This is a genomic window from Actinokineospora diospyrosa (genome assembly GCF_024171925.1).
GTDB lineage: Bacteria > Actinomycetota > Actinomycetes > Mycobacteriales > Pseudonocardiaceae > Actinokineospora > Actinokineospora diospyrosa.
The window spans coordinates 228,323-285,911 of the sequence record NZ_JAMTCO010000012.1 but is presented as its reverse complement, the minus strand read 5'-3'; the positions used below and the strand labels follow the sequence as shown (position 1 = coordinate 285,911).

General features: G+C 71.0%; 58 protein-coding genes (1 of these 58 only partly in view). 47 read left to right on the top strand and 11 right to left on the bottom strand.

Annotated features, from left to right (window positions below):
• The 15 genes from LV75_RS25010 to LV75_RS24940 all read left to right on the top strand — a co-directional run.
• A partial coding sequence (locus LV75_RS25010; protein ID WP_253889425.1) for an IS30 family transposase occupies positions 1-267 on the top strand: 267 nt, incomplete at its 5' end.
• 190 nt (positions 268-457) lie between these two features.
• A complete protein-coding gene (locus LV75_RS25005; protein WP_253889424.1) occupies positions 458-2,200 on the top strand; it encodes a type VII secretion-associated protein in 1,743 nt (580 codons plus the stop codon).
• Positions 2,197-2,433, top strand: a complete 237-nt coding sequence (locus LV75_RS25000; RefSeq protein ID WP_253889423.1) for a hypothetical protein — start codon at positions 2,197-2,199, stop codon at positions 2,431-2,433. Before LV75_RS25005 ends, LV75_RS25000 begins: the two co-directional genes overlap by 4 nt.
• Before the next feature lie 217 nt (positions 2,434-2,650).
• Positions 2,651-2,962: a WXG100 family type VII secretion target gene (locus LV75_RS24995; protein WP_204449024.1), complete on the top strand. Its 312-nt coding sequence runs from the start codon at positions 2,651-2,653 to the stop codon at positions 2,960-2,962.
• A 68-nt stretch (positions 2,963-3,030) separates the two neighbouring features.
• Positions 3,031-3,324, top strand: a complete 294-nt coding sequence (locus tag LV75_RS24990; RefSeq protein ID WP_092777732.1) for a WXG100 family type VII secretion target — start codon at positions 3,031-3,033, stop codon at positions 3,322-3,324.
• A gap of 300 nt (positions 3,325-3,624) precedes the next feature.
• The gene (rplM, locus tag LV75_RS24985; RefSeq protein WP_204449023.1) at positions 3,625-4,068 is read left to right on the top strand and encodes a 50S ribosomal protein L13; all 444 of its coding nucleotides are present in this window, start codon (positions 3,625-3,627) and stop codon (positions 4,066-4,068) included.
• A complete protein-coding gene (rpsI, locus tag LV75_RS35630; protein WP_253889422.1) occupies positions 4,065-4,703 on the top strand; it encodes a 30S ribosomal protein S9 in 639 nt (212 codons plus the stop codon). Before rplM ends, rpsI begins: the two co-directional genes overlap by 4 nt.
• Positions 4,704-4,902: 199 nt before the next feature.
• Entirely contained in the window at positions 4,903-6,237 is a 1,335-nt protein-coding gene (glmM, locus tag LV75_RS24975) for a phosphoglucosamine mutase (protein WP_253889421.1), read from the top strand.
• 120 nt (positions 6,238-6,357) lie between these two features.
• Positions 6,358-6,531, top strand: a complete 174-nt coding sequence (locus LV75_RS24970) for a hypothetical protein (protein ID WP_253889420.1) — start codon at positions 6,358-6,360, stop codon at positions 6,529-6,531.
• A 167-nt stretch (positions 6,532-6,698) separates the two neighbouring features.
• Complete coding sequence (locus LV75_RS24965) at positions 6,699-7,022, top strand: hypothetical protein (protein WP_253889419.1); 324 nt, start codon at positions 6,699-6,701, stop codon at positions 7,020-7,022.
• A 3-nt stretch (positions 7,023-7,025) separates the two neighbouring features.
• Entirely contained in the window at positions 7,026-9,266 is a 2,241-nt protein-coding gene (locus tag LV75_RS24960; protein WP_253889418.1) for a hypothetical protein, read from the top strand.
• 2 nt (positions 9,267-9,268) lie between these two features.
• Positions 9,269-9,730: a hypothetical protein gene (locus LV75_RS24955; RefSeq protein WP_253889416.1), complete on the top strand. Its 462-nt coding sequence runs from the start codon at positions 9,269-9,271 to the stop codon at positions 9,728-9,730.
• Between the two features lies 1 nt (position 9,731).
• Positions 9,732-10,037 carry a hypothetical protein gene (locus LV75_RS24950; protein WP_253889415.1) on the top strand — a complete coding sequence of 102 codons (306 nt, stop codon included), beginning with the start codon at positions 9,732-9,734 and terminating at the stop codon, positions 10,035-10,037.
• Entirely contained in the window at positions 10,034-11,383 is a 1,350-nt protein-coding gene (locus LV75_RS24945; protein ID WP_253889414.1) for a hypothetical protein, read from the top strand. Before LV75_RS24950 ends, LV75_RS24945 begins: the two co-directional genes overlap by 4 nt.
• A gap of 2 nt (positions 11,384-11,385) precedes the next feature.
• On the top strand, positions 11,386-11,607 hold the full coding sequence (locus tag LV75_RS24940) for a hypothetical protein (RefSeq protein ID WP_253889413.1): 222 nt from the start codon (positions 11,386-11,388) through the stop codon (positions 11,605-11,607).
• Here the strand turns inward: LV75_RS24940 and LV75_RS24935 are convergent.
• Positions 11,597-12,409: a dienelactone hydrolase family protein gene (locus LV75_RS24935; protein WP_253889412.1), complete on the bottom strand. Its 813-nt coding sequence runs from the start codon at positions 12,407-12,409 to the stop codon at positions 11,597-11,599. The two genes, LV75_RS24940 and LV75_RS24935, sit on opposite strands and share 11 nt — an antisense overlap.
• A gap of 49 nt (positions 12,410-12,458) precedes the next feature.
• Here LV75_RS24935 and glmS point away from each other — a divergent pair, with 49 nt between their 5' ends.
• The 7 genes from glmS to LV75_RS24900 all read left to right on the top strand — a co-directional run bounded on the left by glmS (position 12,459) and on the right by LV75_RS24900 (position 19,678).
• Positions 12,459-14,318 (top strand): glutamine--fructose-6-phosphate transaminase (isomerizing), encoded by a 1,860-nt coding sequence (gene glmS / locus LV75_RS24930; protein WP_253889410.1) that lies wholly within the window; start codon positions 12,459-12,461, stop codon positions 14,316-14,318.
• A gap of 10 nt (positions 14,319-14,328) precedes the next feature.
• Positions 14,329-15,753 (top strand): NAD(P)H-hydrate dehydratase, encoded by a 1,425-nt coding sequence (locus LV75_RS24925; RefSeq protein WP_253889409.1) that lies wholly within the window; start codon positions 14,329-14,331, stop codon positions 15,751-15,753.
• Positions 15,750-16,820: an alanine racemase gene (gene alr, locus LV75_RS24920; protein ID WP_253889408.1), complete on the top strand. Its 1,071-nt coding sequence runs from the start codon at positions 15,750-15,752 to the stop codon at positions 16,818-16,820. The genes LV75_RS24925 and alr overlap by 4 nt, the downstream gene beginning before the upstream one ends.
• Positions 16,820-17,866 (top strand): alpha/beta fold hydrolase, encoded by a 1,047-nt coding sequence (locus tag LV75_RS24915; protein WP_253889407.1) that lies wholly within the window; start codon positions 16,820-16,822, stop codon positions 17,864-17,866. Before alr ends, LV75_RS24915 begins: the two co-directional genes overlap by 1 nt.
• Positions 17,867-17,868: 2 nt before the next feature.
• Positions 17,869-18,324 carry a tRNA (adenosine(37)-N6)-threonylcarbamoyltransferase complex ATPase subunit type 1 TsaE gene (tsaE, locus tag LV75_RS24910; RefSeq protein ID WP_253889406.1) on the top strand — a complete coding sequence of 152 codons (456 nt, stop codon included), beginning with the start codon at positions 17,869-17,871 and terminating at the stop codon, positions 18,322-18,324.
• Positions 18,325-18,352: 28 nt separating this feature from the next.
• Positions 18,353-19,054, top strand: a complete 702-nt coding sequence (locus LV75_RS24905) for an HAD family hydrolase (RefSeq protein ID WP_253889405.1) — start codon at positions 18,353-18,355, stop codon at positions 19,052-19,054.
• Between the two features lie 111 nt (positions 19,055-19,165).
• Positions 19,166-19,678 carry an RICIN domain-containing protein gene (locus LV75_RS24900; RefSeq protein ID WP_253889404.1) on the top strand — a complete coding sequence of 171 codons (513 nt, stop codon included), beginning with the start codon at positions 19,166-19,168 and terminating at the stop codon, positions 19,676-19,678.
• Here the strand turns inward: LV75_RS24900 and LV75_RS24895 are convergent.
• Both LV75_RS24895 and LV75_RS24890 read right to left on the bottom strand, forming a co-directional pair.
• Positions 19,665-20,987, bottom strand: coding sequence for a carboxyl transferase domain-containing protein (locus tag LV75_RS24895; RefSeq protein ID WP_253889403.1), 1,323 nt, complete (start codon positions 20,985-20,987; stop codon positions 19,665-19,667). The two genes, LV75_RS24900 and LV75_RS24895, sit on opposite strands and share 14 nt — an antisense overlap.
• Positions 20,974-22,380, bottom strand: coding sequence for an acyl-CoA synthetase (locus tag LV75_RS24890; protein WP_253889402.1), 1,407 nt, complete (start codon positions 22,378-22,380; stop codon positions 20,974-20,976). Before LV75_RS24890 ends, LV75_RS24895 begins: the two co-directional genes overlap by 14 nt.
• A 128-nt stretch (positions 22,381-22,508) precedes the next feature.
• On the opposite strand from LV75_RS24890, the gene LV75_RS24885 reads away from it, so the two are divergent.
• The 5 genes from LV75_RS24885 to LV75_RS24865 are packed head-to-tail and all read left to right on the top strand — an operon-like array spanning position 22,509 to position 25,954.
• Positions 22,509-23,135, top strand: coding sequence for a hypothetical protein (locus LV75_RS24885; protein WP_253889401.1), 627 nt, complete (start codon positions 22,509-22,511; stop codon positions 23,133-23,135).
• Positions 23,136-23,170: 35 nt separating this feature from the next.
• Positions 23,171-23,809, top strand: coding sequence for a tRNA (adenosine(37)-N6)-threonylcarbamoyltransferase complex dimerization subunit type 1 TsaB (gene tsaB, locus LV75_RS24880; RefSeq protein ID WP_253889400.1), 639 nt, complete (start codon positions 23,171-23,173; stop codon positions 23,807-23,809).
• Between the two features lie 8 nt (positions 23,810-23,817).
• On the top strand, positions 23,818-24,282 hold the full coding sequence (gene rimI / locus LV75_RS24875) for a ribosomal protein S18-alanine N-acetyltransferase (RefSeq protein WP_253889451.1): 465 nt from the start codon (positions 23,818-23,820) through the stop codon (positions 24,280-24,282).
• Complete coding sequence (gene tsaD / locus LV75_RS24870) at positions 24,279-25,322, top strand: tRNA (adenosine(37)-N6)-threonylcarbamoyltransferase complex transferase subunit TsaD (RefSeq protein WP_253889399.1); 1,044 nt, start codon at positions 24,279-24,281, stop codon at positions 25,320-25,322. Before rimI ends, tsaD begins: the two co-directional genes overlap by 4 nt.
• Positions 25,323-25,378: 56 nt before the next feature.
• Positions 25,379-25,954: a DUF8453 domain-containing protein gene (locus tag LV75_RS24865; RefSeq protein ID WP_253889398.1), complete on the top strand. Its 576-nt coding sequence runs from the start codon at positions 25,379-25,381 to the stop codon at positions 25,952-25,954.
• 61 nt (positions 25,955-26,015) lie between these two features.
• On the opposite strand, the gene LV75_RS24860 is transcribed toward LV75_RS24865, so the two are convergent.
• Positions 26,016-27,548, bottom strand: a complete 1,533-nt coding sequence (locus LV75_RS24860) for an alkaline phosphatase D family protein (RefSeq protein WP_253889397.1) — start codon at positions 27,546-27,548, stop codon at positions 26,016-26,018.
• A 143-nt stretch (positions 27,549-27,691) separates the two neighbouring features.
• Here LV75_RS24860 and LV75_RS24855 point away from each other — a divergent pair, with 143 nt between their 5' ends.
• Positions 27,692-28,582, top strand: a complete 891-nt coding sequence (locus LV75_RS24855) for a patatin-like phospholipase family protein (RefSeq protein WP_253889396.1) — start codon at positions 27,692-27,694, stop codon at positions 28,580-28,582.
• A 10-nt stretch (positions 28,583-28,592) separates the two neighbouring features.
• On the opposite strand, the gene LV75_RS24850 is transcribed toward LV75_RS24855, so the two are convergent.
• A complete protein-coding gene (locus tag LV75_RS24850) occupies positions 28,593-29,099 on the bottom strand; it encodes a GNAT family N-acetyltransferase (protein ID WP_253889394.1) in 507 nt (168 codons plus the stop codon).
• 223 nt (positions 29,100-29,322) lie between these two features.
• Between LV75_RS24850 and groES the strand changes: the two genes are divergently transcribed.
• A complete protein-coding gene (gene groES / locus LV75_RS24845; protein WP_026316263.1) occupies positions 29,323-29,616 on the top strand; it encodes a co-chaperone GroES in 294 nt (97 codons plus the stop codon).
• A gap of 90 nt (positions 29,617-29,706) precedes the next feature.
• Positions 29,707-31,329: a chaperonin GroEL gene (gene groL / locus LV75_RS24840; RefSeq protein ID WP_253889393.1), complete on the top strand. Its 1,623-nt coding sequence runs from the start codon at positions 29,707-29,709 to the stop codon at positions 31,327-31,329.
• Positions 31,330-31,437: 108 nt separating this feature from the next.
• On the opposite strand, the gene LV75_RS24835 is transcribed toward groL, so the two are convergent.
• Positions 31,438-31,737: a WhiB family transcriptional regulator gene (locus LV75_RS24835; protein ID WP_092777779.1), complete on the bottom strand. Its 300-nt coding sequence runs from the start codon at positions 31,735-31,737 to the stop codon at positions 31,438-31,440.
• A gap of 205 nt (positions 31,738-31,942) precedes the next feature.
• Here LV75_RS24835 and LV75_RS24830 point away from each other — a divergent pair, with 205 nt between their 5' ends.
• From LV75_RS24830 to LV75_RS24810, 5 genes are all read left to right on the top strand, one after another.
• Positions 31,943-32,968, top strand: a complete 1,026-nt coding sequence (locus LV75_RS24830; protein ID WP_253889392.1) for a MerR family transcriptional regulator — start codon at positions 31,943-31,945, stop codon at positions 32,966-32,968.
• Positions 32,969-33,063: 95 nt separating this feature from the next.
• Positions 33,064-33,870, top strand: a complete 807-nt coding sequence (locus LV75_RS24825; protein WP_253889391.1) for a hypothetical protein — start codon at positions 33,064-33,066, stop codon at positions 33,868-33,870.
• 123 nt (positions 33,871-33,993) lie between these two features.
• Complete coding sequence (locus tag LV75_RS24820; RefSeq protein ID WP_018682728.1) at positions 33,994-34,590, top strand: response regulator transcription factor; 597 nt, start codon at positions 33,994-33,996, stop codon at positions 34,588-34,590.
• Between the two features lie 469 nt (positions 34,591-35,059).
• Positions 35,060-35,632: a sigma-70 family RNA polymerase sigma factor gene (locus LV75_RS24815; RefSeq protein ID WP_253889390.1), complete on the top strand. Its 573-nt coding sequence runs from the start codon at positions 35,060-35,062 to the stop codon at positions 35,630-35,632.
• Positions 35,633-36,661, top strand: coding sequence for an anti-sigma-D factor RsdA (locus LV75_RS24810; RefSeq protein ID WP_253889389.1), 1,029 nt, complete (start codon positions 35,633-35,635; stop codon positions 36,659-36,661).
• Between the two features lie 70 nt (positions 36,662-36,731).
• Here the strand turns inward: LV75_RS24810 and LV75_RS24805 are convergent, their stop codons facing one another.
• The gene (locus tag LV75_RS24805; RefSeq protein ID WP_253889450.1) at positions 36,732-37,109 is read right to left on the bottom strand and encodes a DUF5319 domain-containing protein; all 378 of its coding nucleotides are present in this window, start codon (positions 37,107-37,109) and stop codon (positions 36,732-36,734) included.
• 244 nt (positions 37,110-37,353) lie between these two features.
• Between LV75_RS24805 and guaB the strand changes: the two genes are divergently transcribed.
• The 4 genes from guaB (at position 37,354) to LV75_RS24785 (ending at position 42,334) form a co-directional block, all read left to right on the top strand.
• Positions 37,354-38,865 carry an IMP dehydrogenase gene (gene guaB, locus LV75_RS24800; protein ID WP_253889388.1) on the top strand — a complete coding sequence of 504 codons (1,512 nt, stop codon included), beginning with the start codon at positions 37,354-37,356 and terminating at the stop codon, positions 38,863-38,865.
• A 30-nt stretch (positions 38,866-38,895) separates the two neighbouring features.
• Positions 38,896-40,041 (top strand): GuaB3 family IMP dehydrogenase-related protein, encoded by a 1,146-nt coding sequence (locus LV75_RS24795; protein WP_253889387.1) that lies wholly within the window; start codon positions 38,896-38,898, stop codon positions 40,039-40,041.
• The gene (locus LV75_RS24790) at positions 40,038-40,538 is read left to right on the top strand and encodes a GNAT family N-acetyltransferase (protein WP_253889386.1); all 501 of its coding nucleotides are present in this window, start codon (positions 40,038-40,040) and stop codon (positions 40,536-40,538) included. Before LV75_RS24795 ends, LV75_RS24790 begins: the two co-directional genes overlap by 4 nt.
• Positions 40,539-40,618: 80 nt before the next feature.
• Positions 40,619-42,334 (top strand): GMC family oxidoreductase, encoded by a 1,716-nt coding sequence (locus LV75_RS24785; RefSeq protein ID WP_253889385.1) that lies wholly within the window; start codon positions 40,619-40,621, stop codon positions 42,332-42,334.
• A gap of 36 nt (positions 42,335-42,370) precedes the next feature.
• Here the strand turns inward: LV75_RS24785 and LV75_RS24780 are convergent, their stop codons facing one another.
• Together LV75_RS24780 and LV75_RS24775 are read right to left on the bottom strand one after the other, a co-directional pair.
• Positions 42,371-43,927, bottom strand: coding sequence for an FAD-dependent monooxygenase (locus tag LV75_RS24780; RefSeq protein WP_253889384.1), 1,557 nt, complete (start codon positions 43,925-43,927; stop codon positions 42,371-42,373).
• Positions 43,924-44,892 carry an MBL fold metallo-hydrolase gene (locus tag LV75_RS24775; RefSeq protein WP_253889383.1) on the bottom strand — a complete coding sequence of 323 codons (969 nt, stop codon included), beginning with the start codon at positions 44,890-44,892 and terminating at the stop codon, positions 43,924-43,926. The genes LV75_RS24780 and LV75_RS24775 overlap by 4 nt, the downstream gene beginning before the upstream one ends.
• A gap of 380 nt (positions 44,893-45,272) precedes the next feature.
• Between LV75_RS24775 and LV75_RS24770 the strand changes: the two genes are divergently transcribed.
• From LV75_RS24770 to LV75_RS24760, 3 genes are read left to right on the top strand one after another with little or no spacing between them, the layout of a single operon-like run.
• A complete protein-coding gene (locus LV75_RS24770) occupies positions 45,273-46,652 on the top strand; it encodes an FAD-binding oxidoreductase (protein ID WP_253889382.1) in 1,380 nt (459 codons plus the stop codon).
• Positions 46,653-46,694: 42 nt separating this feature from the next.
• On the top strand, positions 46,695-47,102 hold the full coding sequence (locus LV75_RS24765) for a universal stress protein (protein ID WP_253889381.1): 408 nt from the start codon (positions 46,695-46,697) through the stop codon (positions 47,100-47,102).
• Between the two features lie 18 nt (positions 47,103-47,120).
• On the top strand, positions 47,121-47,717 hold the full coding sequence (locus LV75_RS24760) for a pentapeptide repeat-containing protein (RefSeq protein WP_253889449.1): 597 nt from the start codon (positions 47,121-47,123) through the stop codon (positions 47,715-47,717).
• Between the two features lie 57 nt (positions 47,718-47,774).
• Here LV75_RS24760 and LV75_RS35625 read toward each other — a convergent pair whose 3' ends face one another.
• Positions 47,775-52,724 (bottom strand): glycohydrolase toxin TNT-related protein, encoded by a 4,950-nt coding sequence (locus tag LV75_RS35625; RefSeq protein WP_308211036.1) that lies wholly within the window; start codon positions 52,722-52,724, stop codon positions 47,775-47,777.
• 112 nt (positions 52,725-52,836) lie between these two features.
• Between LV75_RS35625 and LV75_RS24745 the strand changes: the two genes are divergently transcribed.
• Genes LV75_RS24745 through LV75_RS24725 form a run of 5 tightly spaced genes read left to right on the top strand, consistent with a single transcriptional unit; the run spans position 52,837 to position 57,205 of the window.
• Positions 52,837-54,045, top strand: a complete 1,209-nt coding sequence (locus LV75_RS24745) for an MFS transporter (protein WP_253889380.1) — start codon at positions 52,837-52,839, stop codon at positions 54,043-54,045.
• A gap of 59 nt (positions 54,046-54,104) precedes the next feature.
• Positions 54,105-55,091: a TrmB family transcriptional regulator gene (locus LV75_RS24740; protein WP_253889379.1), complete on the top strand. Its 987-nt coding sequence runs from the start codon at positions 54,105-54,107 to the stop codon at positions 55,089-55,091.
• Positions 55,082-56,035, top strand: coding sequence for a DMT family transporter (locus LV75_RS24735; protein WP_253889378.1), 954 nt, complete (start codon positions 55,082-55,084; stop codon positions 56,033-56,035). The genes LV75_RS24740 and LV75_RS24735 overlap by 10 nt, the downstream gene beginning before the upstream one ends.
• 16 nt (positions 56,036-56,051) lie before the next feature.
• Complete coding sequence (locus LV75_RS24730; protein WP_253889377.1) at positions 56,052-56,906, top strand: bifunctional methylenetetrahydrofolate dehydrogenase/methenyltetrahydrofolate cyclohydrolase; 855 nt, start codon at positions 56,052-56,054, stop codon at positions 56,904-56,906.
• Positions 56,903-57,205: a DUF3017 domain-containing protein gene (locus tag LV75_RS24725; protein WP_253889376.1), complete on the top strand. Its 303-nt coding sequence runs from the start codon at positions 56,903-56,905 to the stop codon at positions 57,203-57,205. The genes LV75_RS24730 and LV75_RS24725 overlap by 4 nt, the downstream gene beginning before the upstream one ends.
• On the opposite strand, the gene LV75_RS24720 is transcribed toward LV75_RS24725, so the two are convergent.
• A protein-coding gene (locus tag LV75_RS24720; protein ID WP_253889375.1) for a helix-turn-helix domain-containing protein crosses the window boundary here: on the bottom strand, positions 57,195-57,589 show its final stretch. It continues 442 nt past the right edge of the window; 395 of the gene's 837 nt are visible here — the last part of the coding sequence; the start codon falls outside the window, past its right edge; it ends in the stop codon at positions 57,195-57,197. The genes LV75_RS24725 and LV75_RS24720 overlap by 11 nt on opposite strands.

Below are 57,589 nucleotides of genomic sequence, written 5' to 3'. Positions count from 1 at the left end.
CACGCGAAGTTCACCATCGCCACCGGCATGCCCGTCTACTTCTGTGACCCGCACAGCCCTTGGCAGCGAGGAACCAACGAGAACACCAACGGGCTCCTGCGCCAGTACTTTCCCAAGGGAACGGACCTGTCGGTCCACACCCAAGCCCATCTCGACTTCGTCGCCCGCCAACTCAACGGGCGACCCCGCATGACCCTCGGCTGGGCGTCACCCACCGAGAAGATGAACGAACTGCTGATCAACCACGGTGGCGCACCCATCACCTGAAACCAAGCCCCCGATATACAGCCTACCGAGAAGCGCCACCAAAACAGCAGCAGCAATCGACCCCTGTGGATGGTCGAAGGCGTTGTGGACAACCACCCCCACCGCAGCAAGATCAAGAACGCACCCCCACCCGCCCCCCTTGAACCGCCACGTAGGGTGACCTAAGGCATACCGGCGGAAAGGTGGCACCGTGCTGCGCGTAGCTGTCGACTTCGGCACCTCCAGCACCTGCGTCGCCATCTCGCTCAACGGCCGGGAGCCTCAAGTGGTCGTCATCGACGGCCAGCCCCTGCTCTCCTCCGCTGTCTACGCGGGCATCGACGGCACCCTCTTCGTCGGGCAGGAAGCTGAACGGCAAGCCGCGTTGGACCCCTCCCGCTACGAGCCCCACCCCAAACGGCGAATCGACGACGGTGAGCTGCTTCTTGGTGATGTGGTAATTCCCGTCATCCAGGTATTCCGGGCTGTCATCGGGCGCGCGGTGGCGGAAGCGCGCCGCGTTGCGGGTGGTGCGCAGGTCGATCAGCTCGTCCTGACCCACCCGGCCGATTGGGGCGGCGTCCGCACGCAAGTCCTCCGCCAGGCCGCGACCGGGCTTGCCACCAGGATCCTGTTGATCCCGGAACCCGTTGCGGCGGCCGTTTTCCACTCCGCCAGCTACCCGGGTCCCGGGCGGATCCTCGCCGTCCTGGATCTCGGTGGTGGGACCGTGGACGTCAGCGTCGTGCGGACCGAGCAGCACACGACCCTCTTCACTGTCTTGTCCAGCAAGGGGAATCCGACTTTCGGTGGCGCTGATGTCGATCAGTTCCTGCTGGATTACCTGGGACGCACGGCCGCGGCCAAGCACAGCGATGCTTGGAAAGAGCTCATCGAGGGGCGGGACCTCCTGGACCGGCGCCGCAGACGGGTGCTGCGGCAGGATGTGCGCAACGCCAAGGAGACGTTGTCGCGGCATACCTATACCGACATCCCGCTCCCTTCGCCGTTCCCCGACGCGCATGTGACCCGGGACGACCTCGAGCGGTTGATCGCTGATCCGATCGGGTCCGCTGTTGTGCTCACGCTCGCCGCGGTGCGGGACGCGGGGTTGGTGCCGGGGCAGTTGGCGGGGATCTTCCTCGTGGGCGGATCGAGTCGGATCCCGTTGGTGGCGCGGTTGGTCGCGGAGCGAACCGGCGTCGTGCCGGTCACGCTGGACCAGCCGGAGACCGTGGTGGCGCGGGGCGCGTTGCGGGCGGTCGCTCCCGATGTGGATCACACCGGGGTGCTCGCGAGTGGGCCCTACGGATCCGGTGCGCAGCAAGGCCGCCAGGCACCGCAGCAGCAGCCGTACCAACCCGCTGAGCCGCAGCCCTATAAGCCCGCCGAGCAGCTGCAGCCGAAGAAGAGGCGGAAGACCGGGCTCTATGTAGGGATAGGCGTGCTGCTGGCGTTGATCGGTGGTGGTGTTGGGCTCTTGCTCGCACTGAACCAAGACGGCGCCAACAGCACCACGATCTCAAGGTATGACTACCGGTTCGCGTTGCCGGACGACTGGACGCAGACGGGTGGGAGCCCGGGGATCATGCGCACCGAGATCAAGCCCACAGGTGCGGAGCAGGGCAACGACCTGGTCTTGGTGCAAGAGCGCCAACTTTCGTTCGACAGCGGTACCGACCGTGCGCGGGCGTTAGAGCGACTGCGGGCGGACTTCGACGGGCGTGGCTCTGAACTCTCCGGCTATGACGAAGGCGCTAGTTTCGCGGGGCGGGATGTCGTCTACTACCGCGAGCAGTTGACCAAGCAGGGCGCTACCGTCGACTGGTACGTGCTCCTGGAGGGCAGGTACCAGGTCAGCATCGGCTGCCAGTACACCGAGGACGGTCGGGACCGGGTGCGGCAGGCTTGCGAGACGGTGGTGCGCACCACCGTGGTCGGAGGTGGGCAGTGAACGACGGTTTCACCGAATCGGTCGCCAGGTTCCGGGCCGAGGTGTCCGCGGCGGTCACCGCCGCGCGCCGCGCCTCGGCCGAGGCGCGCGAGACCAGCGCCGCGTTCCGGCGCGACACGCAGCGGTTGGCGGCCAAGGGCACCGGCGCGCCGCCGGAGTCGCAGCGCGCGCAGCAGACCCCGCCGGACGACGAGGACTTCTCGCAGGACCAGATCCTGCTGCACGGGGGCTGACCTGCGGTGACGTTCACACCTGTGAACTGGTTCCCGGCTTGTCCAGTCCCCGTCAACCTGGTCTGACCTGCGGGTTCCCGGCAAGACCGTTAACGGGAGCAACGACCTGGGACCAACCTGCACCGAGGGGGAACCAAACCTGGCAGGGTCATCGTCGTAAGCGGCGTACGAACGAAGAAGGCGTACGACCCAACCACAAGCCAGGGGGTTTCTCCCAATGTCCGGTTACGGAATCACGCCAGAAGAGATGGCCAAGGCCGCTGTCGACGTCGACAACGTCAACGAGCAGAGCCAGAACTCTCTCAAGAGCCTGGGCAGCGCCCTGCAGCCGCTGCACGACAACTGGTCGGGTAACGCCGCTCGCGCCTTCGCCACGCTGATGCAGCGCTACAACGACGACGCCAACAAGCTGCACACCGCCCTCGAGGCGATCTCGCAGCAGCTCAAGGAGAGCAACGCGGCCTACGTCCGCCAGGAAGAGGAGTCCTCCTCCTCGCTGTCGAACATCACCAGCGTCCTCGGCGGCTGAGTCCTCCTTCCGCGGTAGTGCTTTCCGGCCCATCTCGTACTTGATTGACGACTTCAGGGAGAAACCCAATGTCCGGCGACATCATCAAGGTCAATTTCGCGGAGGTCGCGAACGCGTCGCAGTCGCTCGCGTCGACCTCCAGCCAGCTGGAGACCCTGCTCGGCGACCTCAAGCAGCGCCTGGCCCCGCTCGCCGCGGGCTACACCGGTGCCGCCTCCGAGGCCTGGAACGCCAAGCAGGCCGAGTGGGACAAGGCCTACGACGAGCTCAAGCAGGTCCTGTCCTCCATCGCGGTCGCGGTGCAGCAGTCCGGTGAGAACTACGAGGCCACCGAGCGCGCGAACGCCAACCGCTGGGGCTGAGTCGACCGCCGGCCACCGGTCGGTCCTACGCTCGTACCGCCAAGGCCCGGGGGCTCCCCCCGGGCCTTGCCGCGTCTCGATCCGACCGTGGCCCAGGCCACACCCAGGCGGGTGAGGAGGGGTGCTTTTGACCCCTCAACGGGCACCCGGTATCTTCTTACGTTGTTGTGCGGCGCGGGGCGTAAAGCTCGGCTGGTTTAGCGCGAGTCGAGCCGCGTTGCGCGCCTTTGGACGACCCGTTCGTCCAGGGGTGATGCCCGCACAGGCACCCATGACGCATGTTGACGATGAGGTAGACCCGTGCCCACGTACAGCCCTAAGCCCGGCGAGGTCGACCGAGCCTGGCACGTGATCGACGCCGAGGACGTGGTGCTCGGTCGTCTTGCCACGCATGTCGCGACCCTTCTCCGCGGCAAGCACAAGCCCACCTACGCCCCCCACGTGGACACCGGTGACTTCGTAGTCATCGTCAACGCGGAGAAGGTTGTCCTCACCGGCAACAAGCGGGACCAGGCGTTCGCCTACCGGCACAGCGGCTACCCCGGCGGTCTGCGCAAGCAGTCCTTCGGCGAGCTGCTCGACACCCGCCCCGACCGGCTGCTGGAGAAGGTCGTCAAGGGCATGCTCCCCAAGAACAAGCTCGGCCGCGCCCAGGGCAAGAAGCTCAAGGTCTACGCAGGCCCTGCGCACCCGCACGCCGCCCAGCAGCCCCAGCCGTTCGAGATTGCGAAGGTCACCAAGTGAGTGAAGACGTCGTGACCCCCGAGCCCGTCGAGGACGACGCCGTCGAGACCGCGGCCGAGGTCGACGAGACCGCCGCCGCCGACGAGGCGGTCGCTGACGAGGCGGTCGCCGACGACAGCGCCGCCGAGGAGTCCGCCGCCGACGAGACCGCGGAGACCGACGAGGCAGCAGCCGTCGCCGAGTTCGACGCGCTCGACGGCGACGACGACACCGCTGAGGCCCCCGCCCCGGCGCTGCCGCACCTGACCTCCGAGACCGCGCAGACCGTCGGCCGCCGCAAGGAGGCCGTCGTCCGCGTCCGGATCACCCCGGGGTCCGGCAAGTTCCTGCTCAACGGCAAGTCGCTCGAGGACTACTTCCCGAACAAGGTCCACCAGCAGCTCATCCGCGAGCCGCTCGTGGTCGTCGAGAAGCCCGAGTCCTTCGACATCCGCGCCAACCTGCACGGCGGCGGCATCACCGGCCAGGCCGGTGCGCTGCGCCTGGCGATCGCCCGCGCGCTGATCGAGCTCGACTCCGAGGACCGGCCGGTCCTGAAGAAGGCAGGCTTCCTCACCCGTGACCCGCGGGCCAAGGAGCGGAAGAAGTACGGCCTGAAGAAGGCCCGCAAGGCGCCTCAGTACAGCAAGCGCTGACCCTTCGGCGTCAGCCACGGCACGACCCAGCGGGAGCAGCTCGTTCGACTTCGAACAGGCTGCTCCCGCTGTGCTTTTCCCCCGGGTCGTCCCACCAGCCCCACCCGCTCGGTGCTGTCTCCCGTCCCACCCGCAAGCCGTCCCACCCGCAAGTCCCCCTGCCTCCCACATCCGTCCCCACACGTGGAGGAACCCGTCCATGGCTCGACTGTTCGGCACCGATGGCGTGCGTGGCCTCGCCAACGCGGACCTCACCCCGGAACTGGCGATGTCGGTCGCCGCGGCGGCGGCCAGGGTGCTCGCCGCGCGCGACACCTCGCACCGCCCGGTCGCCGTGGTCGGCCGCGACCCCCGGGCCAGCGGTGAGATGCTGCAGGCCGCCGTCGCCGCGGGCCTGGCCTCGGCCGGTGCCGACGTCATGCAGGTCGGCGTGCTGCCCACCCCCGCCGTGGCGTTCCTGGTCGGCGCGCTCGGCGCCGACCTGGGCGTGATGATCTCCGCCTCGCACAACCCGATGCCCGACAACGGCATCAAGCTCTTCGCCGCGGGCGGGCACAAGCTGCCCGACGCGATCGAGGACGAGATCGAGGCCAACCTCCAGGCGCCGACCGAGCGGCCCACCGGCGCCGGGGTCGGCCGGGTCTACGACATCGCCGACGCGCACGACCGCTACGTCGCGCACCTGCTCGCCGCCGTCCCCAACCGGCTGGACGGACTCAAGGTCGTCGTCGACTGCGCCAACGGGGCCGCCTGGGCCGCCGCGCCGCAGGCCTACCGGGAGGCGGGCGCCGAGGTCATCGCGATCCACGCCCTGCCCGACGGCGAGAACATCAACGACGGCTGCGGCTCGACCCACCTCGAGGACCTGCGCGCCGCCGTGCTCGCCGAGGGCGCCGACCTGGGCATCGCGCACGACGGCGACGCCGACCGCTGCCTGGCCGTGGACGGGACCGGCGCGGTCATCGACGGCGACCAGATCATGGCCGTGCTCGCCCTGGCCATGCGCGACGCCGGTGAGCTGGTCGACGACAGCTTCGTGGTCACCGTGATGAGCAACCTCGGCCTGCACGTCGCCATGCGCGACGCCGGTCTCAAGCTGCGCACCACGGCCGTCGGCGACCGCTACGTCCTCGAGGAGCTGCGCGCCACCGGCCTCGCCCTCGGCGGCGAGCAGTCCGGCCACGTCCTCATCCCCGGCCACGCCACCACCGGTGACGGCCTGCTCACCGCCATGCGCCTGATGGCCAGGGTCGCCGCCACCGGCCGCCCGCTCGCCGAGCTGGCGGGCGTGATGACCCGGATGCCCCAGGTCCTGATCAACGTCAAGGTCACCGACAAGGCGACCGTGGCGTCGTCCCCGCTGGTCAGCTCGGCCGTCGCGGCCGTGGAGGCCGAGCTCGGCGACACCGGCCGGGTCCTGCTGCGCCCCTCGGGCACCGAGCAGCTGGTCCGGGTGATGGTCGAGGCCCCCAGCGAGGAAGCCGCCCAGACCGCCGCCGACCGGCTCGCCGCCGTCGTCGCGGGTGTGCACTGACAGGCTGGAGCGCACTGACACAGGCTGGAGCGCGCTGGCCGGGCTGACGGCCGAGTGCGCTGAGTCCTAACCCCCCGGCGCGGGTCGCGGTTACCATGCCCGCGCCGGAAGGGGGTCGTGGTGAGCATCGGGTTGTCCGAGTTCCTGATCGTGGTGGTCGTCGCCCTCATCCTGATCACCGTCGTCGTGGTCGCGCGGACCGCGGAGAAGCAGCGCCGGGCCCGTGAGCTCCGCGAGCGCGACATCGCCGAGCTCGCCCGGCTGCGCGAACGGCTGCGCGAGCTGGAGGGCTGAGGCCCCGCCGCCGCGACACCCGTCTCGTCGAGTGAATGCAGTGATTCCTGGGTCCATGCACAGCTGGAGTCGGTAGCTTCTTCTTTGCGTAAGTGACGGCACCGCAGGTCAGCGGCTCGCGTCCAACGCGGTGACGGCATCGAGGGGCAGGAAGGTCAGGGGGAGCGGTGGCGCTGGACGAGACCATGAAGATGGACCACGAGGTGGTGCGGTCCGCTGGTCTGGACATGGCCGACCTGGCCGTCTCGCTGCAGGAGGTGCAGCGCTACGCGACCGGGGACGGGCTCAAGCAGGAGCACTTCGGCGGCACCGCGGACGGCGCGGCCGCCTTCGGGGCGGTCAACGGCATCGTGCAGCAGCTCGCGGGGTCGGTCGGCAAGGCGCAGCAGTACTGCGTCGAGGCCGCCAAGCGGCTGACCGAGTCGGCCAAGGCGACCGACGGCACCGACGTCGACAACGCCTGGGGCATCACCGCCGCTGGGGGGAAGTAGTCGATGGCAGGCCAATTCAGCCACGAGGTCCAGGACGCCCTGCAGACCCCGTCGGACGTGCACACCGAGGACCACTCCGAGGCCATGCTGGCCAAGCTGGACCCGTTCGCCCAGCTGATGGGCAAGGACCGGCTCGGCTTCCTCTACGACAAGTGGCGCAACCACCCGGCGTGCCTGCCCGGCAACCGGGGCAGGTGGTCGGCGCAGCCCGCGTACGGCGACGGGTGGCAGGAGAAGACCGACTCCTCCGGCGGCCTGTGGAAGCTCAAGATCATCAACTGGGGTTACCTCTGGGGCGCCCGGGGCAGGCTGGACAACCTCGCCAAGGCCGCGGGCGCGGTGGACGGCGCGGCGGGCGCGGTGGCCACCAAGCTGCAGGGCGCGTGGAGCAGCAAGGCGGGTGAGGCGGCCACCGCGAAGATCAACGACCTGCGGTCGGCCTCGGTGGACTACCAGTCGCTGCTGGGCCAGCTGCGCGACCACATCGACGGCGCCAGGTCGGCCACGCGCACCGTGGTCGAGAAGCTCGCCGGGTTCGGCGACTCGTCCGACCTGGGCGGCAAGCCGATCACCGACCGGTACGAGGCGCTGTCGGTCGGCAGCGACCTGGGCCTGTTCCCGCGCGACGTCTACAACACCTACATCGACGAGATGGGCAGCATCCTCGGCAACGGTGTGTGGGAGAGCGGGTTCTCCGCGCGCGAGGAGGCCACCTTCGTCTCCGGCCTCGGCCAGGGGCTGTTGAACCTGTCGGTCGTGCCGATGACGGCCGAGGCGCTGCACCAGCCCGGGCAGGCGAAGCTGACCGACGGGGACAACCGCTGGTCGGACCAGATCTGCCGGGACCTCAACGACTTCTGCGAGTGCTACTTCCTCACCATCGGCAACTTCCGCCGCCAGGTCGAGGAGACCATCAAGGCCGTCGAGGCCGCGTGGGACGAGCTCAACTCGGCGACCATCACCATGACCGCCGACCCGTTCGGCAAGCTCAGCCTCACCGGCGCGTCCCAGCCGCCGCCGGAGGAGAAGCAGCCGGACGAGAAGCAGCCCGAGGACAAGCAGCCGGTGGACACCGGCGGCGGGCCGCCCCAGACCGGCGGTGGGCCTCCGCAGACGGGTGGCGGGCCGCCCCAGACTGGCGGTGGACCGCCGCAGACCGGGGGCGGGCCGACCATGCCCGCGGTCGAGCCGGTGCAGGTGCCGGACGCGACCGATCCCGCGTCGGCCATCCCGGAGACCCCCGCTGTCGAGACGCCGCAGGTGCCCACGACCGGTGCGCCGGAGACGGTGACGATCACCGACGGGGACCGGTCGATCAGCGTGCAGAGCCCCGACGGCCAGGGGCGGGTCAGCGTCACCGTCGACGACGGGTCCGGCACGCCGAAGACCTACGAGCTCGACTTCGGGGCGTCCACACCGGACGGTGCGGTCGCCGACCCCACCCGGCTGGACCCCGGGTTCGGCCCGACCGACTCGACCGACCAAGCCGGGCAGGCGGGTCAGCCGCAGCCGGGGCAGGCCGACGCGGTGCGGCACGTCCAGGCGGGCCCGGACGGCAAGGCGGTCATCCAGGACGGCGACCTGACCATCACCGCCGAGCGGCCCGCCGACGCCCCGGACACCGTCAAGATCACCGTGTCCGACGGCACCGGCGAGCCGGTCACCTACACCGTCGACTACCAGGACCCGAGCGCACCGACCGTCGGCCAGCCCGAGGCCGCCGCTCAGCCCGCCGCTGCCCAGCCCGGGGCTGCTCAGCCGGGCTCGCCCGCCCAGACCGAGCCGGTCGGCCGCCCCGTCGCAAGCGCTTTCGCCGGGGATCTCGCTGGTCAGGCCGTGCACGGCGCACCTGAACCGGCTGCCTACGAGGGCTCCGGTGGCACGCAGTCGACCTTCGCGGCCAGCGAGCAGTCCGGTGCCTGGGGTGCCGCGGGCAGCGTGTTCGACGACCTCGACCAAGCCGACCACGGCGACATGTCCAGCGTCAGCGGCGACACCCAGAGCTCCGGCGCGGGCGAGGCGGGTCTCGCGACCGCCCAGCCCGGCGCTGGTGACCCCTCGGGTGGTCAGGCCGGGTCCGGCCTCGGCGGCATGCCCATGGGCGCGATGGGCGGCGGGGGCGGCAGCGGCGGCGGTGACTCCGAGCGGGCCGGTTCGCAGTGGCGCACCAGCGGCACCCTCTTCGACGACGACTTCACCGAGGCCGAGGCCAGGATCAGCACCGTGTTCGACGGGGGGCGCTGAGCATGACGCCGGAGAGCAGGCAGGTGCTGGCCCGCTACGAGGACATCACCGCCCAGTACACCGCCCGGGTCAACCAGATCGGCGAGGAGTTCGCCGCCGAGTTGGCCAACTACGACGCGATCGCCGCCGAACGGGACCGGGTCGCCGTCGACGCCCTGCCCGCGATCGAGGCGGCGCACGAGGCGGCCAAGGCCGAGTTCGCCAAGGCCCAGGCCGAGGCGGCCGCGGAGAAGGCGACCACCTGGAACCGCGAGTCACGCCCCACGGTCATGTCGTTCGGCTCGGAGGAGGACCGCCCGGCTCCGGTGCCCCCGCCGCCCGCGCCCGGCGAGCAGCGCCCCTCGGTGCTGTCCTTCGTCGCGGACGAGGAACCGGCCGCACGCCCCCAACCACCCCGCCGCCCGGCGACCGACCCGACCGACGACCAGGACGACGACTGGTCCGGCCGGAGCTGGGTGCGCTGAGGTGAGCCTGCGCATCGACCACGAGGCGGTCACCGCGCTCGCCACCGAGGTGGCCGACCTCCGGGCCGCGGTCACCGACATCGCGACCTTCACCAAGGGCGAAACCCTGACGCCACGCCAGTTCGGCCCCCTCGGTGCGCGCGCGGGTGAGGCATTCGCCGCGCTGCACGAGGAACTCCTCGCGGAGATCGAGAAGGCGGCCCCGGACCTGGAGAACGCCGTGACCGGGCTGGTGAAGGCCGCTGAGCGGGTGGTTGAGGTTGATCAGGACGCGGCCGCGCGCATCACCAGGGCGGGCGAGCGGTGACGACGGCGGTGGTGCGGGGGTTGTTGGTTGAGCCGGGCACTGAGGTCGAGGTGTCTGATGCGCTCCTCGACGGTGGGCTCGCGGCTGTTCGGCAGGCACTGTCCACACGTGACGGTGGGGCGGTTTTCGGGCGGTGGCGCGATCATCCGGCGGCGGCTGGGGGATGGCGGCAGGAGACTTGGGGGCCGCGCGATGAGCGGCTCATCGATGACTTGCGCGGCACCGACTTCGGGGCGCTGGCGAGTGCCGCCGAGCGGTTGGCCGTGATCGCGGCGGCTGCTGGTGCGGTGCGGGATGGTGCCGCTGGGTTGCGGGGTCGGTTGTCGGACACCTGGGGTGGGCGGGGGGCTGATCTGGCCGCGGGGCGGTTCGACGAGTTCGCCACCAAGGCTCGTGGGTGGCAGGAGTCGTCGGTGCGGCTCGCGGCGGCTGTGGATGGGGCGCGTGAGGTTGTCCGGCTGGCGCTGCGGGGGTGGGCGGAGCAGGCGGAGACCGTGCGCGGGATCGCGGTCGACCACCTGCCGACGAGGCTCACCCAGATCGACCGGCTTGACGGTGCGGTGCGGGCTAACCCGGTTGAGCTGTTGCGCTCGCCCGGGGCGCACGCCCTCAACGCGCCCGGTGAGGAGCCGTGGCCGACCGCCGAGGTGATCGAGTACCTCGACGGCTACTGCTCCCGCTACGAGGCCGCCATCGCCCGGTTCCGCCGGGACCTCACCGCGGTGCACAAGGCGACGGCGGACACCTGGGACCTCTTCCTCTCCCTGCTGCCCAAGGATTCTGCGCTGCCCAGGGATTCTGCGCTGCCCAAGGATTCCACAGTGGACTCCAGCGCGGTTCGGGTGACCGCCCGGCCGGACTCGGTGACGGTCGCGGTGGAGGGCAAGCAGTACGTCATCGACGGCCTCACCCAGCAGGCCCCACCGGTGCAAACACCACCAACCCAGCCAACGCCACCGACCCAAGCGCCGCACACCCCGCCCGCACAGCCGGAGCCGGTCGCCGCGCACTCCGGGGGCGGCGCCGGTCCCGTCTCCACCGGAAACCCGTCGGTTCGCGAACCAGGCCCAGGCATGGCTACCGGCGCCGAAGCCCCGCTAAGCACCGAACCCCAACGCCAGCCCACCACCGCTGCCGCCTCAGCAGCCGCAGCCACCGGCCAAAGCGGCTTCGGCGGCGGCGGGATGATGGGCGGGATGGGTGGCATGGGAGGCCAAGGCGGCGGGGATACCGAGCGCAAGAGCAGCCAGTGGAGGCTCGTCGGCAGCCTCTTCGACGAAGAGGACCCGGCAGCCCGGTTCGGCGGCATCGTCGGTGAAGACCCGGCCAACCGGGCCAGGGGCTGATCGTGCTCGACGACACCGACCCGGCGGTCCGGGCGATCCGCGCACCGTTCCAGCAGCTCACTAGGGCCCTGTCCGACGAGCTAGCGCGCTCGCGGGCCGCCTACGAGCAGGACATGGCCAAGCCAGACGAACGTCCTACGCGCAGGCGGCGGTCATGGGCGGAGGACCCGAACGACACCGGGGTGTTCAACATCAGCTGGATGACCAAGCCGCCTAAGCGCTGACGCTCGGTACCGCCTCGAACGTGATCGGGGCCGCCTTCACTGACTCGTCCAGCAGCGGCTGGTAGGTCTTCTGGCCCGCGAGGTGCACCAGGAAGAACGCGGTGAGCAGGGCCCGGCTGACCCGGTGCGTGGCGTGCTCCGCCTTGCCGTGGACGAGCAGCCCGCTCCAGTGCTTGCCCTCGGCGAACCCCAGGTGCGACGCCTTCGGCAGCACGCGCAGCTGGGACGGCCCACCCCACGCCTGCGCGATCAGCTCGCCATGCGCGCGCGGCGGCGCTACCAGGTCGTTCCCGCCGACGAGGTGCAGCGACGGCACGTGGCAGCGGGCAGCGGCGTCGGTCGCAAAAGGCCTGGTCTGGGCCGCGGCGAGTGTTGCCACTGCCTTCACCCGTGAGTCGTCCGCGGCGGCCAGCGCGGCAGCGCCACCGCCGGTCGAGTGGCCCGCCAGACCGAGCTTGTCCTGGTCGACGCTGATGGCCCCATCGCCGAGTCGAACACCCGCGCAGACGTCCAGCGCGGTACCCAGGTCCGACGCCAGCAGCCGGTGCGACCCGAGCGGGCCGACCTGGGTGCCGGGGGCGGCGACCACGATGCCCCAGGACGCCAGGTGCCGGAACAGCCCCCGGTACCGGCTGGGCGGCTGCAGCCAGCCGTGGCCGAACGCGAGCGCGGGCAGTCCGAGGCCAGCGGCGGGGGTGAACACGACCCCCGGCATGCCGACCAGCGCCAGGTCGCCGCGCAGTACCTGGTGCGGACCGGGGCGGGCGAGCTCGTCGAGCAGGTGCTTGGCCGTGCGTGCCATGGGCCCAGCCTATCGGTGGTCGAACTAACCGGTGGTTACCCTGGTGCGCGTGTGCGGAATCGTGGGATATGTGGGGCACAGACCGGCTCTCGACGTGGTGCTCGACGGGCTGCGCAGGCTCGAGTACCGCGGGTACGACTCGGCGGGGGTGGCCGTCCTCGTCGGGGACGGGCTCGCCGTCGAGCGCAAGGCCGGTCGGCTGGCGAACCTGGAGGCCCGGCTCGACGAGGTAGGCCGGGAGGGGTTCGCGGGCACCGCGGGCATGGGCCACACCCGGTGGGCCACGCACGGCGCCCCGGTGGACCGCAACTCGCACCCGCACCGCGACACGACCGGCCGGGTCGCCGTCGTGCACAACGGGATCATCGAGAACTTCGCCGCGTTGCGCGCCGAGCTCGAGGCCGCGGGCGTCGAGCTCGCCAGCGACACCGACTCCGAGACCGCGGCGCACCTGGTCGCCCGTGCCTACGCCGACGGCGACACCCGCGGCGACCTGCCCGCGAGCGTGCGCGCCGTGTGCCGCCGCCTGGAGGGCGCGTTCACCCTGGTCGTCACGCACGCCGACGAGCCGGACTTGATCGTCGCCGCCCGCCGCAGCTCCCCGCTGGTGCTGGGCATCGGCGCGGGCGAGACCTTCGTCGCCTCCGACGTCGCCGCGTTCATCGAGCACACCCGCGAGGCCGTCGAGCTGGGGCAGGACCAGCTCGTGGTGATCACCCGCGGTGGCTACGAGGTGCTCGACTTCCACGGCGAGCCCGCCCCGGCCAAGCCGTTCACCGTCGACTGGGACCTCTCCGCCGCCGAGAAGGGCGGCCACGAGTACTTCATGCTCAAAGAGATCGACGAGCAGCCGACCGCGCTCGCCGACACCCTGCGCGGGCACTTCTCCGACGGCCGGATCGTGCTCGACGAGCAGCGGCTGTCCGACCAGGACCTGCGCGACGTGGACAAGGTCTTCGTCGTCGCCTGCGGGTCGGCCTACCACTCCGGCCTGGTCGCCAAGTACGCCATCGAGCACTGGACCCGGTTGCCGGTCGAGGTCGAGCTGGCCTCGGAGTTCCGCTACCGCGACCCGGTGCTCGACCGCGACACCCTGGTCGTCGCGGTGTCGCAGTCCGGCGAGACCGCCGACACGCTGGAGGCCGTGCGCCACGCCCGCGAGCAGAAGGCCAGGGTGCTGGCGGTCTGCAACACCAACGGCGCGCAGATCCCGCGCGAGTCCGACGCGGTGCTCTACACCCACGCCGGGCCCGAGATCGGGGTCGCCTCGACCAAGGCGTTCCTCGCCCAGATCGCGGCGAACTACCTGGTCGGGCTGGCCCTGGCGCAGGCGCGCGGCACCAAGTACCCCGACGAGGTCGCCCGCGAGTTCCACGAGCTCGCCGCGATGCCCGAGGCCGTGCGGCAGGTGCTGGGCACCACCGAGCAGGTCAAGGCGCTGGGCCGGGAGCTCTCCGAAGCCAAGGCGGTGCTGTTCCTCGGTCGCCACGTCGGCTACCCGGTGGCGCTGGAGGGCGCGCTCAAGCTCAAGGAACTGGCGTACATGCACGCCGAGGGCTTCGCCGCCGGTGAGCTCAAGCACGGGCCGATCGCGCTGATCGAGCCCGGGCTGCCGGTGGTCGTGGTGATGCCCTCGCCCAAGGGCCGGGCGGTGCTGCACTCGAAGCTGGTGTCCAACATCAGCGAGATCCAGGCCCGCGGCGCGCGGACCATCGTCATCGCCGAGGAGGGCGACGAGACGGTGCGGCCGTTCGCCGACGAGCTCATCGAGATCCCGGCCGTGCCCACGCTGCTGCAGCCGCTGGTCTCGACCGTCCCGCTGCAGGTCCTCGCCGCCGAGATCGCCCGGTCCCGGGGCTACGACGTGGACAAGCCGCGCAACCTGGCCAAGTCGGTCACCGTCGAATAAGGAGGCGCGGGTGCAGGGCGCCTGGAGCACCTCGACCATCCGCGACGCCGAGCGGCTGGTGCTGGCCGCGACGGCGCCCGGCGCGCTGATGCGCCGCGCCTCGCACGCCGTGGCACTGCACGCCGCCCGGCTGCTCGAGCGGCGCACCGGCGGCGTGTCCGGTAGACGCGTCGCGCTGCTGGTCGGCGCAGGCGACAACGGTGGCGACGCGCTCTGGGCCGGGGCGTTCCTGCGCAAGCGCTCGGTCGGGGTGACGGCCGTCCTGCTCGACCCCGACCGCGCGCACGCCGAGGGGTTGGCGGCGCTCAAGCGCGCTGGCGGCCGGGTCGGCACGCCCGCGGACGTGGACTTCGCGGACCTGGTCATCGACGGGATCGTGGGGTTGTCGGCGCGCGGTCCGCTGCGACCGGACGCCGCGGCCGTGGTGTCGCGGGTCCGCGCGCCCGTGCTGGCGGTCGACCTGCCCAGCGGGGTCGACCCGGACACCGGCGCGGTGACCGGCCCCGCGGTGACGGCGGACGTGACGGTGACCTTCGGCGGGCGCAAGCCGGTGCACTACCTGGCCGCTGCCCGCTGCGGCGCGGTGCACTTGGTCGACCTGGGACTCGACCTGCCAGACCCCCGGTTCTCGGTGCTGTCGGCCGAGGACGTGCGCTCGGCGTGGCCGCTGCCCGGCGCGGACGACGACAAGTACACCCAGGGCGTTGTCGGCGTGGCGGCCGGTTCGTCGACCTACCCGGGAGCCGCGGTGCTGTCGGTCGGCGCCGCGGTGCTGGCGACCTCGGGGCTGACCCGGTTCGCGGGCTCGGCCGCCGACGAGGTGCGGCGGCGCTGGCCGGAGGTGATCGCGACCGGGTCGATCGGTGACGCGGGCCGGGTCCAGGCGTGGGTGGCCGGTCCCGGGATGGGCACCGGCAAGGCGGCACGCGACGTGCTCGGCGACGTGCTGGGCGCGGGCGTGCCGGTGTGCGTCGACGCGGACGGGATCACGCTGCTCGCCGCGCACCCGGACCTGTGGGACGCCCGCGATCCCGGTGTGCCGGTGCTGCTCACCCCGCACGACCGGGAGTTCGCCCGCATCGCCGAGCCGCACGGGATCACCCTCGGTGTCGACCGGGTGGCCGCGGCGGCCGAGCTCGCGGCGAAGTTGGACGTGACCGTGCTGCTCAAGGGACACGCCACGGTGATCGCCTCGGCCGAGCGGGTGCTGGTCAACCCGGCTCGGTCGCACTGGCTGGCCACGGCCGGGTCCGGCGACGTGCTTTCCGGGATCCTCGGCGCGTTGCTCGCCGCCGGGCTCGATCCGGTGCTGGCGGGCGGGTGCGCGGCATTCGTGCACGTGCGAGCCGGTGAGTTGGCTGCTCGGGGCGCGCCTGCCCCGGCTTCGGCGATCGTCTCGGCGCTGCCGGACGCGATCAGGTCGGTGGTGTCATGAGTCGGGCAGAGGTGGTCATCGACCTGGACGCGTTGCGGCACAACGTCTCGCTGCTCGTCGAGCGCGCGGGCGGGGCGGACGCGATGGCGGTGGTGAAGGCCGACGGGTACGGCCACGGCGCGGTCCGGGTGGCCAAGGCCGCGCTCGAGGCTGGCGTGAGCTGGCTGGGGTCGTGCTCGCTGGACGAGGCGCTCACCTTGCGCGAAGCGGGGATCACCGCGCCGATCCTGTCCTGGTTGGACGGACCGGACTGCGACATGTCGGCGGCCGTCGACGAGCGGATCGACATCGGTGTGTCCTCTGTGGAGCAATTGCGGCCGCTGTCCGGGGCCCGGGTGCACCTGAAGGTCGACACCGGGCTGTCCCGCAACGGGTGCCCGCTGGAGTCGTGGCCGGACCTGGTCCGCGCGGCCGCGGCCTCGGACAACGAGGTGTACGCGGTCTGGTCGCACCTCGCCTGCGCCGACGACCCCGGTCACCCCTCGATCGACGAGCAGGCGAAGCGGTTCGGCGAGGCCTACGACATCGCGCTCGCGGCGGGGCTGGAGCCCAAGCGGCACTTGGCGAACTCGGCCGCCACGCTCAACCGGCCCGACCTGCACTTCGACATGGTCCGGCTCGGCATCGCCATGTACGGGCTGAACCCGTTGGCGCAAGAGGAAGACCTGCGGCCGGTGATGAGCTTCCGGTCGGAGGTCGCTCTGGTCAAGCGGATCCGCGCGGGCGAGTCCGTCTCCTATGGACAGACCTGGACCGCCACTCGCGACACCACCTTGGCGTTGGTCACCGCGGGCTACGCCGATGGCGTACCGCGCCTGCTGTCCAACCGGATGGACGTCCTGCTGGCCGGAGCGCGCAGGCCGATCCGGGGCCGGGTGTGCATGGACCAGATCATCGTGGACTGCGGTGACGCGGCCGTGGCCGAGGGCGACGAGGTCGTGCTGTTCGGTTCCGCCGCGCGCGGTGAGCCCACGGCGACCGAGTGGGCCGAGACCATCGGCACCATCGACTACGAGATCGTCACCGGCATGTACCGACCGCGGGTGCGCCGCAGGTACCTGGGCTGATGAACCGGATCGGCAAACTGGCCGCGGGCGCGGGGGTCCTCGCGGCAGCGGCGACGGCGGTCGCGGTCGGTGTGCGCAAGCGCTCGCCGCGCGAGGACCCGTACCTGGACGAGCCGCTGGGTGAGTTGGCACCGGACCGGACCGGGTCGGTGGTCGCCGAGGACGGCGTGCTGCTGTCCTACGAGGAGGTCGACCCGGCCGACGGCGGCACCCCCGAGGTGACCGCGGTGCTGGTGCACGGGTTCGCGATGAGCAGGCTCGGCTGGCACTTCCAGCGCCGCGACCTGGCCCGGCTCGTCGACCCCCGGGTCCGCCAAGTGCTCTACGACCACCGCGGCCACGGCCGCTCCGGGCGCGCGAGCGCCGCGTCCAGCACGATCGACCAGCTCGCCGCCGACCTCGACGAGGTGCTGCGGGTGGTCGTGCCGGACGGGCCGATCGTCCTCATCGGACACTCCATGGGCGGCATGGTCGTCATGGCGCTCGCCGAACGCGTTCCCGAGCTGTTCGCCGAGCGGGTCACCGGTGTCGCGCTCATCGGCACCTCGGCTGGCGAGGTCGGCCGCAGCGGGTTGCCGCGGCCGCTGCTGTCGAAGTACAACCCGTTGACCAGGGTCCTCGGCCGGGTCGCCGAGTGGCAGCCCGCTGCCGTCGAACTCGTCCGCACCGCAGGCGGCGGCATCACCCGCCAGGCCGCGCGGACCATCGGCTTCGGACCGGGCAACACCAGTGCCCGGCTGGTGGACTTCCTGGTCAAGATGCTGGATGTGACGCCGGTGCGGGTGCTGGCTGACTTCGTCGACACCCTGGGCAGCCACAACCGCTACGCCGCGCTCGCCGGTCTCAAGCACTGCCGGGTGCTCGTGCTCAGCGGCGACCACGACTGGATGACCCCGTTCGCGCACGCCGAGCGGATCGCCGCCGCGCTGCCCGACGCGACCCTGGTGCGGGTGCCCGGCGCCGGGCACGTGGTGATGCTGGAGCGGGCGGACGTGGTCACCGAGCACCTGGTTACGCTGCTGCGCGAGAGCTACCAGGGAGGATGACGATGGCGGAGACGGTGCGGCTGCCGACCCCGGGCGACACCCACGACTTCGGTCGCGCCATCGGCGGCGTACTGCGACCGGGCGACCTGGTGCTGCTCGCGGGCCCGCTCGGCGCGGGGAAGACCGCGCTGGCCCAGGGCATCGGCGCCGGGCTCGGTGTCGCGGGCCGGGTCAGCAGTCCGACCTTCATCATCGCCCGCGAGCACAAGGCGGGCACCAGGGGCATCCCGATGGTGCACGTGGACGCTTACCGCCTCGGCGGGTCGCTCGACGAGCTCGACGACCTCGACCTGGACACCGAACTGGTCGAGTCCGCCGTGGTCGTCGAGTGGGGCGAGGGCAGCGCGGACCGGCTCTCCGCCGACCACCTGCTGATCCGGTTGGACCGGCGCCCCGACGACTCCCGCGTCGCCACGGTCGAGCGGTACGGTGCCTGGGTCGACCGACCGATCGGGTGAGCCGTTCGCGGCTCGGGATGGGGGTTTCGTGCGCGCGGTGATCTTCGACTGGGGCGGGACGCTGACCCCGTGGGTGACTGTGGACCACTTGGCGGCCTGGCGAGCCTATGCCGACGTGCTGCACCCGGACGATGACGAGGCGGCTGGCAAGCTCGCCGCGACCGTGTTCGCCGCGGAGAGCGCGGCCTGGCTGCTGGTGCGCGACGAGCACCGGGCGTTCACCCTGGCCCAGGTGCTGGCGGGGGTGAAAGCGCCGCTCGACGAGCAGGCGTTGCTGGCGTTCCGCGGCTATTGGGACCAGGCGACGCACACCGACCCCGAGGTCGCCCCGATGCTGACCGGGCTGCGCGAGCGCGGCCTGCGCACCGGCGTGCTGTCGTCGACCGCGTGGCCCGCCGCGTGGCACGAGGAGGTGCTGCACCGCGACGGCGTGCTCGACCTGTTCCACGCGCGGGTGTGGAGCAGCGACCTGGAGTACACCAAGCCGCACCGGGCCGCGTTCGAAGCGGCGATGGCCGCGGTGGGCGTGGACGACCCGGCGGACTGCGTGTACGTCGGTGACCGGCCCTACGACGACATCAGCGGGGCCAAGGCGATCGGGATGCGGGCGGTCCTCGTCCCGCACAGCGACATCCCGCCTGCGCAGCAAGTCCCGGTGGACGTGACCCCGGACGCGGTCGTGCAGCGGCTCTCGGAGCTGCCCGGGGTCCTGGACCGCTGGTTGACCTGATCGAGGAGCGGAACAAGCCGACCGGGGGATCGGCCGATCCGCTGGGGGAGGCCAGGGTTGTGTCCAGACGGGACTGTCCCGTCTGGACATCAACCCCCGGAGGTTCTCTTCATGAAGGCACGCAAGGTCGCTGGCGTTGTCATCGGCGCGGTCGGACTGCTGGCAGGCGGTGTGCTCCCCGCCTCGGCGGGGACCGACGGTGTCTGGCACGAGCTGAGGCCGCTGAGCAGCGACAAGTGCCTCGACGTCGACGGTGGCAGCCTCGAAGACGGTGCGAACGTCATCCAATGGAGCTGTCACGGCGGGCTGAACCAGCAGTGGCAACTGGTCCTGGTCGAGTCCGACGACATCTACCAGGTCTTCAGCGCCGGGAGCGGGAAGTGCCTGGACGTCAGCGGCGCGTCCACCGACAACGGCGCGAGCGTCATCCAGTGGGAGTGCCACGGGGACCTCAACCAGCAGTGGCAGCTCATCCCCGGGCCCGGCTCAACCTATGAGCTCCAGGCCGTGCACAGCGGGAAGTGCCTGGACGTCACCGGTGCCGACCCCGCCGACGGCGTCGCGGTGATCCAGTGGGAGTGCCACGGCGGCGACAACCAGGCGTGGTCCATCACCAACGTCTGAGCCCGGCGATCCCGCGCAGCACACCGAGTTCGACGAGGTCCTGGGGGCGGAGGCGGAGTTGGGCCGCCGTCGCCGGGGCCTCGTCGGCCGGGCGCTTGAGGATGGCGGCGCCCAGTTCCGGGGCTATCACGGAGAAGTAGGCGTCGGGGGTGATCCAGGTGTTGTCCGGCGCGCAGAGCGCCAAGGCCCCGCCGGAGCCGCCCTCACCGATCACCAGGGTCGTCACCGGCACCCGGCTGGCGGCGACGGCGGCGAACAGCTCCGCGATGGCCTGGCCCGCCCCGGCCCGCTCCGCCGCGGGGTCGTTCGCCGCGCCTGGTGTGTCCACAATGGTCAGAACGGGGATGTCGACGCGGTTCGCCAGCCGGATCAGGCGGGTGGCGGTGCGGAAGCCCGCCGGGGTTGTCGCGGTGCCCGCCTGGGCGGCGAACGCGACAGGTCCTCTTGCGTGCAGGCCGATCCCGCAGAGCATGCCGGGATCCACGCCGCCCGCCCGGTCTCCGCTGATGTGGCGGCGGGTCGTGAAGTAGTCGTCGAGGTAAGCCTGTGCGCGGGGGCGGCGTGGGTCCCGGGCTCGTCGTACGGCGGGCCAACCATCGGTCGCGGGAGTTGATTCCCCCAGGGCGTAAGGGACTTCTGCTGTCGCGCCAGGCTGCGCGGCCAACAGGAGAAGCCATTGTGCGACCGCTTCGGCGACGTCCTCCGGCGCGCACACCTCGTCGACGTGCCCGGCCGCGAACTGGCCTTCGGCTGTGTAGGCCGGGTCGTCGGCGACCGGTCGCACCCGGCTGCCCGCGAACCCGACCTGCGCCCCGGCCACCGCGATCACCACGTCCGCGCCAGCTCCCAGTGACGCCCACAGCCCACCCGTGGTCGGGTCGCCCAACACCGACACCCGCCGCACCCCGGCCGCCGCCCGGGTGATCCGCTGGAGTTGGCGCAGCGACAGCATTCCCTCCTGCATGCGGCTGCCGCCGGTCGCCAGGAACGACACCAGCGGCAGGTCGGCCCGCCGGGCCTCGTCGAACGCCCGCACGATCCGGTCGCCGGTCGCGGTCCCCACCGACCCGCCGAGGAAGCGGAAGTCGAAGGCCACCACCACGGCCGCGGTCGGGCCGATGCTCGCCCGGCCGCACACCACGGACTCGGTCTCGCCGGTCCGCTCGGTGGCCCGCGCCCTGGCGGCTGCGTACCCGTCCCAGTCCAGCGGGCCGTCGCCGACCTGACCGTCCACAGTGAACTCGGCGAACTCGGCGAACTCGGTGCAGACGGCCGCGATCAGGGCGCGGGCGCCCTCACCCCAACGCACGCTTGGTGACCTTGCCCAGTTCGTTGCGCGGCAACGCGTCCAGGTAGCGCACCACCCGGGGCCGCTTGTGCGGGGACAGCAGACCCGCCACGTGGTCGACCAGTTCCCGCTCCGCTGGCCGGGGTTCGGTGGTGACGACCCAGGCCACGATCCGCTCACCCAGGTCCTCGTCCGGCTCACCGGTGACGGCGGCCTCCACGACCCCCGGGTGCTCCAGCAGCGCGTTCTCGATCTCGCCCGCGCCGATCTTGTAGCCGCCGCTCTTGATCAGGTCGGTCGCCCGCCTGCCGACGATGCGCAGGTAGCCGTCCGGCTCGCGCACCGCCACGTCCCCGGTGCGGAACCAGCCGTCGCGGAAAGCCTCGGCGGTGGCGTCCGGGCGGTTGAGGTAGCCGAGGAACAGGTTCGGCCCGCGCACCTCGATCTCGCCGATCTCCCCGTCCGCGACGGCCGCGCCGGTCTCGCCGACGACCCGCACCTCGACCCCGTCGACCGCGGGCCCCACGGTGCCCGGCCTGCGCTCGGCCGCCGCGCGGATCGCGCAGTTCATCAGCGTCTCGGTCATCCCGTACCGCTCGACCACGCGCTGCCCGGTCGCCGCGGTGATCCGGTCGTGGTCGCGCGCGGGCAACGCCGCCGAACCGGACACCAGCAGGCGGGCCTGGCCGAAGGCGGCGGCGAGCGCCGGGTCGGCCTCGCAATCGGCGGCGAGCCGGTGGTACATCGTGGGCACGCCGAACATGACCGTCCCCGCGCCCGCCAGCGCCGCCCCGGCCGCGGCCGAGTCGAACCGGCCCAGGTGCCAGACGGTGCCGCCGAGGCGCAGCGGGCCCAGCACGCCCAGGATCAGGCCGTGCACGTGGAACAGCGGCAACGCGTGCACGACGGTGTCGGAGCCGGTCCACTCCCACGCGGCTGCCAACGCGTCCAGGTTCGTCGCGATCGCTCGGCGCGGGAGCAGCACGCCCTTGGGCGGCCCGGTGGTGCCGGAGGTGTAGACGATGAACGCAGGTGCCTCGGGGTCCGCTTCTTCCGGCAAGAGGCCCTCGCCGGGGCCAGCGGTCAGGCGGGGGAGCCCGGCTAGTGCAGGCGGTAGGTCTACCTCGGGTGCGGCAAGCACAACGTCCGGGGCGCTGTCGGCGACGATGTGCGCCAGTTCGCGTTCCCCGGTCTTCGGGTTGATCGGGACCACGGGGATGCCTGCGGCCAGAGCGCCGACCACGGCAAGGCAGGTGTGCACCGTTGGCGTTGCCCACACGGCAACGCGTTGGGCACCGGCGAGCGCGGCAGCCGTACCCTTGGCTGCTCGGGCGAGGTCGCCATAGGTCACGGAGTCGGATCCGAACCGCAGCGCGACACGGTCCGGGCGATCGGCCAGAGTGGGCAGCAGCACCGGGCCAACCCTAGTGGCGGCCCGGTCACGGCGGCGGTGAACTTCGTCGCACACGGTGAGCTGCTGTTACACCCCGGTCGGTCTCGGCGATACCCGACCTGGGTGACCTCTGGTGTCGGGAGCGTCGGGTGTACTTCGGGAAGTTCTTCGCGCTGCTGGTGCGGCGGTGGCTGGTGGTGGTGCCGCTGCTGCTCATCGCGCTGGTCGGCGCCGGCTACGCCTACGTCTCCACCCCGCTGGGCTACCAGTGGACCGGCACCGTCGTCATGCTCGCCCCTAAAGACGGCCGGATCGTGCGGCCGCCCAGCCAGCTCGAGCAGACCAACGCGCTGCTGGCGTTCGCGCCGACCCTCTCGACCATCACCATCATGCTGATCGAGGAGACCGCGGTCTCGGCTGGCAAGCTGGTCACCCAGCCCAAGGACGCCGTCGTGATCACCCGGGAAGGCCCGTTCATGACCGCCAAGGTCGAGGGCGCGACCCAGGCGCGGGCCAAGGAGCTGGGCAGGCTGGCGTTCGACCTGATCCGCAACTCCCTCGACGACAAGCAGCGCTCGCTCGGCGCCCCGCCGAGCACCTGGGTCACCGTCAGCGTGGTCGCCGCGCCGGAGGAGCCGGAGAAGCTGCCCAAGGCGAAGATCACCAAGGTCGGCGGCATCCTGGCCGGTGGCGGGCTGCTGGCGCTGTTCAGCGCGGTCGCGGTGGAGAGCGTCGCGGATTACCGGCGGCGCAAGCGGCTGCGGGCGGTCACCTGAGAGGGGACGGGAGCCCCCTCGTACCCTTGACCACCGTGCTTGTCCTCGCGGTCGACACCGCCACCCCCGCGGTCACCGCCGGAGTCGTCGAACTCACCGGCGGTACCCCCAGGCTGCTCGCGCAGCGGGTCACCGTCGACGCCCGCGCGCACGGCGAACTGCTCACCCCGCACCTGCGCGACGCCGTCGCCGAGGCCGGGCACACCCTGGCCGACCTCGACGCCCTGGTCTGCGGGGTCGGGCCCGGTCCGTTCACCGGCCTGCGGGCGGGCATGGTCACCGCGGCCGCCCTCGGGCACGCGCTGGACCGCCCGGTGTTCCCGGTGTGCACGCTCGACGCGATCGCCGCCGAGGTGCCCGGTGAGCCGCTGCTGGTGGTCACCGACGCCCGGCGCAAGGAGCTCTACTGGGCGCGGTACGCCGCCGACGGCACCCGCCTCGACGAACCCGCCGTGAACCGGCCCGCGGACATCCCCCTCGCGGGGGTCACCCGGATCGTGGGCGCGCGGATCCACGACCTGGGCCAGCCGGTCACCGGGCCGGAGTACCCCAGCCCGCTCGGCCTCGTCCTGGCCGCCGACCTCACCGGCGAGCCCGGCCCGCTGACGCCGCTCTACCTGCGCAGGCCCGACGCCGTCGAGCCGGGCGCGCGCAAACGGGTGAGCCCGGGGTGAGCGAGTCGTTGCGGATCGAGCCGCTGCGCCGCGTCGACCTGCGCCGCTGCGCCGAGCTGGAGCGCGCCCTGTTCCCCGCCGACGACCCGTGGAGCGAGTCGGCCTTCGCCTCCGAGCTGGACTGGGGGCACTTCTACGTCGGCGCGCACACCGGTGAGCTGCTGATCGGCTACGCGGGTCTGTCCCTAGCCGGTGCGCCGGGCGACATGGAGGCCAGCGTGCACAACATCGGCGTCGACCCGGTCTGGCAGGGCCGCGGCGTCGGCAAGGCGCTGCTGCGCGCGCTGCTGGAGCGGGCCGACGACGAGCGCGCGCAGGTGTTCCTCGAGGTCCGCACCGACAACGCCGCCGCGATCGCCCTCTACGAGGCGCACGGCTTCGCCACCATCGGCCTACGCCGCCGCTACTACCAACCCTCCGGCGCCGACGCGTTCACCATGGTCCGGCCCGCGCGAGTGCAGGAGTCCACGTGACGATCATCCTGGGCATCGAGAGCTCCTGCGACGAGACCGGGGTCGGCCTCGTCCGCCTCGGCCCCGACGGGGCGGTGGAACTGCTGGCCGACGAGGTCGCCTCCAGCGTCGAGCAGCACGCCAGGTTCGGCGGGGTCGTGCCGGAGGTGGCCAGCCGGGCGCACCTGGAGGCCATGGTCCCGACCATGCGCCGCGCGTTCGAGGTGGCAGGCCTGCGCCTGTCCGATGTGGACGCGGTCGCGGTGACCTGCGGGCCCGGCCTGGCGGGCGCCCTGCTGGTCGGTGTGTCAGCGGCGAAGGCCTATGCGCTGTCGCTGGGGGTCCCGCTCTACGGGGTCAACCACCTGGCCGGACACGTCGCCGCGGACACGCTGGAGCACGGCGCGCTGCCTTCACCGACCCTGGCGCTGTTGGTGTCTGGTGGGCACAGCCAGCTCTTGCGCGTAGACAACCTGGCGGGCGAGATCACCGAAATCGGCTCCACCATCGATGACGCTGCCGGTGAGGCTTACGACAAGGTGGCCAGGGTCATCGGCTTGCCCTACCCGGGTGGCCCGCCTATCGACAAGGCCGCCCAGCGCGGCAACCCCGCGGCTATCCCGTTCCCGCGCGGCCTTACCGGCCCCCGGGATGCCAAGTACGACTTCTCCTTCTCTGGCCTTAAGACATCCGTCGCCCGCTGGGTAGAAGCCCGCGAACGCGACGGCGAAGAAGTCCCTGTAGACGACGTCGCAGCGTCCTTCCAAGAGGCCGTGGCAGACGTGCTGACCGCTAAAGCAGTCCGCGCAGCAACCGACCTAGGCATGAGCACCCTGGTCATCTCCGGCGGCGTGGCCGCTAACTCCCGCCTCAAGCAACTAGCCGCCGAACGCTGCGCCGCCGCAGGCATCACCCTGCGCGTCCCCCGCCCCCGCCTCTGCACCGACAACGGCGCCATGATCGCCGCCCTAGGCGCCCACCTAGTCGCCGCCGGGGTCAAACCCTCATCCCTAGACCTCACCACCGACCCCGCCCTCCCGGTCTCCACCATCTCGGTCTGACACTCGGCAACAGAGATGGGCCTGGCGCGCCCCAACTGAACTTCATGAGGTGCGTAGTGCAGAACCCGATGTATCCAGAGCTCTTCGGATTCACTGCTCTCACATGGCAGGCGGGCTCAACATTGATCACCGGCGGCGCGCTCGCCGTGGCGATCGCCGTTGGTTGGCGGCAACTGGCGGCCGCGCGCAAGCTACGAGAGGAACAAGCGCGACCTTACATCGTCGTCGACATCGTTCCTGGTCTCACTTCTCGGAAGCTGCTGGATCTTGTAGTGACCAATATCGGCAAGTCACCTGCCTATGACTTGCGCATCACCTTCGACCCCGCCCCCGAGCGGACTGACGAGATTGGCGAGTTCAAGCTCAAGGATGCTCGCATTCTGGCGGAAAAGACGCCCATGTTCGCTCCGGGGCGAGAGTTTCGCATGTTCTTCGACAGTGCGGTCGATCGCACTAAGAGCCAGCTGCCTATGAGTTTCGCGGTGAAGGTCGAGTACAAGGACAGTCGTGGCAAGGGCTACATCGACGAAACTCAACTCGACTTCGATGTACAACGCGGCGCCGCCTATGTCGCTGTCTACGGCATTCATGACGGTGTGAAGGCCCTGATCGACATCGCGAAGAAGGTATAGGCGCACTGAAGGACTGCGGAGTGGGGCTCTCAGAGTCGCTCTTGGAGCCCCACTCTCGCCCTTATGCCTGGTGCAGTGTGTGGCCGCGGTCTTCGACCACGAAGCTGGCGGCTGTGGTGGCTTCGGCGCCTGCGGTGCGGACGTGGGATAGGACGCGGAAGTCGGCTCGGAGTTCCTTGGCGGTGATGCGGGTGCGGACGTAGCCGCGGCGGTTCTTGTAGAACTTCAGGTGGGGGTTCTCGGCGAGGACGGTCGCGTTGGTGTCGTCGGCGCCGTCGCCGGTTGAGGTGATCGAGGTGGTGACGAGTTCGACGGCGACGCTGCGGGAGTCGGGGTTGTCGAAGTTCTGCTTGACGTCCCCGGCCCAGTGGCGGTGCACGTCGCCGGTCAGCACGACACCGTTGCGGGCGGTGGCCAGACCCGCGGCGACCTTGTCCCGGCTGGCCTTGTAGCCGTCCCAGGCGTCCATGCTGAAGCCCTGCTTCTCGCCCGCGGTCAGGTCCCGCTGGGCGAAGAACACCTGCTGGCCCAGCACGTCCCAGCGCGCCCGCGACCCGCGCAGGCCGTCGAGCAGCCACCGCTCCTGCTCGGCCCCGGTGATCGTGCGGGCCGCGTCCAGGCGGTCGGCGCAGTCGACCTTGGTGCCGTCGCCGCAAGCCTGGTCGCTGCGGTACTGGCGGGTGTCGAGCATGTGGAAGTTCGCCAACGCGCCCCACCGGACCCGGCGGAACAGCCGCATGTCCTGGCCGCGTGGACGGGCGGCGCGGCGCAGCGGCATGTTTTCGTAGTACGCCTGGAACGCGGCGGCGCGGCGGGCGGGGAACTCGGGGTCCGGCGCCTCGGGCACGTCGTCGGCCCAGTTGTTCTCGACCTCATGATCATCGAAGACGACCAGCCAGGGCGCGATCTGGTGCGCGAGTTGGAGGTCCGGGTCGGTCTTGTACTGGGCGTGGCGCAGCCGGTAGTCGGCGATGGTGCGGGTCTCGGGCCCGACCACAGCGCGCACGTCGGCGGCCTTGCCCGCGTACTCGTACTGGTAGTCGCCCAGGTGCAGCACCAGGTCGGGGTGGTCCTCGGCGAGGCGGCGGTAGGCGGTGAAGAAGCCCTCGCCGAAGTGCGAGCAGGAGGCGAAGGACATGGTCAGCGCGCCGGTCAGCGAGTGCGGCGCGGGCGCGGTGCGGGTGCGACCGGTCTCGGACACGTGCTCCTGGACCCGGAAGCGGTAGAAGTACTCGGCGCCGGGGCGCAGGCCCGCCAGTTCGACGTGCACGCTGTGCGCGGACTCCGGTCGGGCCCACTCGACGCCGGTCCGCACCACGTGCCGGAACCGCTCGTCCGTCGCGACCTGCCAGAACACCGGGAGTGCGCGGTTCGGCATGCCGCCGAGACCGTCGAGGGCGAGCGGGTCCTGGGCCAGCCGCGTCCACAGCACGACGCCGTCGGCGGACGGGTCACCGGAGGCGACGCCGAGGGTGAAGGGGTCGGCGAGGGTGCGGTTGGGGGTGGCGAGCGCGGGGGTGCCGACGCCGACCGCGACGAGGCTCGCGGCGGCAGCGCCACCGAGCAGCACGGACCGGCGGTTGGGAGTGTTCATGTGGTGGGGCCTCCCTGATCGGGTGATAGCTGGCCGCCACCCTGCCCCGTGGCGGTTTCCCGCGACCCACTTCCGGATGAGACCTGGGTGATCGCCTGGCATACCCCGGTTGACTTGCTGCCGAAGGGACTAACGTCGACCGGGTGCACCCCGTTCTCTCGCTGCTGCGCTCCCGCCTGTCCTCCGGTAGCCGTACCGACGGCCGCAAGCTCGCCCTCGCCGTGGAAGGTGGTGGCAGCCGAGGCGCTTACTCCGGCGGCATGATCGCGGGTCTCGACGACTTAGGCCTGACCGGCTGCTTCGACGCCGTTTACGGTGCCTCGGCCGGTGCGCTCAACGGCGCCTGGATGCTCGGCGGCCAAGCGCAAACAGGCACCTTCGGCTGGTCCGACCCGGCCATCATGCGACGGGTGACCAACCCTTGGCGCTTGCGTCGCGTCGTCGACACTGAGCACCTCGTGCAGGTTGTCTACGAGGCCGTCCCCATGAACTTCGCGGCAATCTTGTCCAACCCCACCACTTTTCACCCACTTGCCACTGATGCCGCTACCGGTGAAGCGGTGGATCTACACCCGTTCTTGAAGGATCAGCGCTCACTGCAGTTAGCTCTCCGCGCGTCGACAGGTCTACCGGTGTTGTCAGGTCGCCCGGTGACTTTGGCGGGCAGGCAGTGGATCGATGCCGGCTTGGCAGAGGCAATCCCGTTCCGCACAGCGATCGCAGATGGCGCTACCGACGTACTAGTACTCCGCACCCGCCCCGACGGCTGGGCCGCACTACCGCCATCCCGAGTCGAAACCGCCGTCGTCTCCCGCTACCTCCGCCGGGTCGCCCCAGGTGCCCTCACAAGCTGGCAATCCCGCCACACCCGCCAACTCGCCGACGACAACGACCTAGCCACCCACCCGTCGATTCTGCAGATCCGCCCACCCTCCACAGCCCCCGAAGTCCCCCGCCTCACCCGCGACACCCTCCTACTCCGCCGCGCCGTAAGACTCGGCCGAGAAGCAGCCCTAGCCGCCCTAGCCGCCTGACAGGCCAGCTTCAACGAGGAGGGACCACTACCTCCCGTCGCATGCAGACTCTTGTGGCGGGATTCAGGCCCAGTTCGGCTTCTCGGTCGACAACGGCCTGGAGGGCGGGGGTTGGCTCTACCTGTCGGAAGCCGATTCGCTCGTAGTAGGGCGCGTTCCAAGGTACGTCCCGGAACGTCGTTAGGGTCAACGCTTCTAGGTTGTGGTCTATGGCCCAGCCTTCGAGGTGGTCGACCAAAGCGCGGCCCAGGCCACGCCCCCTGACAATCGGGTCGATGCTCACCTGGGCTACATGGGCGCAGCCACCGACAACCTCTGCCTGCAGGTAGCCGACAACCCGCCCCTGGTACTCCGCGACCCAAGCGAGCCCGCCTGCGACGGATTCCGCCAACTCCTCGATCGTCGGTGGGTCGTCGTCGGCGATCTCGGGCATGCCGATGTCGCGGAAGGCGGCGCCAGCCAGGACCTCGATCTCCTGGAGCCGTTCGAAGTCCGCCGCGGTGGCCGCTCTGATCACCCCTGAGCCATATCACGATCGGGCCTGGTCAGGCCACGCTCCCATGTCACACGTGGGGGTCGTTGCAGGCTTAGCAGTCGCGTGGGTAGAGTGCTAGTTGCACGGCGCCAAGTACCGCCCCGACCCCCGCGACGGCGGGGTGGCAGGAGCCGTGGGCGTGGCTCCCAGGGAGTCGCGCTCTTGTACCTGCCAACGCTTTCGACGACCCGTGGAGGTCACAGCGGTGAGCGTGAACATCAAGCCGCTCGAGGACAAGATCGTCGTCCAGGCGAGCGAGGCCGAGGCGACGACCGCCTCCGGCCTGGTCATCCCGGACACCGCCAAGGAGAAGCCCCAGGAGGGCAAGGTCCTGGCCGTTGGCCCGGGCCGGATCGACGACAAGGGCAACCGCGTCCCGGTGGACGTGGCCGTCGGCGACGTCGTCATCTACTCCAAGTACGGCGGCACCGAGGTCAAGTACAATGGCGAGGAGTACTTGATCCTCTCCGCCCGCGACGTGCTGGCTGTCATCAACTGACAACCCGGCTGACCAAGCGCCCCGGCGGCCCCGTTCGGGGCACCCGGGGCGCTCGGCGTCTCTAGAGCTGCCACCAACGAGAGGTAGTCAATGCCCAAGCAGATCAGCTTCGACGAGGACGCTCGTCGGGCTCTCGAGCGCGGCGTGAACAAGCTCGCGGACGCGGTCAAGGTCACCCTTGGCCCGCGCGGGCGGCACGTCGTGCTCGCCAAGAAGTTCGGTGGACCGACCGTCACCAACGACGGCGTGACCATCGCCCGTGAGATCGACCTCGAGGACCCCTTCGAGAACCTCGGCGCGCAGCTGGCCAAGAACGTCGCCACCAAGACCAACGACGTCGCAGGCGACGGCACCACCACCGCGACCGTGCTGGCCCAGGCGCTGGTGCGCGTCGGCCTGCGCAACGTGGCCGCGGGCGCCAACCCGACCGCGATCGGCAAGGGCATCCAGGCCGCCTCCGACGCCGTGGTCGAGTCGCTCAAGGCCAAGGCCACCCCGGTCAAGGGCCGCGACAACATCGCCCAGGTCGGCACCGTCGCCTCCCGCGACGCCTCGATCGGCGCGCTGCTCGGCGAGGCCATCGAGAAGGTCGGCGAGGACGGTGTGATCACCGTGGAGGAGTCCTCCACGCTGGCCACCGAGCTCGTCATCACCGAGGGCGTGCAGTTCGACAAGGGCTACGTCTCGGCCCACTTCGCCACCGACCTGGAGGCGCAGGAGGCCGTGCTGGAGGACACCTACGTCCTGCTGCACCGGGAGAAGATCTCCGCGCTCGCCGACCTGCTGCCGCTGCTGGAGAAGGTCGCGCAGAGCGGCCGCTCCATCCTGATCGTGGCCGAGGACGTCGACGGCGAGGCGCTGTCCACCCTGGTGGTCAACGCCCTGCGCAAGACGATCAAGGCCGTCGCGGTCAAGGCGCCGTTCTTCGGCGACCGCCGCAAGGCCTTCCTCGACGACCTCGCGGTCGTCACCGGCGGCGAGGTCATCTCCGCCGAGATCGGCGTCAAGCTGTCCGAGGCGACCCTGGAGCAGCTGGGCACCGCCCGCCGCGTCGTGATCACCAAGGACGACACCACGCTGATCGACGGCGGTGGCGAGAAGTCCGGCATCACCGCGCGCGCCGAGCAGCTGCGCAAGGAGATCGAGGCGTCGGACTCCGACTGGGACCGCGAGAAGCTGCAGGAGCGGCTGGCCAAGCTCTCCGGTGGCGTCGCGGTCATCAAGGTCGGCGCCGCGACCGAGACCGAGCTCTCCGAGCGCAAGCACCGCATCGAGGACGCGGTCGCCGCGACCAAGGCCGCGGTCGAGGAGGGCATCGTCCCCGGCGGCGGTTCCGCGCTGGTCCAGGTCGCCAAGGAGCTCGAGGGCAACCTCGGCCTCACCGGCGACGAGGCGACCGGTGTCGCGATCGTGCGCGAGGCGCTCAGCGCGCCGCTCTACTGGATCGCCGCCAACGGCGGCCAGGAGGGCGCGGTCGTGGTGAACAAGGTCCGCGAGCTGCCGTGGGGCCAGGGCTTCAACGCCGCCAAGCTGGTCTACGGCGACCTGCTCGCCGACGGCGTCGTCGACCCGGTCAAGGTCACCCGCTCCGCGGTGGCCAACGCCGCCTCCATCGCCCGCATGGTGCTCACCACCGAGAGCGCGGTCGTGGAGAAGAAGGACGACGAGCCCGCCGGTGGCGGTCACGGGCACGGCCACGGTCACGGGCACTGACCTGATCGGGTGAACGCCCGCCGCGCCAGCGGCGTCGAACCACCAGCGGTACCGAACAGCCAGGGCCCGGTCGATCCCGACCGGGCCCTGGTTCGTCCGTGCGCCGCGCTACTTGGCCACGGCCAGCGTGCGCTTCTCGGTCTTGATGATCGCCTCGCGCTCGGACTCCGAGAGCCCGCCCCAGATCCCGTACGGCTCGTGCACCGCGAGCGCGTGGCTGCGGCACAGCGACAGCACGGGGCACGCCTGGCAGATCGCCTTCGCCTTGGCCTCCCGCCGCGCCCGCGCCGGACCGCGCTCGCCGTCGGGGTGGAAGAAGAACGCGCTGTCCATCCCCCGGCAGGAACCGTCGAGCTGCCAGTCCCACACGTCGGCGTTCGGACCGGGGAGCCTGCGAGTGTCCGCCATGGTGGCCGCCTCCTGACGAGTGGACTTGCGGAGTCAATACTCCATTCGGTGCAGCGGCTTACACGCTAGAAGCGCGCCAACCCTTGTTCAAGGGTGATCGACTCATCGGATACGCGATTCAGCCGATCGGATTCACCCGCTCGACGCAGCGTGGTCAACGCATCCGGTTGCCGGACCTCTCGTGTCACCCGACGATGGTCCAGTGGTGGCTGACATCCCGTCCGACCACGCGGAGGCTTCCACCGAGCGTGGTCAACTTCCGCTCCGCCGCCGTCCGCGCGGCGAAGGACGTGTAACGAAAGCGGCCGAGCCGACGCTCCCGGTCGCCGCGGTGGCCAGCAGGCTCGGCATCGCGCCGTCGACCCTGCGCACCTGGGACCGGCGCTACGGCCTCGGGCCGACCGGGCACGCGACCGGGGCGCACCGGCGCTACGGCCCGGCCGACGTCGCCCGGCTCGAACTCATGCGCCGCGCCCTGCTCGAAGGCGCCGCGCCCGCTCAAGCGGCCGAGTACGCCCTGCGGGCGACCCCTGGGGAGGCCACCAGCTTCGGTAGGACAACCCCGCACGGTGGGCGTCGCCTGTCGCTACGCGGGGAGGCCTCCGCCGCGCGCGGGTTGGGTCGGGCGGCGATGGCTATGGATGATCGGTCGGTGCAGCGGATCATCACGGAGGCGATCGACGCCAGCGGCGTGGTCACGGCGTGGGACGAGGTGGTGCGGCCGGTCCTCAACGCGGTAGCCGGGCGCTGGACCGCCTCAGGGGACTGCGTGGAGGTCGAGCACCTGGTCAACGAGTGCGTGTTGGCCGCGATGATCCGGCAGACGCCACTGGTCCCGGTTCCGCGCAACCCCCGGCCGGTGATGCTGTGCTGCGCGCCGCAGGAGACGCACTCGCTCCCGCTCTATGTGCTGCGAGCCGCACTCGCCCGCCGTGAGATCGGCACCATCATGCTCGGCGCTGCCGTGCCAGAGGCCGCTCTTACCGCGGCCGTCCGCCGCACAGCGCCTGCCGCGGTCGTCGTGTGGGCTCAACTGCCGGTGCAGCAGGCCGCGCTGGCCAAGGTCCCGCGGACCGGTCAACGGGCACATGTGTTCGCGGGCGGCCCCGGCTGGGCGGAGGTAGACCTGCCGCCCCGCGCCGAGCGGCTCGTCGACCTGCCCGGCGCGGTGGCCCGGATCGAGGCGCTCCTGCTCGCCGACCACGGGTCGGAGACGGGGTCGACCGGGTGAGTGACCACGATCGTGACCTGCTCTGGGCAGCCGCGTTCGGCCCCGAACCCGGCGCACACCCACTCAGAGTGGGTCCTGGCTGGGAGCGCTCCTGGTTGGCGGCTGTCACTCTCGGTGGCCAAGGCCGCTACGCGGCGGCCGCGGCCCGGCTGTGGCCGGTGATCTCCGCGGCCGACCCGGTGCTCGCCGCCCTCGCCGCGGCGACCCTCGCCGCGCACCGCAGGCAGCTCGGCGGCCACGCCATCGCCAGGGACCTCGACGCGCTCGGTTTGCGCCGCCTCACCGAGGCGGGGTTGACCACCGGGAAACGATCACCCGCCTGGGCCGGGGACGATCACCGGCCGCCGGGCACCGGCGCCGCGGCCGCCCGGTCCGACGTCCTGCTCGGCCTCGCCGCCGACGCGATCGGGCTCGGCAGGCCCGACGAGGCGCGCACCCTGCTCGGAATCGAGTCCGCCTCGGCGGACGGGGGCTGGCGGGCCGAGATCAAACGCGGTTGGGTGGCCGCGGAGGTCGAGTTGGTCTCGGGGCGCCCAGCGGCCGCGCTGGCCCCCGCGCAGGCCGCCTCGGCGGCCGCGGCCCGGTCGCCGTCGCTGCGCTTGCGGGCCAAGTCGAACCTCGTCCTCGGCGCGACCCTGGCCGCGGCGGGTGATCACCGGGGGGCGCTCCCGGCGATCAAGGACTGCCTGCGTGCGGCGATCACCCACGGGCTCGAGCCGCTGCGTTGGCCCTGCCGCATCGTGTTAGCTGGACTGGAGCCGGAACGGGCCGCGCAACACCGGCGGGAAGCGGTCATCGCCCTTGACTGTGTGTTACGACACGCCGATCCCGCTGGCCGGGCCGCGGCCGTCGCGTCGCCATGGGTTCCGACCTCGGGTTTTGAGCTTGGTCCGAACAGGTGACATCGGCAGTCCGGTCTTCCGGTGGATTGGTTGACAGATTTACCACCGAATCGTGTCAAGGTTCGGGCCCCGGCGTCCGATAGGGGTTATGGAACGTCACTCGGCTGCAGGAAGGGAGTCCCCGTGACGACGGTCTTGATCTGCGACGACCGCCGCAGCGTGCGGGAGGGCTTGACCCGTGTCATGTCCGCTGTGCCAGGGGTCAGTCGCATCGACTGCGTAGCGCACGGTGACGAGTTGCTCGCCCGCTTCTCCCGGCAGCCGGTGGATGTCGTCCTCGTCGGCACCCAGCGCGCGGTGCCAACCGGGGTGGAGGCGACGCGGCGGCTTGTGTCAGCCAACCCGCAGGCCAACGTCATCGTGTTCGGCGCGCCGGACGACGCGGGCAGCATCGCCGCCGCCATCGCGGGCGGCGCACGCGGTTACCTGCGCTGGGACGCCTCGCGTCCCGAGCTGGTCGCCGCGCTCGCACACACGCTGGCCAGCACCTCGGTGCCAGCACCGAGGCAACCATCGGACCCAGGGGTCCAGCTCACCGACCGCGAGCTGCAAGTGCTGCGCGGCATGAGCCAGGGCAAGAGCAACGGGCAGATCGGCCGCGAGCTGTACCTGTCCGAAGACACCGTGAAGACGCACGCGCGGCGGCTGTTCCGCAAGCTCGGCGTCCGTGACCGCGCGCAAGCGGTGGCCCATGGGTTCCGGCGCGGCCTGGTCTCCTAACCGCACCAGCGTCGGCGACCAGCCGTGCATGCCCGAAGCGCACCGGGCACGCACGGCTGGTCGTGTGTGTTCGCTCACCCGTTCGGTGACCCCTCGCGGCCGTGGAGGTGCCCGCAGTGCCCGCAGTCCCCACCGCGCCGACCCGCTCCTCGCTGATCCACCCTGCGCTGATCTCTCCTGTGCCGATCCACCCCGCGCTGATCCACCCCGGGCCGATCCACCCCGGGCCGATCCACCCTGTGTCGATCCACCCCGCGCCGGTACCCCCGGTTCCGAGGTCCCCCGGGGCGCTCATCCGCGCGACCCCCACCCCCGGGGCTACTGTGGCGTGCGCCACTCCGTCCCCCGGCCCGCCCACCGACAGCTGGGCGGCTCGCCAGGGCGGTACGGTGGACCCCGAGTCGGGCAACGGCCTCGGTTCGGTGTCCTTCAGATGACCGCACTCGTAACACCAGGGCTGCATTCTGCGATGACCACATTGGGGGACGGACTGGACGCGTCGGTTAGCGCTGCCGTCGAGGGTGACCCTCGCGCGGTGGAGCGGGTGCTGGCGTCCGTTCGACCCCTGGTGGTGCGGTACTGCCGCGCCCGTGTCGGCAGGCAGGAACGCTCGTTCGCCTCGGCGGACGACGTGGCGCAGGAGGTGTGTCTCGCGGTGTTGACGGCCCTGCCCGGCTACCGCGACCAAGGCCGCCCGTTCCTGGCCTTCGTCTACGGCATCGCCGCGCACAAGGTCGCCGACGCGCACCGGGCCTCCGCGCGTAACCGATCAGACCCCGTCGCCGACGTACCCGACGAACCGGAGACGCAAGCCGGTCCGGAGCAACGGGCGATGCAGGGGGAGCTGTCGCGCCGGATGAGCGAGCTGCTGTCTGTCCTACCGGACAAGCAACGTGAGATCGTCGTGCTCCGGGTCGTGGTGGGCCTCTCGGCTGAGGAGACAGCCGAGGCGGTTGGATCCACACCCGGCGCGGTTCGAGTGGCCCAACACCGGGCACTTGCCAGGTTGCGCAAGACTTTGTCGGCGGAGGAGGTGGCCTGAGTGCCCGACCAGAGCGATCGTGACGAACGCGGTGCGGATGACGCCGCGTCCGCGCGTCCCGAACAGCTGAACGTGACCCCGGTGCCGTTCGGCGCGGGCCTGCGGCTCGACGACGAGTACGCCGATCTCGCCGAGTCCGACGACGCCGTGGACATCTCCCGGGTGCACGCCGACGACGCGTTCCTCGACGCGCTCGGCGCCGCGGTCCGGGGTGAGCGCGTGGTCGACGACCCGCTCGCCGGGTCCGGCTACGACACCGCTTACGACTCCGACCTGCCGCCGGACTTCCGCGACGACGAGCTCGCCGCGCTGCTGAGCTCCTGGCGCGACGAGGTCGACTCCGCGCCGATCGGCGAGCTGGTCGACGCCAAGCTCGCGGTGGCCACCGTGGTGGCGGCGAAAGCCCGCGGCCGTCGTAGACCCAGGCTCCTGGTGCCGTTCGCCGCCGCTGCCGCGGTGCTGGCCATCGCCTTCACCGGCGCCGGTCTCGCCGCCCGCGACGCCCAGCCGGGCGACACCCTGTGGAGCCTGACCAAGGTCCTCTACGCCGACCACGCCCGGTCCGTCGAGGCGGCCGCGTCGGTGCGCGAGGACCTCGACATCGCCCAGACCGCGCTCGCCGACGGCAAGCTCGCCGAGGCGAAGTCGAAGCTCGAAGACGCCAAGAAGGGCCTGCCCGCGGTCGCCAGCGAGGACGGCGCGGCCGAGCTCGCCGCGACCCACGCCGACCTGCTCTCGCAGCTGCCCGGTTCGCCCGCCAACGGCGCGCAGCCGCCGCCGCTGCCGACGCCGACCACCATCCCGCCCGCGACCACGACGTCGCCGAGCACCACGACCTCGCTCAACCCCCCGCCGGTGACGACGTCGCAGAGCTCCCCGCCGGTGCCGACCAGCGAGCCGTCAACGCCGCCGTCGACGACGACCACCCCGTCGGAGACCACCACGCCGCAGTCCGAGGTGCCCAGGCTCATCGACCCGGAACCCGGCGCGCCGCTGTCAGGCCCCGCCTCCGGCGACACGACCACCTGACCCGGACTAAGTACCCGCGAAGCCGCGAAAAAGCCCCGTAGGACGTTCCTACGGGGCTTTTTCGACCGGTCTAGAGCGCGTTCTCGCTCGCGGTGACCCCGTCGGCGTAGCCGCGGCAGTACTCCCAGCTGACGTAGCTGCTCGGGTCCGGGTCGAACGCGGGCTCGTGCGGGCGCATCTTGCCGTCGTTGAGCAGCTGCTCCAGGCTCGCTGCCAGCAGGGCCCAGTCGTGGTAGTGCGGCTCTTGGCACTCGCCGCAGTCCACCACGATGCCGCGCACGCCGCGCGGCTCCAGCAGCGCCTGGTAGACGGCGAGGTCCGACAGGTCGGCGAGCAGTTCCTCGCGCTCCTGCTCACTCATCGGCGGCCCCGCCTCGTCGTCGGCGGCGTCATCGAGCAGCGCCTTGGCCGGGTCGTCCGGGTCACCGGCGAACGGGTCCGGCGGCAGCGCGCCGCTGTGGTCCCCGGTGGACCTGTCGTCCCACGGTCCACCGGGGGACGGGCTGGGTGGAATCGCGTCATGCGGCACGACCACGCACGGTACCGGGCGGGGCCAGCCAGGTGCCCGGATACCATGGGGGAACCGGGCCGCCGCGCACTCCAGCGGGTTCACGGCGCGGCAGCAGGCCACCCCCGAACCCCCGGCTCGGCCACCGGGACCGCAGGCCCGGCAGGAAGGTCAGTCACCCACCATGACCAGCGAGCTCAACGCTGACGGGGTACCCGCCAAGTTCGCCACCCTAGGGCTCACCTTCGACGACGTGCTGCTGCAGCCAGCCCAGTCCGATGTGATCCCGAGCACTGTGGAGACCACGACCCGGATCTCGCGCAACGTCACGCTGCGCATCCCGCTCGCCTCGGCCGCGATGGACACCGTCACCGAGGCCAGGATGGCCATCGCCATGGCCCGCCAGGGCGGCATCGGCATCCTGCAGCGCAACCTGTCCATCGAGGAGCAGGCCAGGCAGGCGGAGACGGTCAAGCGCTCCGAGGCGGGCATGGTCACCGACCCGGTCACCTGCGCGCCGGGCGACACCCTCGCCGAGGTCGACGCCATGTGCGCGCGCTACCGCATCTCGGGCCTGCCGGTCACCGACGCCGAGGGCACCCTGGTGGGGATCATCACCAACCGGGACATGCGCTTCGAGGTCGACCACACCCGGCTGGTCAGCGAGGTCATGACCAAGGGCCCGCTGGTCACCGCCCAGGTGGGCGTGTCGGCTGAGGCCGCGCTCGGCCTGCTGCGCCGCCACAAGGTGGAGAAGCTGCCGATCATCGACGGCGACGGCAAGCTGCGCGGCCTGATCACCGTCAAGGACTTCGTGAAGACCGAGCAGTACCCCAACGCCACCAAGGACCCGGACGGCAGGCTCATCTGCGGTGCCGCGGTCGGCGTCGGCGAGGACGGCTACAAGCGCGCGATGACCCTGTTCGACGCGGGGGTCGACGTGCTGATGGTCGACACCGCACACGGGCACGCGCGCGCGGTGCTCGACGTCGTCACCCGGCTCAAGAAGGAACTCGGCGACGCGGTCGACGTGGTCGGCGGCAACGTGGCCACCCGCGCGGGCGCGCAAGCCATGGTCGACGCGGGCGCGGACGGCGTGAAGGTCGGCGTCGGTCCTGGCTCCATCTGCACGACCCGGGTCGTCGCGGGCGTCGGCGTGCCGCAGATCACCGCGATCTACGAGGCATCCCTCGCCGCGGGCCCGGCAGGCGTACCGGTGATCGGCGACGGTGGCATCCAGTACTCCGGCGACATCGCCAAGGCCATCGCCGCCGGTGCGGACGCGGTCATGATCGGCAGCCTGCTCGCGGGCACCGCCGAGGCGCCCGGCGAGCTGATCCTGGTCAACGGCAAGCAGTTCAAGAGCTACCGGGGCATGGGCTCGCTCGGCGCGATGCGCACCCGCGGCGAGGCCAAGTCCTACTCCAAGGACCGCTACGCCCAGGACGACGTGCTCTCCGAGGACAAGCTGGTGCCCGAGGGCATCGAGGGCCGCATCCCGTTCCGCGGCCCGCTGTCCAACGTGGTCCACCAGCTCATCGGCGGTCTGCGCGCGGGCATGGGCTACACCGGGGCGCGCACGATCGGCGAGCTCAAGCTGGCCCAGCTCGTCCGGATCACCGCGGCCGGGCTCAAGGAGAGCCACCCGCACGACATCACGATGACCGTCGAAGCGCCGAACTACACCACCCGCTGACCTGCTCAGCGCTCGGAAAGGAACACCCCCGTGCGGGATCTTGTCGACATCGGCATGGGCCGGACCGCCCGGCGCGCCTTCGGGCTCGACGAGGTGGAGATCGTGCCGTCGCGGCGCACCCGCTCGTCCAAGGACGTGGCCACCACCTGGCAGATCGACGCCTACCGGTTCGACATCCCGCTGATCACCCACCCGACCGACGCGATCGTCTCGCCGGGCACCGCGGTGGCCGTCGGGGAGCTCGGCGGCCTCGGGGTGATCAACGCCGAGGGCCTGTGGGCCCGGCACGCCAACGTCGAGGAGGCGCTGTTCGCCCTGGTCGGCGCGGCCGAGAAGGGCGATGACCCCGGGCTGCTGGTGGCCGAGCTGCAGCGGCTGCACGCGGCGCCGATCCAGGTCGAGCTGATCGCCGAGGCGATCCGGCCGGTCCGCGAGTCCGGGGTGACGGTCGCGGCGCGGGTGAGCCCGCAGCGCGCGGCCGAGCTGACCCCGCACCTGCTGGCCGCGGGCGTGGAGATCCTGGTGGTGCAGGGCACGATCGTGTCCGCCGAGCACGTGGCCCGCGATTCCGGTGGGGACGAGCCGCTGAATCTGAAGCGGTTCATCGCCGACTTGGACGTGCCCGTCATCGCGGGCGGCGTGCACGACTACCGCACCGCGATGCACCTGATGCGCACGGGCGCGGCGGGCGTGATCGTCGGCTACGGGCACTGCGCGGGGATCACCACGACTGACAGCGCCCTGGGGATCGGGACGCCGATGGCAACGGCGATCGTTGACGCTGCCGCCGCCCGGCGGGATTACCTGGACGAGACCGGTGGTCGGTACGTGCACGTCATCGCCGACGGTGACGTGCACGCAAGTGGTGACATCGCCAAGTCCATCGCTTGCGGCGCGGACGCGGTGATGCTGGGCGCGCCGCTCGCACTGGCCGCCGAGGCGCCCGGGCAGGGCCTGTACTGGACCTCGGCGGCGGCGCACCCGTCGCTGCCGCGCAGCCGGGTGCTGCCGGTCGCCGAGGACGTCGAGGTGGACCTCAAGACGCTGCTGTTCGGCCCGTCCACCGACGCCGACGGCCTGGTGAACCTGTTCGGCGCGCTGCGCAGGTCGATGGCCAAGACCGGCTACTCGGACCTGAAGGAGTTCCAGAAGGTCGGCTTGACGGTCCGCGCATGAGGCGGGTGCTGCACGGCGGTGACGGGTTCGCGTTGGCCGAACCCGCCGAGGGCGACGTGGAGCGGCTGCGGGCCGCCTCCGACGGCGCGTTCGACGTGGACCCCGACCCCCGGCCGTCGCTCCCGCCGCTCAACATCGGGCGGGCGGTGGTGGTCGACTCGGCCTCCGGCGAGCTGCTCGGCGACGTGAGTTGGCACCAGGTGTCCTACGGGCCCACCCGCGGCTGCGCGGCGTGGAACATGGGCATCGGGCTGCTGCCCGCGGCGCGGGGGCGCGGTGCCGGGGTCGGCGCGCTGCGGTTGCTGGTGGAGCACCTGTTCGCCACGACCGACCTGGACCGGGTCGAGGCGTCCACCGACGTGACCAACGTGGCCGCGCGGCGGGCGATCGCCGGGGCAGGCCTGCGCGAGGAAGGCGTCGCGCGCGGGGCGCAGCTGCGGGGCGGGCAGCGCAGGGACATGGTGCTGTTCGGGCTGCTGCGGGCCGACCTGGGCTGACCGGCGTCTGTTACCGCCGGTTACAGAAAAATCCGGTCAGGCTCTAGCCGGTGGCCGCGGGCTGCGCCTAGCCTGGCGCCATGGGCGCGCAACTCACCGGTAACAAGCCGGACTACGACGTCGTGGTGGTGGGTTCCGGGTTCGGCGGTAGCGTCGCCGCGCTCCGGCTGACCGAGAAGGGCTACCGGGTCGCGGTAGTCGAAGCGGGCCGCCGCTTCGCTGACGACGAGTTCGCCAAGACCTCGTGGGACGTCCGCAAGTACCTCTGGGCGCCGACGCTGGGCTGTTACGGCATCCAGCGGATCCACCTGCTCAAGGACGTCTTGGTGCTCGCGGGCGCGGGCGTCGGCGGTGGGTCGCTGGTCTACGCGAACACGCTCTACCGGCCGTTGAAGCCGTTCTACCAGGACCGGCAGTGGGCCCACATCACCGACTGGGAAGCCGAGCTCGCGCCGCACTACGACCAGGCGACGCGGATGCTGGGGGTCGTCACGAACCCCACAGTGACGCCGTCGGATGAGGTCATGCAGAAGGTCGCGGCCGATATGGGCGTCGCCGACAGCTATCACCCGACGCCGGTAGGGGTGTACTTCGGCTCTCCGGGTAAGAGCGTCGAGGATCCCTTCTTCGGCGGCGAGGGTCCTACGCGTGTGGGCTGCACTGAGTGCGGTTCGTGCATGACCGGGTGCCGCGTTGGGGCCAAGAACACGCTGGTGAAGAACTACCTCTACCTGGCGGAGAAGAACGGTGCCCAGGTCATTCCACTTACGACAGTCACCGCTGTCCGCCCGCGCGGGGATGGCGGGTACGAGCTGGATCTGCGTAAGACCGGTACACGGTCTAAGAGGTTCCGGACCACCATCACTGCCGGGCAGGTCGTTCTAGCGGCGGGCACTTGGGGCACGCAGAACCTGTTGCACGCCATGCGCGACACCGGTTCGCTGCCTAAGCTCTCCCCGCGCTTGGGTGAGCTCACCCGGACCAACTCTGAGTCGATCGTCGGTGCGGGACGCACCACTGTGGACCCCGAGCACGACTACAGCCGGGGTGTGGCGATCACCTCGTCGTTCCACCCCGACGAGAACACCCACATCGAACCCGTCCGGTACGGCAAGGGCAGCAACGCCATGAGCCTGTTGCAAACCCTGGCCACGGACGGATCCTCGCCTGTCCCGCGCTACCGCCAGGCTCTGCGCTTCGCCACCAGGCACCCCATCAAGACCGCCCGGCTACTACAGGGCTACCGGTGGAGTGAGCGCACCGTGATCCTCTTGGTGATGCAGAGCCTGGACAACTCCATCACCACTTACACCCGCCGGGGCTTGTTCGGTCGCCGCAAGTACACGTCCAAGCAGGGGCACGGCGAGCCCAACCCGTCGTTCATCCCGGCCGGCTACGACGCGAACCAGCTCACTGCCAAGCACATCGGCGGCATGCCTGGCGGCACATGGGGCGAACTCGCCAACATCCCACTGACGGCCCACTTCATCGGCGGCTGCCCTATAGGCGCCACGCCAGACGACGGTGTCCTGGACCCCTATCACCGGGTGCACAACTACCCGGGTCTGTCCGTCGTGGACGGCTCGGCCATCACCGCCAACCTCGGCGTGAACCCCTCCCTGACCATCACGGCTCAGGCCGAACGCGCCTTCTCGTTCTGGCCGAACAAGGGCCAACCCGATCCTCGCCCGACACCGGGCACCGACTACCGCCGGATCGCCCCGGTCACGCCGAGCGCACCCGCCGTCCCCGCGTCCGCCCCGGCCGCGCTCCGGCTGGTGGAGATCAAGTCCTAGGGCTCGGCGCCGCGGCTGACGCCGAGCCCAAGGTACTTAGGCCACCCACCCGGTGGCTCGCCGCAACGCGTCCTCAAGCGAGGCCCCCGGTGGCAGCACGGCGGCGATGAAGCCGTCCGGCCGCACCAAGACGCCCCCGCCCGCGGGCACCGCCACACTCGTCTGCCCCTGCGGTAGGACGACGACCTTCAGTTGATACCCGGGCTCGGCAGGGTCAACCGCGCTCTCGACCGCCGTGTCGGCTGTGGCGGTTTCGACGAGCAGCGTGAACCGCACACCCAGGTGGTCCCGCAACCTGCTCCCGTCGGGGAAACCGAGGTCCGGGCACAGCACGCCGGGCAGCGGCGGCCGCTGGACCCCCGGCTCGGTCGGGAACGCCGCGATCTCCTCGGCCGACGCCCGCGAGGTCAGCGGCGACTCCAGGTACCAGAACGGCTCGGACAACTTGCCGGAGTCGATCTCCGCGCTCGCCGAGGGGTCGGTGACGCTGCGCTCCAGGACCTCCCGCCGCCGCTCCCACTCCTCGTCGTCGGCCGGGCACAGGAACCGCATGGTCGTGCTGGTCACCCGCAGGTTCTCGTCGGTGGCGGGCCCGCGCTCGAGGTCGTAGCTGGCCAGCAGCCCCGGGCCGCCCCAGCCGGACCGGATCGCAGCGATCTTCCACGCCGCGTTCTCCACGTCGGCCAGCCCGGAGTTCATCCCGCGCGCGCCGAACGGGCTCATGATGTGCGCCGAGTCGCCTGCCAGCACCACCCGGTCGACCTGCATCGTGGGCACCCGCCGCTGGTGGAAGCGGTACAGCGACGCCCAGACCAGCTCGTAGTCGATGTCGCCGATGACCGTCCGGATGCGCTTGTCCAGGTCGCCGTTGGCCTGCTCGGCGGCTAAGTCGTACTCGTCGGGCACCTGCCAGTCGATGCGCCACACCGAGTCCGGCTGCGGGTGCAGCAGGGCCTGCCGCCCCGGGTTCCACTCGGGGTCGAAGTAGAACCGCCGCTCGGGCACCGGGAAGTCGAACTTCGCCCGGATGTCGGTGATCAGGAACTTGTCCCCGAACGAGTGGCCCTCGAACGGCACGCCCAGCAGCTTGCGCAGCGTCGAGCGGTTGCCGTCGGCGGCGATGCAGTGCGAGCCGCGCAAGGTCCGCGGCCCGTCGGGGCCCTCCACCTGCACGGTCACCCCGTCGGGGTCCTGGCTGATGGCGACGGCCTTGGTGCTGTAGCGCAGCTGGATCAGCGGCTCGGCGAGCACCCGGCGCTCCAGCACGTGCTCGATGCTGTTCTGCGGGGTGTTCACGAACGGCGGGAAGTGCCCGGGGGCCGGTTCGGGCAGCGTCATCGAGAACACCTCGTGGCCGCGGTAGAAGATCCGCCCCGAGTACCAGGTGACCCCCAGGTCGACCACGTCGTGCCCGGCGCCGACCCGCTCCAGCACGTCCAGCACGTCGCGCTGCACGCAGATCGCCCGGCTGCCCTCCAGCATCCGGCCGGGCAGGGCGTCGACCACCACGCTCGGCACGCCGTGGCGGGCCAGGACGAGCGCGCCGGTCATCCCCACCGGGCCCGCCCCCACGACCAGGACCGGTTCGGTCACCGCTCGCCGTCCTGCAGGCTCGCCCACACCTCGCGGTCGCGCTCGGCCGTCCAGATGAGCGGCCAGTCGTGCCCGTCGAGCTCGTCCCAGTAGCGCTGCACGTCGAAGGGCAGGCAGTGCTCGAAGATCGGCCACCGGCCGTACTCGGGCTCCAGCGCGGTGTGCGTCGCCCGGAACGCCTCGCCGACCGTGCCACCCCTGCCGTGCACCTCGCCGACGATGCGGCGCAGCTCGTCGAGGAAGTGGCGGCTCTGCGCGATGGCCGCCTCGACCTCGGCGCGCCCCCTGGCGACCGCGCCCCGGCCGCCGACGAGCAGCTCGGCCGGGAAGCGCGCCACGTTGTCCAAAGTGGAGGTCGCCCAGTCGTCGTGGAAGGCGTCGCCCGTGTACAGCGCGGCCTGCGATTCCACCAGGTCGCCAGCGAAGAGGATCTTGTGCTTGGGCAGCCAGGCGACGATGTCGCCCGCGGTGTGGCCGCGGCCGCAGTAGGCCAGCACCAGGTCGCCCCGGTCGCCGCCGAGCGGGATGACCATCCGGTCGGTGAAGGTCAGCGTCGGCCAGGTCAGGCCGGGCACGCTGTCGGGCTCCTCGAACAGCCGGGGCATCCGGCCCAGCTCGCTGGCCCAGTCCGCGGTGCCGCGCTCGGCGATCAGCGCGCGGGTGGTCTCGTGGGTGATGATCTCCTGCGCGTCGAACGCGCTCGCGCCGAGCACCCGGACCGCGTGGTAGTGGCTCAGCACCAGGTAGCGCACGGGTTTGCCGGTGCGCTCGCGCAGCTGGTCGAGCCAGCGGCGGGCGGCGACCGGGGTGGCCCTGGCCTCGAAGCAGACCAGGAAGTCCTCGCCCTCGATGGCGCCCACGTTGGGATCGCCCTCCGCGGTCAGCGCGTAGACGCCGTCGGCCAGCTCGGTGAAGGTCTCGACTTTGCGCTCGAGGTCGGCGCTGGATGCGAATGACTTTGTCACACCGGCCACCCTGCCACCGGTCGGCGCCCGGGTACAGGGGGTGCGCCGGACCTGTGGACAACTCGGTCTGGTCTGGACCAGACCGGATCACAATGCGGTGCCGGGGGTGGGGTCGCGGCGCCGGTCCGGTGTCTACTGGCAACACGTAGCGCCTGGTAGGGCTATGCGTGGCGGGCAGTCGCATGATGTGATCGTCGGTGTGATCAGGCTGTGTGACCGGGGCCACTTTGGAGCGGGGTCGGGGAGGTCGGGGAGTGTTCAGCAGGAGGTCGTTTCTGCGGGCGGCGGGAGTGGGCGCCGCGGCGACAGCCGTGTCGTGTTCGGTAGGCGGACAGCAGGAGGCAGCCCCGCCGTCGACCACCGCGCCTAGCGCTGCGCCCGTGCCTACGCGCCCGGCAGCGGTACCACCGGACTTCGACGGTTTGCGCAAACGGCTTGGTGGCGCGCTGCGCCAACCCGGCGACGAGGGCTTCGACAAGGCAAGGCAGTCGTACAACCCCCTCTATGACCAGCGGAAACCTGCAGCGGTGGCGCTCTGCACGACTAGTGACCACGTGCAAGCCTGCGTAGCGCTAGCCAGAGACTCTTACCTGCCAATCGCTGCCCGCAGTGGAGGCCACAGCTACGCCGGTTACTCCGCTCCCGAAGGCGGGCTTATCGTCGACCTGCGTGGAATGTCCGCTGTGGACGTCCGACCGGATGGGACGGCCGTGATCGGCGCGGGTGCGCGGCTCATCGACGTCTACACCGCTTTGGCCGCTGCTGGGCGCTGTCTGCCCGCAGGCACTTGCCCGACCGTTGGCATCGCTGGGCTCACTCTCGGGGGCGGGCTGGGCGTGCTCACCCGCAAGTACGGGCTCACCTGCGACCGTCTTGTCTCGGCCCAGGTCATCACGGCCGATAGCGTTGTCCGCACTGCGACCCCGAACAACGAAACCGACCTCTTCTGGGCACTGCGCGGCGGTGGGGGTGGCAACTTCGGCATCGTCACTTCGTTCACCTTCTCCACCGAGCCCGCCCCCGCGGTCACCGTTTTCCAGCTCAGCTTCCCCGAGGGAGCTGCGGCCGCAGTAGTCGGTGCGTGGCAAGAGTGGACAGTGAATGCCCCCGACGACCTCTGGTCCACAGTTGTCATCACAGGCGGGCCTACCCCGACCGCGCGACTGAGCGGATGCTTTATCGGTCCCCAAACCGCGCTTAATCCGCTGCTGGACAGGTTTATCGTGAACACCGGCAAGCCCAGCAACCGGTTCGTGCAGCAGAAGTCTTACCTCGACGCGATGCGCTACTTCGCCGGATGCGCGCAGCGGGCCAACTGCACGCCGGACTCCTTGCCCAGGAGCACGTTCGCCGCGTCTTCGCGCATCATCACCGACCCCATCGCCGAACCGGGCGCCCTGGTCGACATGATCGATGGGCGCACCGACATGGACCTGCTGCTGGATTCCCTCGGCGGTGCTGTGTCGCGAGTGGACCCCTCGGCGACCGCGTTCCCGCACCGCAAGGCCCTGGGTACGATCCAGATCTACCAGAAGACCACAGTGGACAAACAAGAAGCGGCGACCCGCTCGGTCGCGCAGGTCCGCGACGCGCTAGGCCGATTGGGTGCCGGGGGTGGTTACGTCAACTACATCGAGACGGCCATGCCCGACTGGGGCATCGCCTACTACGGCCCCAACCTCAGCAGGCTCGACAGCGTCGCTCGCCGCTATGACCCGGACGCGGTCTTCAGCTTCGCCCAGTCGATTCATCGAGCATGATTCGAGATGTACTGAAGCTCCGGCCCATTACGATCTATAGATGTGAAGGACGGTCTCGCGGTCATCGTCGTCGGGGTCGACGGCAGCCAGGCGTCGCTTAATGCGTTCGCCTGGTCTGCCGGGATGGCCAGACGTGAGAACGCTCGGCTTGTCCTGGTCTATGTCGAGCCGTTGGCCAACCCCGCCTACTGGACAGGTGTTGGCGTAGCCGGTGCCCGAGAAGCAGCCGTGGCCTACGTCGATGAACTGCACCTCGACGGCACGCGCTACCTGGACCCGATAGGCGTGCCGTGGGAGGTTGTGCACATCTCCGGGGATCCCGCGCGCGGCATAGAGGCCGCTGCTGAGCAGGTAGGAGCCGACTGCATCGTCGTAGGCCGCTCCCGCCACGGCCGCGTCACCCGCAACCTCATCTCCGACGCCGCTCGCCCGGTTGTCGTAGTGCCGTGACAGGCTGGGCCGGTGGCGATTGATGGCGTGGAGACGGTAGGCGAAGACTTCAGCGAGACCGACCTGCACGAGCAACAGTGGGAACAGCGCACCTTCACCGGCTGCGACTTCACCGGCGCCGACCTGCGTGGCACCACCACAACCGGCTGCGTGTTCGTCGACTGCAAGTTCACCCGCGTCGACCTGGGGGAGTCGGTCCACCGCACGTCCGCGTTCCGCAACTGCGTGTTCGACCGCACCACCCTCACCGACAGCGAGTTCAGCGGCTGCTCGTTCATCGGCTCCACCTTCATCGACGTCCGGTTCCGCCCGTTCACCGTGCGCGACAGCGACTTCACGCTGGTCAGCCTCACCCGGGCTGCGCTGACCAAGACCACCTTGCGCGGCCTGCGCTTCCGCGAAGCGAACCTCATCGAGGCGGACTTGCGAGAAGCCGACCTCCGCGAGGTAGACCTAACCGGCGCCCGACTCGCCGGGACCCGTCTGGAGAAGGCAGACCTTAGAGGCGCCCGCCTAGACGCCAACGGCCTCGTCGCAGCCACCCTCCGCGGCGCGAAGGTCGACCTGGACACCGCCATCGCCTTCGCGGCCGCGCACGGCCTGGAGATCAGCTAGCTGCCTTACGCGCCGCGAAGGTCTTGTCGCCTTCGCGGCCGCGCAGTTGCCTAGTGATCAGCCGGGCAGGTCTCGGTCATCGGCTTCGACCAGGTGGCCACTCTCGAGCAGTTCGGCGATGGACTGGTTCAGCAGGTAGGCGACTCCGCCGCCGGGCTGGTCGAACCAGGGGATCGCCACGCCGGTCAGTGCGGAGGTCGGCTTGACCACCCGGTACGCGCGGTACGGGCGGTTCACCCACTCCGGGACCAACGAGCGCCGCTCGAACGGCGTGCCCGCCGCGTACGTGAGGTTGCCGGTCGCGTCGCCATAGCGGTCCACGTCCATGCCGGGCAGCAACTCCATCAGCTGCTTGCCGCGGAACAGCGTCAGCGGCGGCTCGCCCGGTCGGGGCTGGATCGGCCAGTCCTGCGGCTTGCGGCTGGTCGGCTCCGTGCGGTGCGTCACGGGCGGTTCGGGTCGCTGCGCCACCGGTTCGGGCCGCTGCGGGACCGGCTCGGGGCGATGGGCCACCGGTTCGGGCCTACGAACGGCAGGCTCCGGCTTGCGCTGGATCGGGCGTGGCTGCGACCTGCGCGGGGTGAAGTCGTCGTCATCGTCGTCGAACGCCGGGGTCGGCGCAGCGACGGTGACGGGCGGTTCCGGGCGCTGCGGCGGGGTGAACAAGTCCGCGGACTGCGCCCCACCGGATTGCGCTGCCTCCAACTCGGCCAACGACGCCTGCACGGTCGACAGCCCGGGATCCTTCGGTACGGCTACCGCGGTGTCCAACAGAACCTTGCCGACCAGGAACGCCGCTGCGTCCGCGACATCCTCGAACACCGCAGGCGCCACATACCGCTCGTCGAACCAGCCAACGCGCCAGCCCTCGCCGGTCTGCTCCATCGTCCAAGCCGCGGTCGTGGGCGTACCGATGTGGTAGCGACTAGAAGCCGCTCCGAGCTCGGTGAGCCGCGCCCGCACCCTTGCCACAACGTCCGCAGCCGGTCCCTGCGACGGTAGTGCTGCCGCAGGCGGCGTCCGCATGTCCTTGGTGGACGCCTCCACCGGAGGCGTGAAGTCCGGCTGGATGTGCCCGGGCGGCGGCTCGACCCCTGCCTGCTCTGCCCTGGCCACCTGCCCCCGAGTCAACGGCGTGGGAGCGTCCTGCCAGGACTCACCGGAGGTAGAGCTGCCTTGGGCTGGTAGCCACGGAGCCTGCTCAGGAGTGCTAGCGACCTGCTCACCGTCACCCGCTGGGCGCCATGACCCGCTCGCCTGCCCTGAAAGGGCCTGCAGCGGCTCGCCGGTAAGAGCTTCGCGCTCGGCCTGCCACGGTGCGCTTGACCCGTTCCTGGCTTGCTCGCCCTGCGCTGCTGGCTGCCAAGGCTGGTTGCCCGCGCTCGAGCCATCAGCCGGCTGCCAAGCACCGACAGGCACCGGAGTCTGCTCCGCCTGCCACGGCTCACTAGCCGGGGCTTGCTCAACGCTCGCGGCGCCGACGTGTTCCGGGGTGGACTGCCGGGGCTCATCGGCCGGGATCTGCTTAGCGTCCGCAGACTCCTCCGCCCGCCGCGTTCCCCCGGTGTGCTCGGCCTGCCATGGCTCGTTGGCGGAGGCCGGTTGCCAGGTGGCCGCAGGTGCGTGTTCGGCGTTCGTGGGCTGTTCGCTCGCAGGTTCTGCCTGCCATGTCGCACCGGCGTGCTCGGGGGTGCGCTCGGCCTGCCACGGCTCGTTGGCGGTGGCTGGCTGCCAGGTGCCCGTAGGTGCCTGTTCGGTGTTCGTGGTCTGTTCGCCTGCAGACTCGGCCTGCCATGGTGCCCCGGCCGGGCTCTGCTCAGAGGGTTGCCAGGTGCCCACAGGTGCCTGCTCGGCGTTCGGGGGCTCTAGGCCCTTCTCTGCCTGCCAAGGCTGACCGGCCGAGTTCTGCTCAGCCGCCTGCCACGTCCCCGCTGCTGCCTGGCCAGCGTTCACTGACTCGTCTGCCCGCCGCGCGCCACCGGCGTGCTCCGGCGTCTGCTCGGCCTGCCACGGCTCACCCGCGGTGGCCTGTTCGGTCGGCTGCCAGGTGCTCGCAGGTGTCTGCCCGACGTTGGCGACCTGCTCCGAGGCTGCCTCGCCGTGCCAAGGCTCACCAGCGGAGGCCTCCCCAAGGGGCTGCCACCCACCTGCGGGTGCCTGCTCAGCGTTGGCGGGCTGCTCCGCTCGCCGTGTTCCGCCTGCGTGTTCTGGGGTGTGTTCAGCCTGCCAGGGCTCGTTGGCGGTGGCCTGGTCAGTCGTGTGCCACGAGCTCGCAGCCGCTTGGTCGGCGTTCGCAGGCTCTTGTGCCCGCCGCGCGCCTCCGCCGTGTTCCGGCGTCTGCTCGGCCTGCCACGGGCCCGCAGCTACCTGGCTGGCGTTAGCGGCGTGTTCCGCTCGCCGGGCTCCCCCCGTGTGTTCCGGGGTGTGCTCGCCCCGCCACGGCTCACCTGCGGCGGCCTGCTCAGTGGGCTGCCATGCGCCTGCGGGTGCCTGGTCGGCGTTAGAGGCTTGCCACGGCTCGCTGACAGCGGCCTGATCAGTCGATTGCCACGGCCCCGCAGCTGCCTGGCTGGCGTTCACTGACTCGTCCGCCCGCCGCGCGCCACCGGCGTGCTCCGGCGTGTGTTCGGCCTGCCACGGACCCGCAGCCACCTGGTCGGCGCTGGCGGCGTGTTCCGCTCGCCGAGTTCCCCCCGTGTGTTCTGGGGCGCGGTCGGCCAGCCACGGCGCGCTGGCAGAAGTCTGCTCAGCGGGTTGCCATGCGCCCGGAGCCGCCTGGTCGGCTGACCCGTCCGCCCGCCGAGCACCGCCGTGTTCCGGCGTGTGTTCGGCCTGCCACGCGCCAGCGGGTGCCTGGTCGGCGTCGGTGGCTTGCTCTGCCCGCCGCTTCCCATTGGTGGGCTCGGGCTGCCATGCGCCCGCAGGCGCCTGCTCCGCGTTGGCGGATTCCGCGCGCCGCGCGCCGCCGGCGTGTTCCGGCTCTGCCTGCCACGGCTCGTTGGCGGAGGGCTGCCCAAGGGGCTGCCACGGGGCCCCAGGTGCCTGCTCAGCGTTCGCGGACTGCTCGGCCTGTCCTACTCCGCCCTCGTGCTCCGAGGCGTTCTCGGCCTGCCACGGAGCGCTGGCGGAGGTCTGCTCAGCGGGTTGCCAGGTGCCCACAGGCGCCTGCTCAGCGTTCGCAGGCTCGGCCTGCCACGGGGCAACGGGTGCTTGCTCCGCGTTGGTCGACTCCGCCCGCCGCGCGCCACCTGTGTGCTCTTGGGCGTGCTCGGCCTGCCACGGCTGGCCCGCGGAAGCCCCATCGCCGGGTTGCCACCCGCCTGAGGGCGCCTGGTCGGCGTTCGTGACCTGTTCCGCGCGCCGCGCGCCGCCGGTGTGTTCCGGCTCTGCCTGCCACGGCTCACTGCCTGGCACCGGGCTCACGGCCACGTCAGCGCGCTGCCAAGGCTCGCCCGTCTGAGTCAGACCTGCGGTCTCTTCCCCGGAGACCCCAGCCTGCTCAGCGGCCACTACCGGCTTCCACGTCCCGGTGCCGTGCCCACCCGCGGATGCTGCGTCGGCGGGTGCTGCCTGCCACGGTTCGCCTACCGGCGCCGCGTTCGCCACCGACTCCGCAGCCTGCTCACCCTGGGATGCGGGCTGCCAGAGGTTGGCGTCCTGCTCGGCCTCCTCAGCGCGCTGCCAAGGCGCTCCAGTGGCCTCTTCCGCTATCGGCTGCCACGGCGCGGTGTTCTCCTCCGCGGCGTCTTCCTCTGCGACCGGCTGCAGCCCCTTGGCCGTGTCCTCCGGCGCCTCGCCACGTTCCCACGGGGCAGGCTCGGTAGCCGCCGCTGCCTCGGTGTGGGAGTGGCCGTTGCGGGGGGCTGGTTCGTCCGTGGACTGAGGAGCGGTGTCCTCCTCGTCCTTCGGTGCCCACGGCGAGTCGGACTTCGCTGTGTCGGTGGGTGCCCAGTCCGCGGCCGGGGTGCGCGACCACGGCGGCGGGCTCTCCAGGTTCACCGGTGCTGGGCTGAAGGCGTCGAACGTCGTCCCGAACGGGCCCATCTCAGGTTCCGCGGGCAGCGCAGGCGCGCCTGCCGCCACCTTCGGCTGAACCGAGCGCGGGTCGGGCAACCGGGGTGCCTCGGCCTCAGCCTCAACAGGCGCAGGTACCGGTACCGGCGCTGAACCATTCACCGGCATCGGGCGGGGTGGCCTGCCACGGTTAAGGAAGGCAGCGGCGTTAGCCCTGACGTGCTCCTCGACCTCCGGCAGCGTGAACTCCGCGCGGCGGACGTGGTCGACCAGCTCCGGCTCCGGGGCCACCCCGTGCGCGCGCAGGTAGTAGTTCACCGCCGCGGGCCAGATCCAGCTGCCATCGGTGTGGAACGCCACGGGCACGCTCTGGCGGCCCTCGTCGTCCATGTGGTCGGTGTCGAGCCCCCGGGGCGGCAGCGCGAGCGGCGCCTCATCGAGGTAGCGCAAGAGGGCCTCACGCTCGGTGTCGTCCACCTGCGGTCGGTTGACGAAGGGCCGTCCCGCGGGTCCCTGGCCGTCGAAGATGCGTGCGACCCGGAACGGCGGCTTGAGCGCGGCGAGCCTGCGCACCAGCCACTCCGGCACGTTCTCCTCGTCCCGGGGGAAGATCCGCAGGTCGTCGGCGAAAGCGGGCGGCGGTGGCGGCTGGAACCACTTCGGCTCGTCGCGGTCGTACTCGAGGTTGTAGGCCGACGGCTGGTCCAGCTGGTAGCGCGCGTTGAACCAGGTGCCCCTGCCCTCGCGGTACATGCCCGCGCGCAGCCTGCTGAACAGCATCGTGATGTCCGGGGACACCGGCAGTTCGTCGGCGCCCTCCTGGTCCTGCACGGTGACCTTGCCCACGGTCTCCATGTACCGGCCCAGGGCGCGGTACTCGACGGTGATGGACGCCCACCGCTGCGGAGCGCCCCTCAGCAGGGCCAGCCCGATCTGCTTGACCAGGGCGTCCTGTTCGGTCGGGTTCAGCTGCGTCGGTAGTGCCACGGTCACATCTTCTCCTGGGGGCATGCCTTCGGCATACGGTGGATCGAGGGGTACCGGTCTGCCAGCGACAATGACATACCGTTATCAGCCAGTCGGGGGTGTGGGGCACAGTGACCACGTGCTGGGCCCATATCGTCAACTCCTCACCGTCCGCGGTCTGCCGAGCGTGCTCGTCTGGTCACTGCTGGGCAGGCTGCACCTGCCGGGTACTCCTCTGGCCACCACTTTCCTCGTTGCCGGGTGGACCGGCTCGTACGTCGCGTCGGGGGTCGTAGCCGGCCTCTACACGGTGGGTGTAGCCGTCGGTGGCCCATTGCGGGGTAGATCTGCCGACCAGGGTGACCCGTCGCGGCTCTTGATCGCCATTTCTCTCGCCTACGCGACGGGTCTCTGCGCGCTCGCTCTAGCACCTTCCCTGGTGGGGCCGCGCTGGTGGCCGATAGCCGCCGCGGCCGCTTTGGTGACTGGACTGGCCCAACCCCCCGTGACCCAGATCGCACGAGCGGCGTGGCCAAGACTGACTGATGACCTTGCCGCGCGCAGGTCGGTTCTCACCGTAGAGGCCACACTCCAGGAGTTGCTCTGGGTAGTCGGTCCGGTACTCATCGCTGCCGTGGTGGCGGTCGGGGGCGGCCGAGCAGGCACGTTCACCTGCGCGGGGTTGGCGCTCGCGGGCTCGGTTGGGTTCGCCTTGGCTATGCATCGGGTCGGATTGCGCGCGCCTATAGAGCGCGAGCACCGCGCGCCAGGGTCGGTGCTGCGCGCCCATGGCATGCGGGCCGCGCTGACCATGAGCCTCTGCGTCATCGCCCCGCTGACGATCATGGACATGGCGGTCGTGGCCTGGGCGCGGGACTACGGCACCTCGGCCGCCGCCGGTGCGCTGCTGGCCGTGTGGTCGATCGGGTCACTCCTCGGTGGCCTGTACATCGGGGCGAAGACCGCGCCGCCGAGGTTGGCGCTGCGGATCGCGCTCATGGCCCTCGGGTTCGCGGCCTTGGTCCCGGTGCTGCCGCCCGCGACTGATGGGTCTGTCTGGCTGATCGGGGTGGTCCTCGCCGTCGGCGGTGTCGCTGTGGCCCCGGCGCTGGCGGCGACGAACGTGCGCATCGGCGAACTCGCCCCGGCGGGGCGGACGGCGGAGGTGTTCGGCTGGGTCATGACGGCGGCGACCCTGGGCTCGGCGTTGACGCTGCCGGTGGCCGGGTGGCTGCTTGATCACATCGGTCCAGGGGCGGCTGCCGGGGCGGCCGCGGTGCTCGCCGTAGTGGCCGCCCTCTTCGCCATGGCGGTGCCGGATCCCAGCAGGCAGATCAGCACGGGGTGATGTTTGTGTCAACGTCTCATCTGTGCCAACCTGCTGCGGCCCCACCGGGAGGAACAAGCATGTCCGATGGCGACCTCACGCCGCACCTGAGCAGGTTGGGCCTGCCGGACGATGAGATCCGCGCCTACCTCTACCTGCTGCACACCGGTCCATCCACGGTTGAACAGGTCTGCCTAGGACTGGCCGAGCCGATCGGCACCGTTAGCCCTGCCGTGCGCACCCTCGTCGACGCGGGTTTGGTCGGGGCGGGGGGTGTGGACGGCAAGGTCGTCACCCCGGTACCGCCTGCCAGTGGGCTGCAGATCCTGAGCCGTCGCCGTGAGTCCGAACTGGAGCAAGCGAGGGTCGCCACCCTCAACGCCTACGACACCTTCCGGCGCGCTGTGTCTCCTCAGCGCACCGACGACCTCATCGAGGTTGTCACCGGCACCGCTATCGCCCAGCGCATACAGCAGATGGAGCTCAGTGCGCGCAAGGAGATCCGCAGGCTCGACTCGCCGCCGTATTTCACCGAAGGCCACGTCAACAACGCTGAGCTTGAGCAGCTCGCTCGCGGCGAAGTGACCTACAAGGTCGTCTACGCGCGTGCGGCCATTGAGGACCCCGGCCGCTACGCGCAGAACATCCAGCCGTGTGTGGCCGCGGGGGAGCAGGCCAGGGTGCTGCCAGAGGTGCCCGTGAAGCTGACCATCGTCGACCAGCAGTTCGCCACGGTGTCGCTACCGGTAGCGGAGGCCGATGTGAATCGCTCGCTCCTAGTCGTCCGCCCGAGCAGTCTCCTGTCGGCCCTAATAGGTCTGTTCGAGGCTTCGTGGCGGTTGGCGGTACCGCTGCACGCTGGCGCAAGAGCGCCGTCGCCGGTCCTGCCAATAGAGCAGCGCTTGCTCGGTCTTCTCGCAGCGGGCGCCAACGACGACTCCATCGCCCGGCAGCTCGGGGTGAGCCGTCGCACCGTGTTCCGGCACCTCCAGCGGCTGATGGACCACGCTGGTGCCACCTCCCGGTTCCAGTTAGCCGTCCACGCTGTGCGGCACCGATGGATCTAGCGAACCGGCCTGCTCTCGCCCGGTCCCTCGCGGTCACCGTCACTGTCCTAGGTGGAGTCGCGCTCGCCACGCAGAGCAGGGTGAACGGCCAGTTAGCGGCGCACATCCACGACGGGCTGTTCGCGGCGCTCATCTCCTTCACGGTGGGCTTCCTCATCCTCATCGTGGTTGTCGCTGTGTCGCCCGGCTCGCGGGCAGGGCTACCGAAGGTGTTCTCCGCTGTTCGCGAGAGTCGCTTGCGCCCGTGGCAGTGCCTGGGCGGCGCTGCCGGGGCCTTCTTCGTCACCTCGCAAGGCCTCACCGTGTCCGTCCTAGGGGTGGCCATGTTCACCGTCGCCGCAGTGTGTGGGCAGGTGGTCAGCGGACTCTTGGTGGACCGTGCTGGGCTCGGGCCAGGCGGACCTCGGCCCATCACGCCGACCCGGGCGATCGGCGCCGTGCTCGCGGTCGCCGCGGTCACCGCCGCGGTGTCGGACGAGTTCGACTCGCCCTCGCGGCTGTGGCTGTCGTTGATCCCGGCTCTAGGTGGCTTTGGGCTCGGATGGGCCCAGGCAGTGAACGGACGAGTGCGCGTCGTCGCAGGTAGCGTCAGCGTCGCTTCGCTGGTCAACTTTGGCGTAGGCACTCTCGGGCTGGCTCTAGCGTGCGTTGTCGACGCTGTGGTCCGAGGTTTCCCGACAGCCCTGCCGCCCGACGCGATCCTCTACGTGGGCGGAGCGCTTGGAGTCTTGGGCGTGTCAGCGAGCGTGTTCGCCGTGCGGTTCATCGGCGTGCTCATGGTGAGCCTGGGCATGATCTCCGGTCAGATCGCTGGCGCGGTGTTGTTCGACCTGACCGGGCCGGGCATAGAGCCCGCCACGCTGGTCGGCGTCGTGGTCACGCTCTTGGCGGCCGGGGTGGCCTCGATACCCAGTGGCCGCCCACTCAAGGGCCGGCGGACCTAGTGAGAGGATGACCACCGTGACCGCGACGATCCTTGACGGCAAGGCCACCCGCAACGCGATCCTCGACGAACTCCGCGTCCGGGTCGCCGCCCTCGCCGAGCGCGGCATCGTCCCCGGGCTGGGCACGGTGCTCGTCGGCGACGACCCCGGCTCGCACGCTTACGTGCGCAGCAAGCACAACTTCTGCAAGAAGATCGGTCTTAACTCGATCCGCCGTGACCTGCCCGCGCACACTACGCAGGCCGAGCTCGAAGCGGTCATCGACGAGCTCAACGCCAACCGTGACTGCACCGGCTACCTGGTCCAGTTGCCGCTGCCTGGCCACCTCGACCAGGGGCGTGTGCTGGAGCGGATCGACCCGACCAAGGACTCCGACGGCCTGCACCCGGTCAGCCTCGGCAAGCTCGTCTTGGGCGACGCTGGCCCGCTGCCCTGCACCCCCGTCGGCATTGTCGAGCTACTACGCCGCTACGACGTTCCCCTCGCGGGCGCGCGGGTGACCGTCGTCGGCCGCGGCGTCACCGTCGGCCGCCCCTTGGGGCTGCTGCTGACCCGCCGCAGCGAGAACGCCACCGTCACCCTCTGCCACACCGGCACCAAGGACCTCGCGGCCGAGGTCCGCCGCGCCGACATCGTCGTGGCCGCCGCGGGCAACGCGGGCCTGATCACCGCCGACATGATCAAGCCCGGCGCCGCCGTGCTCGACGTCGGCGTCACCCGCACCGAGGCGGGCCTGGTCGGCGACGTGCACGAGGACGTCCGCGAGGTCGCGGGCTGGCTGGCGCCGATGCCGGGCGGGGTCGGCCCGATGACCATCGCGATGCTGCTGCGCAACACCGTGGAGGCGGCGGAGCGGAGCCTGCGCGCGTGAACGACGGCCCGCAGCGCGGCGGCAAGCACCCCGCGCTGGTGCACCTGCCGTTCGCCCTGGTCATGGCCGTCGTCGTGCTCGGCCTGGTCCGGATCATCCAGTTCTCCTGGCGCGAGGGCACCGTCTGGATCGGCCTCGCCCTGCTGCTCGCCGCGGGCCTGCGGGTGCTGCTGCGCGACGAGCAGGCCGGGCTGGTCGCCATCCGCGGCCGGGCCGTCGACGTCCTGCTCTACGGCCTGTTCGGGTTCGTGGTGATCGCCGTCGCGCTGACCATCGAGGGCGGCTGGCTCAATCGGTGAGCCCGCCGAGCTCGGCGATCATCCTGGCCGACGCCGCCTCGTCCAACGCGACGCTGAGCAGCTCGACCACCACCTGGTCGTAGCGCTTGACCTCGCTGGTGTCCTCGACGAACAGGCTCGACGTGCGGTTCTCCAGCAGCACCAGCGCGCCGCGACCGCGGAACTGCATCCGCCGGAACGACCCGCGCAGCCCCGGGTGGCCGTGGCCGAGCCGGGGCACCACCCGGATCGTCACGTCCTGCTTGGCACCCGCCTCCACCAGGTACCGCAGCTGCCCGCGCATCACCTCACGCCCGCCGACGACCGTGCGCAGCGCAGTCTCGGTGAGGATCGCGTAGTAGCGCGGCGGCTGCGGCTTGCGCAGCACGGCCTGCCTACGGATCC

Coding starts and splice junctions, on each gene's coding strand:
- LV75_RS24740 (WP_253889379.1), top strand. CDS start 54,105: ATGTCCGATGGCGACCTCACGCCGCACCTGAGCAGGTTGGGCCTGCCG.
- groL (WP_253889393.1), top strand. CDS start 29,707: ATGCCCAAGCAGATCAGCTTCGACGAGGACGCTCGTCGGGCTCTCGAG.
- LV75_RS24900 (WP_253889404.1), top strand. CDS start 19,166: ATGAAGGCACGCAAGGTCGCTGGCGTTGTCATCGGCGCGGTCGGACTG.
- LV75_RS24955 (WP_253889416.1), top strand. CDS start 9,269: ATGACGCCGGAGAGCAGGCAGGTGCTGGCCCGCTACGAGGACATCACC.
- LV75_RS24990 (WP_092777732.1), top strand. CDS start 3,031: ATGTCCGGCGACATCATCAAGGTCAATTTCGCGGAGGTCGCGAACGCG.
- LV75_RS24995 (WP_204449024.1), top strand. CDS start 2,651: ATGTCCGGTTACGGAATCACGCCAGAAGAGATGGCCAAGGCCGCTGTC.
- LV75_RS24935 (WP_253889412.1), bottom strand. CDS start 12,409: ATGGCACGCACGGCCAAGCACCTGCTCGACGAGCTCGCCCGCCCCGGT.
- glmM (WP_253889421.1), top strand. CDS start 4,903: ATGGCTCGACTGTTCGGCACCGATGGCGTGCGTGGCCTCGCCAACGCG.
- LV75_RS24790 (WP_253889386.1), top strand. CDS start 40,038: ATGAGGCGGGTGCTGCACGGCGGTGACGGGTTCGCGTTGGCCGAACCC.
- LV75_RS24785 (WP_253889385.1), top strand. CDS start 40,619: ATGGGCGCGCAACTCACCGGTAACAAGCCGGACTACGACGTCGTGGTG.
- LV75_RS24915 (WP_253889407.1), top strand. CDS start 16,820: ATGAACCGGATCGGCAAACTGGCCGCGGGCGCGGGGGTCCTCGCGGCA.
- LV75_RS24815 (WP_253889390.1), top strand. CDS start 35,060: ATGACCACATTGGGGGACGGACTGGACGCGTCGGTTAGCGCTGCCGTC.
- LV75_RS24735 (WP_253889378.1), top strand. CDS start 55,082: ATGGATCTAGCGAACCGGCCTGCTCTCGCCCGGTCCCTCGCGGTCACC.
- alr (WP_253889408.1), top strand. CDS start 15,750: ATGAGTCGGGCAGAGGTGGTCATCGACCTGGACGCGTTGCGGCACAAC.
- guaB (WP_253889388.1), top strand. CDS start 37,354: ATGACCAGCGAGCTCAACGCTGACGGGGTACCCGCCAAGTTCGCCACC.
- LV75_RS24860 (WP_253889397.1), bottom strand. CDS start 27,548: ATGAACACTCCCAACCGCCGGTCCGTGCTGCTCGGTGGCGCTGCCGCC.
- tsaE (WP_253889406.1), top strand. CDS start 17,869: ATGGCGGAGACGGTGCGGCTGCCGACCCCGGGCGACACCCACGACTTC.
- LV75_RS24835 (WP_092777779.1), bottom strand. CDS start 31,737: ATGGCGGACACTCGCAGGCTCCCCGGTCCGAACGCCGACGTGTGGGAC.
- LV75_RS24960 (WP_253889418.1), top strand. CDS start 7,026: ATGGCAGGCCAATTCAGCCACGAGGTCCAGGACGCCCTGCAGACCCCG.